Annotated in this window: 61 protein-coding genes (1 of these 61 only partly in view); 43 read left to right on the forward strand and 18 right to left on the reverse strand. The window is 70.7% G+C overall.

The features are described from left to right. Positions 1-141: 141 nt before the first annotated feature. Positions 142-1287 (reverse strand): Mrp/NBP35 family ATP-binding protein, encoded by a 1146-nt coding sequence (locus ACFWW9_RS11445; protein WP_390374695.1) that lies wholly within the window; start codon positions 1285-1287, stop codon positions 142-144. A gap of 167 nt (positions 1288-1454) precedes the next feature. Here ACFWW9_RS11445 and ACFWW9_RS11450 point away from each other — a divergent pair, with 167 nt between their 5' ends. Together ACFWW9_RS11450 and ACFWW9_RS11455 are read left to right on the forward strand one after the other, a co-directional pair. Then, the gene (locus tag ACFWW9_RS11450) at positions 1455-1916 is read left to right on the forward strand and encodes a MarR family winged helix-turn-helix transcriptional regulator (RefSeq protein ID WP_390374697.1); all 462 of its coding nucleotides are present in this window, start codon (positions 1455-1457) and stop codon (positions 1914-1916) included. Then, a complete protein-coding gene (locus ACFWW9_RS11455; RefSeq protein ID WP_390374699.1) occupies positions 1913-2320 on the forward strand; it encodes an NUDIX domain-containing protein in 408 nt (135 codons plus the stop codon). Before ACFWW9_RS11450 ends, ACFWW9_RS11455 begins: the two co-directional genes overlap by 4 nt. Here the strand turns inward: ACFWW9_RS11455 and ACFWW9_RS11460 are convergent. Continuing rightward, a complete protein-coding gene (locus tag ACFWW9_RS11460) occupies positions 2315-2848 on the reverse strand; it encodes a DUF1003 domain-containing protein (RefSeq protein ID WP_390374701.1) in 534 nt (177 codons plus the stop codon). The genes ACFWW9_RS11455 and ACFWW9_RS11460 overlap by 6 nt on opposite strands. After that, positions 2841-4094: a magnesium transporter MgtE N-terminal domain-containing protein gene (locus tag ACFWW9_RS11465; protein ID WP_390374703.1), complete on the reverse strand. Its 1254-nt coding sequence runs from the start codon at positions 4092-4094 to the stop codon at positions 2841-2843. The genes ACFWW9_RS11460 and ACFWW9_RS11465 overlap by 8 nt, the downstream gene beginning before the upstream one ends. Before the next feature lie 66 nt (positions 4095-4160). Between ACFWW9_RS11465 and ACFWW9_RS11470 the strand changes: the two genes are divergently transcribed. Next, positions 4161-5018 carry a PhzF family phenazine biosynthesis protein gene (locus tag ACFWW9_RS11470; RefSeq protein WP_390374705.1) on the forward strand — a complete coding sequence of 286 codons (858 nt, stop codon included), beginning with the start codon at positions 4161-4163 and terminating at the stop codon, positions 5016-5018. Here ACFWW9_RS11470 and ACFWW9_RS11475 read toward each other — a convergent pair. Both ACFWW9_RS11475 and ACFWW9_RS11480 read right to left on the reverse strand, forming a co-directional pair. Further along, positions 4996-5865: an aminoglycoside phosphotransferase family protein gene (locus tag ACFWW9_RS11475; protein WP_390374707.1), complete on the reverse strand. Its 870-nt coding sequence runs from the start codon at positions 5863-5865 to the stop codon at positions 4996-4998. The two genes, ACFWW9_RS11470 and ACFWW9_RS11475, sit on opposite strands and share 23 nt — an antisense overlap. Next, on the reverse strand, positions 5862-6194 hold the full coding sequence (locus tag ACFWW9_RS11480; RefSeq protein ID WP_390374709.1) for a hypothetical protein: 333 nt from the start codon (positions 6192-6194) through the stop codon (positions 5862-5864). The genes ACFWW9_RS11475 and ACFWW9_RS11480 overlap by 4 nt, the downstream gene beginning before the upstream one ends. A gap of 114 nt (positions 6195-6308) precedes the next feature. Here ACFWW9_RS11480 and ACFWW9_RS11485 point away from each other — a divergent pair, with 114 nt between their 5' ends. The 10 genes from ACFWW9_RS11485 (at position 6309) to ACFWW9_RS11530 (ending at position 16332) form a co-directional block, all read left to right on the forward strand. Beyond that, complete coding sequence (locus tag ACFWW9_RS11485) at positions 6309-7268, forward strand: HpcH/HpaI aldolase/citrate lyase family protein (protein WP_390374711.1); 960 nt, start codon at positions 6309-6311, stop codon at positions 7266-7268. 184 nt (positions 7269-7452) lie between these two features. Then, positions 7453-7626, forward strand: coding sequence for a hypothetical protein (locus ACFWW9_RS11490; protein ID WP_390374712.1), 174 nt, complete (start codon positions 7453-7455; stop codon positions 7624-7626). Between the two features lie 96 nt (positions 7627-7722). After that, entirely contained in the window at positions 7723-8919 is a 1197-nt protein-coding gene (locus tag ACFWW9_RS11495) for an acyl-CoA dehydrogenase family protein (RefSeq protein ID WP_390374714.1), read from the forward strand. A gap of 88 nt (positions 8920-9007) precedes the next feature. Further along, entirely contained in the window at positions 9008-9550 is a 543-nt protein-coding gene (locus ACFWW9_RS11500) for a general stress protein (RefSeq protein WP_390374716.1), read from the forward strand. A gap of 203 nt (positions 9551-9753) precedes the next feature. Next, positions 9754-11031: an ABC transporter substrate-binding protein gene (locus tag ACFWW9_RS11505; protein ID WP_390374718.1), complete on the forward strand. Its 1278-nt coding sequence runs from the start codon at positions 9754-9756 to the stop codon at positions 11029-11031. Next, positions 11028-11978, forward strand: coding sequence for a carbohydrate ABC transporter permease (locus ACFWW9_RS11510; protein WP_390374720.1), 951 nt, complete (start codon positions 11028-11030; stop codon positions 11976-11978). The genes ACFWW9_RS11505 and ACFWW9_RS11510 overlap by 4 nt, the downstream gene beginning before the upstream one ends. After that, entirely contained in the window at positions 11978-12823 is an 846-nt protein-coding gene (locus tag ACFWW9_RS11515) for a carbohydrate ABC transporter permease (protein ID WP_390374722.1), read from the forward strand. Before ACFWW9_RS11510 ends, ACFWW9_RS11515 begins: the two co-directional genes overlap by 1 nt. Before the next feature lie 7 nt (positions 12824-12830). Continuing rightward, positions 12831-14024, forward strand: coding sequence for an ABC transporter ATP-binding protein (locus ACFWW9_RS11520; RefSeq protein ID WP_390374724.1), 1194 nt, complete (start codon positions 12831-12833; stop codon positions 14022-14024). 253 nt (positions 14025-14277) lie between these two features. Beyond that, positions 14278-15168 carry an SDR family NAD(P)-dependent oxidoreductase gene (locus tag ACFWW9_RS11525; protein ID WP_390374726.1) on the forward strand — a complete coding sequence of 297 codons (891 nt, stop codon included), beginning with the start codon at positions 14278-14280 and terminating at the stop codon, positions 15166-15168. A gap of 192 nt (positions 15169-15360) precedes the next feature. Beyond that, positions 15361-16332: a hypothetical protein gene (locus ACFWW9_RS11530; protein ID WP_390374729.1), complete on the forward strand. Its 972-nt coding sequence runs from the start codon at positions 15361-15363 to the stop codon at positions 16330-16332. On the opposite strand, the gene ACFWW9_RS11535 is transcribed toward ACFWW9_RS11530, so the two are convergent. Together ACFWW9_RS11535 and ACFWW9_RS11540 are read right to left on the reverse strand one after the other, a co-directional pair. Next, positions 16313-17164, reverse strand: a complete 852-nt coding sequence (locus ACFWW9_RS11535; protein ID WP_390374732.1) for a chromosome partitioning protein ParB — start codon at positions 17162-17164, stop codon at positions 16313-16315. The two genes, ACFWW9_RS11530 and ACFWW9_RS11535, sit on opposite strands and share 20 nt — an antisense overlap. Next, positions 17154-17828 (reverse strand): metallophosphoesterase, encoded by a 675-nt coding sequence (locus ACFWW9_RS11540; RefSeq protein ID WP_390374735.1) that lies wholly within the window; start codon positions 17826-17828, stop codon positions 17154-17156. The genes ACFWW9_RS11535 and ACFWW9_RS11540 overlap by 11 nt, the downstream gene beginning before the upstream one ends. Positions 17829-17909: 81 nt before the next feature. Between ACFWW9_RS11540 and ACFWW9_RS11545 the strand changes: the two genes are divergently transcribed. The 4 genes from ACFWW9_RS11545 to ACFWW9_RS11560 are packed head-to-tail and all read left to right on the forward strand — an operon-like array spanning position 17910 to position 21465. Next, positions 17910-19169: a WXG100 family type VII secretion target gene (locus ACFWW9_RS11545; protein ID WP_390374738.1), complete on the forward strand. Its 1260-nt coding sequence runs from the start codon at positions 17910-17912 to the stop codon at positions 19167-19169. Between the two features lie 20 nt (positions 19170-19189). Next, the gene (locus ACFWW9_RS11550; protein ID WP_390374741.1) at positions 19190-19534 is read left to right on the forward strand and encodes a hypothetical protein; all 345 of its coding nucleotides are present in this window, start codon (positions 19190-19192) and stop codon (positions 19532-19534) included. After that, the gene (locus ACFWW9_RS11555) at positions 19531-20331 is read left to right on the forward strand and encodes an ESX secretion-associated protein EspG (protein ID WP_390374744.1); all 801 of its coding nucleotides are present in this window, start codon (positions 19531-19533) and stop codon (positions 20329-20331) included. Before ACFWW9_RS11550 ends, ACFWW9_RS11555 begins: the two co-directional genes overlap by 4 nt. Before the next feature lie 51 nt (positions 20332-20382). Continuing rightward, complete coding sequence (locus ACFWW9_RS11560; RefSeq protein WP_390374747.1) at positions 20383-21465, forward strand: DUF2332 domain-containing protein; 1083 nt, start codon at positions 20383-20385, stop codon at positions 21463-21465. A 130-nt stretch (positions 21466-21595) separates the two neighbouring features. On the opposite strand, the gene corA is transcribed toward ACFWW9_RS11560, so the two are convergent. Beyond that, positions 21596-22681 carry a magnesium/cobalt transporter CorA gene (gene corA / locus ACFWW9_RS11565; protein ID WP_390374750.1) on the reverse strand — a complete coding sequence of 362 codons (1086 nt, stop codon included), beginning with the start codon at positions 22679-22681 and terminating at the stop codon, positions 21596-21598. A gap of 319 nt (positions 22682-23000) precedes the next feature. Between corA and ACFWW9_RS11570 the strand changes: the two genes are divergently transcribed. Both ACFWW9_RS11570 and ACFWW9_RS11575 read left to right on the forward strand, forming a co-directional pair. Then, the gene (locus ACFWW9_RS11570; RefSeq protein ID WP_390374753.1) at positions 23001-23504 is read left to right on the forward strand and encodes a MaoC family dehydratase; all 504 of its coding nucleotides are present in this window, start codon (positions 23001-23003) and stop codon (positions 23502-23504) included. A gap of 1 nt (position 23505) precedes the next feature. Further along, positions 23506-24615, forward strand: a complete 1110-nt coding sequence (locus tag ACFWW9_RS11575) for a DUF2332 domain-containing protein (RefSeq protein ID WP_390374756.1) — start codon at positions 23506-23508, stop codon at positions 24613-24615. A 49-nt stretch (positions 24616-24664) separates the two neighbouring features. Here ACFWW9_RS11575 and ACFWW9_RS11580 read toward each other — a convergent pair whose 3' ends face one another. Beyond that, positions 24665-25192: an NUDIX hydrolase gene (locus ACFWW9_RS11580; RefSeq protein WP_390374759.1), complete on the reverse strand. Its 528-nt coding sequence runs from the start codon at positions 25190-25192 to the stop codon at positions 24665-24667. 26 nt (positions 25193-25218) lie between these two features. Between ACFWW9_RS11580 and ACFWW9_RS11585 the strand changes: the two genes are divergently transcribed. Genes ACFWW9_RS11585 through ACFWW9_RS11595 form a run of 3 tightly spaced genes read left to right on the forward strand, consistent with a single transcriptional unit; the run spans position 25219 to position 26884 of the window. Further along, positions 25219-25392 carry a hypothetical protein gene (locus ACFWW9_RS11585; protein WP_385881048.1) on the forward strand — a complete coding sequence of 58 codons (174 nt, stop codon included), beginning with the start codon at positions 25219-25221 and terminating at the stop codon, positions 25390-25392. 38 nt (positions 25393-25430) lie between these two features. Continuing rightward, positions 25431-25991 carry a PH domain-containing protein gene (locus ACFWW9_RS11590; protein ID WP_330880611.1) on the forward strand — a complete coding sequence of 187 codons (561 nt, stop codon included), beginning with the start codon at positions 25431-25433 and terminating at the stop codon, positions 25989-25991. A gap of 35 nt (positions 25992-26026) precedes the next feature. Further along, the gene (locus tag ACFWW9_RS11595; RefSeq protein ID WP_390374762.1) at positions 26027-26884 is read left to right on the forward strand and encodes a PHP domain-containing protein; all 858 of its coding nucleotides are present in this window, start codon (positions 26027-26029) and stop codon (positions 26882-26884) included. A gap of 452 nt (positions 26885-27336) precedes the next feature. Here the strand turns inward: ACFWW9_RS11595 and ACFWW9_RS11600 are convergent, their stop codons facing one another. Further along, on the reverse strand, positions 27337-27666 hold the full coding sequence (locus ACFWW9_RS11600; RefSeq protein WP_390374765.1) for an ArsC/Spx/MgsR family protein: 330 nt from the start codon (positions 27664-27666) through the stop codon (positions 27337-27339). 97 nt (positions 27667-27763) lie between these two features. Between ACFWW9_RS11600 and ACFWW9_RS11605 the strand changes: the two genes are divergently transcribed. Continuing rightward, a complete protein-coding gene (locus ACFWW9_RS11605) occupies positions 27764-28570 on the forward strand; it encodes a RecB family exonuclease (protein ID WP_390374768.1) in 807 nt (268 codons plus the stop codon). Positions 28571-28579: 9 nt separating this feature from the next. Beyond that, positions 28580-28912: a hypothetical protein gene (locus ACFWW9_RS11610; protein WP_390374771.1), complete on the forward strand. Its 333-nt coding sequence runs from the start codon at positions 28580-28582 to the stop codon at positions 28910-28912. Between the two features lie 3 nt (positions 28913-28915). On the opposite strand, the gene ACFWW9_RS11615 is transcribed toward ACFWW9_RS11610, so the two are convergent. Genes ACFWW9_RS11615 through ACFWW9_RS11625 form a run of 3 tightly spaced genes read right to left on the reverse strand, consistent with a single transcriptional unit; the run spans position 28916 to position 32899 of the window. Further along, the gene (locus ACFWW9_RS11615) at positions 28916-29791 is read right to left on the reverse strand and encodes an alpha/beta fold hydrolase (RefSeq protein ID WP_390374774.1); all 876 of its coding nucleotides are present in this window, start codon (positions 29789-29791) and stop codon (positions 28916-28918) included. Between the two features lie 50 nt (positions 29792-29841). Next, positions 29842-31185, reverse strand: coding sequence for a hypothetical protein (locus tag ACFWW9_RS11620; RefSeq protein ID WP_390374777.1), 1344 nt, complete (start codon positions 31183-31185; stop codon positions 29842-29844). A gap of 46 nt (positions 31186-31231) precedes the next feature. Beyond that, positions 31232-32899, reverse strand: coding sequence for a DEAD/DEAH box helicase (locus ACFWW9_RS11625; RefSeq protein WP_390374780.1), 1668 nt, complete (start codon positions 32897-32899; stop codon positions 31232-31234). A gap of 394 nt (positions 32900-33293) precedes the next feature. Between ACFWW9_RS11625 and ACFWW9_RS11630 the strand changes: the two genes are divergently transcribed. Next, a complete protein-coding gene (locus ACFWW9_RS11630) occupies positions 33294-33971 on the forward strand; it encodes a ferritin-like fold-containing protein (protein WP_390374783.1) in 678 nt (225 codons plus the stop codon). A gap of 66 nt (positions 33972-34037) precedes the next feature. Next, a complete protein-coding gene (locus ACFWW9_RS11635) occupies positions 34038-34268 on the forward strand; it encodes a DUF3107 domain-containing protein (protein WP_259625219.1) in 231 nt (76 codons plus the stop codon). A gap of 134 nt (positions 34269-34402) precedes the next feature. Here the strand turns inward: ACFWW9_RS11635 and ACFWW9_RS11640 are convergent, their stop codons facing one another. Continuing rightward, on the reverse strand, positions 34403-34693 hold the full coding sequence (locus ACFWW9_RS11640) for a DUF4873 domain-containing protein (protein ID WP_390374786.1): 291 nt from the start codon (positions 34691-34693) through the stop codon (positions 34403-34405). Beyond that, complete coding sequence (locus ACFWW9_RS11645; protein WP_390374789.1) at positions 34690-35412, reverse strand: TetR/AcrR family transcriptional regulator; 723 nt, start codon at positions 35410-35412, stop codon at positions 34690-34692. The genes ACFWW9_RS11640 and ACFWW9_RS11645 overlap by 4 nt, the downstream gene beginning before the upstream one ends. Positions 35413-35475: 63 nt before the next feature. Between ACFWW9_RS11645 and ACFWW9_RS11650 the strand changes: the two genes are divergently transcribed. Continuing rightward, on the forward strand, positions 35476-36375 hold the full coding sequence (locus ACFWW9_RS11650; protein ID WP_390374792.1) for a diiron oxygenase: 900 nt from the start codon (positions 35476-35478) through the stop codon (positions 36373-36375). Further along, on the forward strand, positions 36348-37157 hold the full coding sequence (locus ACFWW9_RS11655) for an alpha/beta fold hydrolase (protein ID WP_390374795.1): 810 nt from the start codon (positions 36348-36350) through the stop codon (positions 37155-37157). Before ACFWW9_RS11650 ends, ACFWW9_RS11655 begins: the two co-directional genes overlap by 28 nt. A 78-nt stretch (positions 37158-37235) precedes the next feature. On the opposite strand, the gene ACFWW9_RS11660 is transcribed toward ACFWW9_RS11655, so the two are convergent. After that, positions 37236-37886: a TetR/AcrR family transcriptional regulator gene (locus ACFWW9_RS11660; RefSeq protein WP_390374798.1), complete on the reverse strand. Its 651-nt coding sequence runs from the start codon at positions 37884-37886 to the stop codon at positions 37236-37238. Between the two features lie 144 nt (positions 37887-38030). Between ACFWW9_RS11660 and ACFWW9_RS11665 the strand changes: the two genes are divergently transcribed. From ACFWW9_RS11665 to ACFWW9_RS11680, 4 genes are all read left to right on the forward strand, one after another. Next, complete coding sequence (locus ACFWW9_RS11665) at positions 38031-39014, forward strand: alpha/beta fold hydrolase (RefSeq protein WP_390374801.1); 984 nt, start codon at positions 38031-38033, stop codon at positions 39012-39014. 43 nt (positions 39015-39057) lie between these two features. Beyond that, positions 39058-40155, forward strand: a complete 1098-nt coding sequence (locus tag ACFWW9_RS11670; protein WP_390374804.1) for a DUF3152 domain-containing protein — start codon at positions 39058-39060, stop codon at positions 40153-40155. A gap of 97 nt (positions 40156-40252) precedes the next feature. Further along, positions 40253-41425, forward strand: a complete 1173-nt coding sequence (moeZ, locus tag ACFWW9_RS11675) for an adenylyltransferase/sulfurtransferase MoeZ (RefSeq protein WP_390374807.1) — start codon at positions 40253-40255, stop codon at positions 41423-41425. Between the two features lie 90 nt (positions 41426-41515). Beyond that, positions 41516-42370: a MerR family transcriptional regulator gene (locus tag ACFWW9_RS11680; RefSeq protein WP_390374810.1), complete on the forward strand. Its 855-nt coding sequence runs from the start codon at positions 41516-41518 to the stop codon at positions 42368-42370. Positions 42371-42431: 61 nt separating this feature from the next. Here the strand turns inward: ACFWW9_RS11680 and ACFWW9_RS11685 are convergent, their stop codons facing one another. After that, positions 42432-43004 carry a snapalysin family zinc-dependent metalloprotease gene (locus ACFWW9_RS11685; protein WP_390374813.1) on the reverse strand — a complete coding sequence of 191 codons (573 nt, stop codon included), beginning with the start codon at positions 43002-43004 and terminating at the stop codon, positions 42432-42434. Positions 43005-43204: 200 nt separating this feature from the next. Between ACFWW9_RS11685 and ACFWW9_RS11690 the strand changes: the two genes are divergently transcribed. The 10 genes from ACFWW9_RS11690 to ACFWW9_RS11735 all read left to right on the forward strand — a co-directional run bounded on the left by ACFWW9_RS11690 (position 43205) and on the right by ACFWW9_RS11735 (position 54472). Further along, a complete protein-coding gene (locus ACFWW9_RS11690) occupies positions 43205-43420 on the forward strand; it encodes a hypothetical protein (protein WP_390374816.1) in 216 nt (71 codons plus the stop codon). 69 nt (positions 43421-43489) lie between these two features. Next, positions 43490-44287: a TIGR02569 family protein gene (locus tag ACFWW9_RS11695; protein ID WP_390374819.1), complete on the forward strand. Its 798-nt coding sequence runs from the start codon at positions 43490-43492 to the stop codon at positions 44285-44287. Positions 44288-44439: 152 nt separating this feature from the next. Then, the gene (locus ACFWW9_RS11700) at positions 44440-46422 is read left to right on the forward strand and encodes a molybdopterin oxidoreductase family protein (protein WP_390374950.1); all 1983 of its coding nucleotides are present in this window, start codon (positions 44440-44442) and stop codon (positions 46420-46422) included. After that, positions 46419-47840 carry an FAD-dependent oxidoreductase gene (locus ACFWW9_RS11705; protein ID WP_390374822.1) on the forward strand — a complete coding sequence of 474 codons (1422 nt, stop codon included), beginning with the start codon at positions 46419-46421 and terminating at the stop codon, positions 47838-47840. The genes ACFWW9_RS11700 and ACFWW9_RS11705 overlap by 4 nt, the downstream gene beginning before the upstream one ends. Before the next feature lie 104 nt (positions 47841-47944). Next, positions 47945-49300, forward strand: coding sequence for an MFS transporter (locus tag ACFWW9_RS11710; protein WP_390374825.1), 1356 nt, complete (start codon positions 47945-47947; stop codon positions 49298-49300). A gap of 118 nt (positions 49301-49418) precedes the next feature. After that, a complete protein-coding gene (gene nirB / locus ACFWW9_RS11715) occupies positions 49419-51911 on the forward strand; it encodes a nitrite reductase large subunit NirB (RefSeq protein ID WP_390374828.1) in 2493 nt (830 codons plus the stop codon). Then, the gene (gene nirD, locus ACFWW9_RS11720) at positions 51908-52252 is read left to right on the forward strand and encodes a nitrite reductase small subunit NirD (protein ID WP_390374831.1); all 345 of its coding nucleotides are present in this window, start codon (positions 51908-51910) and stop codon (positions 52250-52252) included. The genes nirB and nirD overlap by 4 nt, the downstream gene beginning before the upstream one ends. Next, entirely contained in the window at positions 52249-53373 is a 1125-nt protein-coding gene (locus ACFWW9_RS11725) for a uroporphyrinogen-III synthase (RefSeq protein ID WP_390374833.1), read from the forward strand. The genes nirD and ACFWW9_RS11725 overlap by 4 nt, the downstream gene beginning before the upstream one ends. A gap of 17 nt (positions 53374-53390) precedes the next feature. Then, a complete protein-coding gene (locus tag ACFWW9_RS11730; RefSeq protein ID WP_390374836.1) occupies positions 53391-54050 on the forward strand; it encodes a sirohydrochlorin chelatase in 660 nt (219 codons plus the stop codon). Between the two features lie 65 nt (positions 54051-54115). Continuing rightward, a complete protein-coding gene (locus ACFWW9_RS11735) occupies positions 54116-54472 on the forward strand; it encodes a tetratricopeptide repeat protein (RefSeq protein ID WP_390374838.1) in 357 nt (118 codons plus the stop codon). Positions 54473-54507: 35 nt separating this feature from the next. On the opposite strand, the gene ACFWW9_RS11740 is transcribed toward ACFWW9_RS11735, so the two are convergent. Next, complete coding sequence (locus ACFWW9_RS11740; protein WP_390374841.1) at positions 54508-54837, reverse strand: MGMT family protein; 330 nt, start codon at positions 54835-54837, stop codon at positions 54508-54510. A 242-nt stretch (positions 54838-55079) separates the two neighbouring features. On the opposite strand from ACFWW9_RS11740, the gene ACFWW9_RS11745 reads away from it, so the two are divergent. Further along, positions 55080-55221: the 5' end (the start) of a chitinase gene (locus tag ACFWW9_RS11745; RefSeq protein ID WP_390374844.1), read on the forward strand. Its footprint extends 821 nt past the window's final position; only the first 142 of its 963 coding nucleotides appear in the window; it begins with the start codon at positions 55080-55082; its stop codon lies off the right edge, out of view.

Raw genomic sequence — 55221 nt, forward strand, 5'->3', positions numbered from 1 at the left:
GTGTATAAGAGACAGGTCCAAAGAGAGTCCCGCCCGACCACAATTTTAAGGCCGAAATCCCCATGTCAAATCGGCCACGTTCCGTGGCCTGCGTCTGCCGGTTCCAGCGTGGTCGCCAGGTGGCAGCCGGAAGGTGATGGGCTAGCGGCCTGCGGGTGTGACGTTGAGGAGCCTGCCTGCGAGGCCTCGGGAGCGGACTGAGAGTTTCTTCGCCACGTCGGTCAGTACCTGTGCTGCTGCTGATTCCGGGTGGGCCAGGACGATGGGGGTGCCTTCGTCGCCCTGTTCGCGGAGGCGGGGGTCCAGGGGGACCTGGCCGAGTAGTGGTACCTCGGAGCCGATTGCCTTCGTGAGTGAGTCGGCTACTGCTTGGCCGCCGCCTGAGCCGAAGACGTCCATCCTCGTGCCGTCCGGCATTTCCAGCCAGGACATGTTCTCGACGACGCCCGCGATGCGTTGGCGGGTTTGCAGGGCGATCGAGCCCGCGCGTTCCGCTACCTCCGCCGCTGCTTGCTGGGGGGTGGTGACGACGAGGATTTCGCCGTTCGGGACCAGCTGGGCCACGGAGATGGCCACGTCGCCGGTGCCCGGTGGGAGGTCGAGGAGGAGGACGTCCAGGTCGCCCCAGAAGACGTCCGCGAGGAACTGCTGCAACGCGCGGTGGAGCATCGGGCCGCGCCAGACGACCGGGGCGTTGCCGGGGGTGAACATGCCGATGGAGATGAGCTTCACGCCGTGGGACTGGGGCGGCATGATCATCTTTTCCACCTGCGTGGGCCTGGCGTCGGTGCCCAGCATGCGGGGGATCGAGTGGCCGTAGATGTCGGCGTCGACCACGCCGACCGAGAGGCCGCGGGCGGCCATGGCCACGGCGAGGTTGACCGTGACGCTGGACTTGCCGACGCCGCCCTTGCCCGACGCCACGCAGTAGACCCGCGTCAGCGAGCCGGGCTGGGCGAAGGGGATGACCGGTTCCTCGGTGCCGCCGCGCAGGTTCTTGCGCAGGTCGGTGCGCTGCTGGTCGCTCATCACGTCCAGCTCGACCTTCACGGTCGTCACGCCGGGCAGCGCGGTGACGGCCGCGGTGACGTCCTTGGTGATCTTGTCGCGCATGGGGCAGCCCGCGACGGTCAGGTAGATCGCGACGGCCACGGAACCGTCCGCCGCGACGGCGACGTCCTTGACCATCCCGAGTTCGGTGATGGGGCGCCTGATCTCCGGGTCTTGGACGCCGGCCAGCGCCTGCTGGACTTCGTCGACCGACGGAACGGAGTGCGTGGTGGTCACGGGATCGAGCACCGACCTTCGTGGACTGGGAAATGGTGTCGCGGGAAACGCGTGCGTCTGGACAGCCATGCTAGGCGTCCGCCGACACCTCCAAGCTACCGGCCGGTCACCTCGCAGCGCGGGGGCAGCGGTGAGGTGGTCCAGTGCTTTCCGTAACATCCGGCTCCGTGCCGGAATCGGGTAGTTCCCGGTTGCCCAACCGCGATGAGCTCGTGGTGTGGCAATCGTTCCTCCGCGCTCACGCCCGCATCACTCGGACTCTCGAGGCCGAACTGATCGCTGAGCAGCGCCTTTCGCTCGCCGCCTACGACGTGCTCGTCCAATTGGCCGAAGCGCCGCACCACCGCCTGCGCATGACCGAGCTGGCCGACGCCGTGCTGCTGTCGCGGTCCGGCGTGACGCGGCTCGTCGACCGGTTGGAACGGGCTGGTCTGGTGGGGCGCGAGCGCGCCGACGGGGACGGGCGGGGGATCGTGGCCGTGCTGACACCGGCCGGGGTGGAGCGGTTGCGGGTGGCCGCCGGGACGCACCTGACCGGGGTGGCGCGGCACTTCGCGGAGGGGTTCGACGCCGACGAGCTGGACGCGTTCGGCGTGACGTGCCGTCGGCTCGCGGAGGAGAACGCGTGACCGCGCCGGTGATCTCGGTGGTGGGCCTGGTGCACGTGCGCGACGGGCGGCTGCTCGTGGTGCGGTCGCGGACGAAGGGCGCGTTCTACCTGCCCGGCGGGAAGCTCGAACCGGGGGAGACGCCCGTGCAGGCGCTGCACCGGGAAGTGCTGGAGGAACTCGGGGTCCGGGCGCTCGACGTGGCCGGGCACCGGCGGTACCTGGAGCCCGCGTACGGCGAGGGCCCGGACGCGCTGGTGGACATGGAGTGCTTCACCGGCGGGCTGGACGGCCCGCCGGTGCCGAGCGGGGAGATCGCGGAGGTGCGGTTCGTGACGTCCGCCGAGTACGCGGCCCACCCCGAGACCGCGCCCGCGATCACCCGGCTGCTCGCCGACCTCGTCGCCGACGACCTGGTGTCATGACGGGACGTCGTCCCACCGCGGGTCGTCCCTGATCAGTTCCGGCGTCGGGTTCTTGTGGCGCTTCTTGGTGTTCTCCTTGAACAGCCGCTCCAGCTCGCCGCGCAGGAAGTCGCGGGTGGCGACCTCGCCCAGCGCCAGCCGGACGGCGGCCAGCTCCCGCGCGAGGAACTCGGTGTCCGCCTTGGTCTGCGCGGACCGGGCCCGGTCTTCCTCCAGCGACACGCGGTCCCGGTCGTCCTGGCGGTTCTGCGCCAACAGGATCAGCGGCGCGGCGTAGGCGGCCTGCGTGGAGAACGCCAGGTTCAGCAGGATGAACGGGTACGGGTCCCAGCGCAGCGACACCGCGAACAGGTTCAGCGCGATCCACGCGATCACCAGCACCGACTGCCAGAACAGGAACTTGCCGGTGCCGAGGAACCGGGCGAGCCGCTCGGAGACGCGGCCGAACGCCTCGGGGTCGATGGCGAGGCGGAACCTGCCGGTGCGCTTGGGCTGGTCGAGTCGACGACCGGGTGGCAGTTCAGGCATGGGAGAGCCCCGTTTCGCGCCAGTTGTCGGGCAGCAGGTGGTCCAGCACGTCGTCGACGGTCACCGCGCCAAGCAGGTGGTCGGTGTCGTCCACGACCGGCGCGCAGACCAGGTTGTAGGCGGCGAAGTAGCGCGTCACCTCGGCCAGCGACGCGGTCGGCGACAGCCGGGCCAGGTCGGTGTCGAGCACCCCCGCCACGAGGTCGAACGGCGGTTCGCGCAGCAGCCGTTGGATGTGGACGCAGCCGAGGTAGCGGCCGGTCGGCGTCGCGGACGGCGCGCGGCACACGAACACCATGCTCGCCAACGCGGGCGTGAGGTCCGGGTTGCGGACGCGGGCCAGCGCCTCGGCGACCGTCGCGTCCGGCGACAGCACCACCGGTTCCGGCGTCATCAGACCGCCCGCGGTGTCGAAGTTGTACTCCAGCAGCCGTTTCACCGGCGCGGACTCCTCCGGCTCCATCAGCCCGAGCAGCCGGTCCTTGTCCACCTCGGACAGCTCGGCCAGCAGGTCCGCCGCGTCGTCGGGGTCCATCGCCTCCAGGATGTCCGCCGCGCGCTCGTCGTCCAGGTACGCCAGGAGGTCCTTCTGGTCCTCTTCGGGCAGTTCCTCGATGATGTCCGCGAGCCGCTCGTCGTCCATCGCGTCCGCGACCTCGTAGCGGCGCTTGGCGGGCAGGTCGTGCAACGTCGTCGCCACGTCCACCGCGCGCATGGTCTCGAACACCGTCAGCAGCTCCTGCGCGCCCTGCGGCTGCCCGGTCAGCTCGGAGACGCTGACGCCGCTGATCTCCTCCCACCGCAGCACCTGCACCGGTCCGCGCCGCGACAGCCGCCCGGTGCGCTCGCGCACGGCGACCTTGATCACCCGCCAGTCCTTGGTGCGCGTCGGTTCCATCGCGGCGTCCACCAGCACCGCCGGACTGCCGTTGTCGAGCCGGACCCGCGCGTCGAGGAGCTGCCCGACGACGAGGACCTCGTTGGTGCGCTGGTGGAACTGGCGCAGGTTCACCGACCCCGTGGCGAGCGTCACGGCGTTCGGCTCGATCGCGTTGACCCGCAGCATCGGCACGAAGATGCGCCGACGGGTCGCCAGTTCCAGCACCATGCCGAGCACCCGAGGGGGCTGCCGGTCGATGCGGAGTCCGATGACGATGTCACGTGCTTTGCCGATGGACTCGCCGTCCGGTCCGAAGACCGGGAGACCGGCGAGCTGAGCGGCGAAAACCCTGTTCACGGCGACCACGTGGCCAGGTTAACCGGCGGTCGGTGTGGACGCTGTGCCGGCGGCGGGAGGTCTACCGTGGTCGGTGTGCTGCTACCCGGAGCCACCCTGCGCTACGACGTCGTGGACGTGTTCACGAACCGCGCCTTCTCGGGCAACCCCCTGGCCGTGGTCCACGGTGCCGACGACCTGGACGACTGGCAACTCCAGGCCGTCGCGGCCGAGTTCGCCCTGTCCGAGACGGCGTTCCCCCTGCCGTCGACCGAGGCCGACTACCGCCTGCGGATCTTCACGCCCGCGGCCGAACTGCCGTTCGCCGGTCAGCCCAGCATCGGCGCGGCCTGGGTCCTGGGCGAAGCCGGTCTGCTGCCCCTGGGTCCGGTCGTCCAGGAGACCGCCGCGGGCCTGCACGGTGTCGTGATCGGCGCGGACGTGGTCGTCCTCGCGGGCGACCGCCCCACGGTCGGCGCGCGCCTCGACCCCGGTCCGCTGGCCACCGCCCTGGGCCTGGAGGAGTCCGATGTGGACACCTCGGTCGCCGCGGGCGTGGCCGGGGCGGGCGCGGACTACACGTTCCTGCCCGTCCACCCCGACGCCGTGGCCCGCGCGACCCCGGACCCGGCGTGGATCGCCGCCCACGCCATCGGCCGCGGCCTGGTGCCGGTGTCGTTCGACGGCCGGGTCGCGCACGTGCGGATGTTCCGCGCCAACGGGTACGAGGACGCCGCCACGGGCGCGGCGGCGCTGGCCCTGGGCTCGTGGCTGGTGGACCGCGGTTTCCTGCCCGAGGGCGGGGACTACGACGTGCACCAGGGCGCGGAGGTCGGTCGACCGTCCACTTTGGTCTGCGTCGTCACGGCGGTCGACGGCCGGGCGCAGGAGGTCGGCGTCGGCGGGCAGGTGGTCCCGGTGGCGACCGGGACTATCCGGGTGCCCCAGCGCTGAGCCGTTCCGCCACTTCCCTAGCGATCCCGCCGAACCGGTCCACGCCCGCTTTGAGAGCCCACAGCTCGCCCTCGACGGCCCGGACGACCGCCCACGCGCACGCCCGTTCCAGGTCCAGCCCGCCGATCTCGGCCACGGCCCGAGCCCGGTCCCACGTGCCGCGCCGACCGTCCATCTCGCCGAACCTGTTCCACAGCAACGGCAGCAGGCAGAACTCCGGGTCGCCCGCCCACGGCTTCGGGTCGATCATCAGCCACGGTTCGCGGTCGCCCGCGAGCACGTTGCCGTAGTGCAGGTCGCCGTTGACGAGCGTGCGCCCGGCGTCGGCCGTCAGGTCGCGGGCCAGCCCGACGGCCCGATCGAGCAGCGATTTCGGCACTGGGTTCCCCAACGCGGCGGCGTCGGCCGCGAGGTCGCCGAACGACACCGCGCCGACCTCCGGCGGGGCCGGGTGCCGCAGGTCCCGGATCAGGCCGCCCGCCACCTGCACGGCGACCTCGATCGGCACGTCCTCCAGCGTCCGGGTGTGGTCCAGGCGTTCGAGCAGCAGCGCGCCGTGCTCGCCGTCGTGCTCCAGCAGCCGCACGACCCCGCGGCCGTCCCACACCCGCAGCGCCAGCGCCTCGTGCTCGGTCTCGACGTCCTGCCAGGTCAGCTTGAGCGCCGCCGCCGTGCCGTCCGCTCGGCGCACGGGCAGGACGACCGCCACGAACCCGTTGAGCAGGTCGCCGTCCGGGGCGAGCCGCCAGCGCGCGCAGAACTCCGCGGCGAGCCTCGGCAGCGTCGCCACCCACTCCGGCGCGCCGTCGCCGAGCCCCTCGCCGAAGCCCTCCGGCACGGTGATCACGCCAGTTCCAGCCGGTAGACCTCGGTCCACGCCGCCGCGCCGTTCAACCGGGCCGCCGTCAACGCGGCGATCGTGTCCTCGTCCGGGTCGACCAGCCGGGCCACGGCCGGGGCCTCCAGCAGGTGCGAGTGCGTGGTCGGCGAGCGCACGGTGATCGTCACGGCGAGCCCGTCCGCCAGTCCGGGGACCTCCTGGTCGCCGCCGACGGCCACCCACACCGAGTCGTCGCGCCACAGCGACCACACCAGCCGACCCCGGCGTTCCGGCACGGCGACCCACACCGCGGCGGCCTTGCGCAGCGCGGCGTCCATGATCTGTGCGGTCTCCACCGATCAAGCGTCCCACGGACCTGTGAATCGGGACTCAGTGACAGGCGGCGGAACTTCGGTCGTGCCACGGTGAGCCGGACAAGTTGTTACCGGCTGGTACGAGGAGGTACCCCAGTGGTCGACCAGCAGCGCCCCCGTCGCTCGTGCCTCGCGGTTCCGGGGTCGAGCCAGAAGATGATCGACAAGGCGCGCACGCTGCCCGCGGACCAGGTCTTCCTCGACCTGGAGGACGCCTGCGCCCCGCTGGCCAAGCCGGACGCCCGCAAGACCATCGTGGCCTCGCTCAACGAGGGCGGCTGGGGCGACAAGGCCCGCGTCGTGCGGGTCAACGACTGGACCACCGAGTGGACCTACCGCGACGTGACCGAGGTCGTGGAGGGCGCGGGCGCGAACCTCGACTGCCTCATGCTGCCGAAGGTGCAGACGGCGGAACAGGTGCACGCGCTGGACCTGCTGCTGACGCAGATCGAGAAGACCATGGGGTACGAGGTCGGCAAGATCGGCATCGAGGCGCAGATCGAGAACGCCCAGGGGCTGGTGAACGTCAACGCCATCGCCACGGCGTCGCCGCGGGTGGAGACGATCATCTTCGGGCCCGCGGACTTCATGGCGAGCATCAACATGAAGTCGCTCGTGGTGGGGGAGCAGCCGCCCGGTTACGACGTGGGCGACGCGTACCACTACATCCTCATGCAGATCCTGATGGCCGCTCGCGCCAACGACCTCCAGGCCATCGACGGCCCGTACCTCCAGATCCGCGACGTGGACGGGTTCAAGCGCGTGGCCGGCCGGTCGGCCGCACTCGGCTTCGACGGCAAGTGGGTCCTGCACCCCGGCCAGATCGACGCGGCGAACGAGACGTACAGCCCGTTGCAGGAGGACTACGAGCACGCGGAGAACATCCTCGACGCCTACGAGCACTTCACCTCCGAGGCGGGCGGCCGCCGCGGCGCGGTGATGCTCGGCGACGAGATGATCGACGAGGCCAGCCGCAAGATGGCCCTCGTCATCTCCTCCAAGGGCCGCGCCGCGGGCCTGACCCGCCAGTCCCCGTGGAGCCCGCCGGAGGCGTGAGAGCTCCCCGTTCCGGACCCGCGAGCCGGGTCCGGAACGGGTGTTCGCCGTTGTGGCGCAGGTCATCCCCCTCACTACGCGCGAGCACGGGGTCGTCACGGGTTGCGTCCGGATTCGGTGAGGTGTCGCACAAACCCCGTCGCGGATTGGCGATCTTGGGGTGCCGCCTGCGCATGCTGCCGGTATGTCACGAGCACGTCACGCTGAGGCCCGGCAAGGTTTCCGACTGTTCCGCAGGCGCAAGGACGACCTGCTGGAGCGCAGCATCCGCTCCTGTCCCGGCTGCGACGCCGAGGTGCACGTCTTCGCCGACGTGTGCCGTCACTGCGGTGGGGAGTTGGAGGTCTTCGCCGCCTGATCGGTTCAGGGGGTGGGGTGGGCCACCTTCGGGACGCGAACGGTCGTTAACCGGGCCATACTCACCGGTAACCCAAGGCGACGAAGGGAAACTGCGATGGCGCGGCTGGCCCAGACCGGTGGACTCACCGAGATCCAGGACGAGATCCTGGCAACGGTCCGCACCTTCGTGGACAAGGAGATCATCCCGCACGCCCAGGCGTTGGAGCACGGGGACACGTACCCCGCCGACATCGTCGAGGGCATGAAGGAGATGGGGCTGTTCGGGCTCACGATCCCGGAGGAGTTCGGGGGGCTCGGGGAGTCGCTGCTGACCTACGCGCTGGTGGTCGAGCAGATCGCGCGCGGGTGGATGAGCGTCTCCGGGGTGATCAACACGCACTTCATCGTGGCGCACATGCTCAAGCAGCACGGCACCGACGAGCAGAAGGCTAAGTACCTGCCGCGGATGGCGACCGGCGAGGTGCGCGGGTCGTTCTCCATGTCCGAGCCGGAGCTGGGGTCCGACGTGGCCGCCATTCGGACGAAGGCCGTCAAGGACGGCGACGACTTCGTCGTCAACGGGCAGAAGATGTGGCTGACCAACGGCGGCAGTTCGAACCTGACGGCCGTCCTCGTCAAGACCGACGAGGGAGCCGACAAGCCGCACAAGAACCTGACGGCGTTCCTGGTGGAGAAGCCGGAGGGCTTCGGCGAGGTCGCGCCCGGCCTCACGATCCCCGGCAAGATCGACAAGATGGGCTACAAGGGCGTCGACACCACGGAGATGGTGTTCGACGGCTTCCGGATCAGCCCCGAGCAGGTGCTCGGCGGGCAGACCGGGCAGGGCTTCAGCCAGATGATGGACGGCGTCGAGGTCGGGCGGGTCAACGTGGCCGCGCGCGCGTGCGGCATCGCGATCCGGGCGTTCGAGCTGGCGATCGAGTACGCGCAGCAGCGCAAGACCTTCGGCAAGCCGATCGTCGAGCACCAGGCGATCGCTTTCAAGCTCGCCGAGATGGCGACCAAGGTCGAGGCCGCGCACCTGATGATGGTCAACGCCGCCCGACTCAAGGACTCCGGCGCGCGCAACGACGTCGAGGCCGGCATGGCCAAGCTGATCGCGTCGGAGTACTGCGCCGAGGTCACGCAGGAGGCGTTCCGCATCCACGGCGGCTACGGGTACTCGAAGGAGTACGAGATCGAGCGCCTGATGCGCGAGGCCCCGTTCCTCCTCATCGGCGAGGGCACGAGCGAGATCCAGAAGACGATCATCAGTCGCGGCCTCCTGAGGGACTACCGCACCAGGGGCTGACCGGTCACGATCGCGTCGAGTTCGGCGAACCCGCTTCGCACTGTTTGCCCCGTGTTGGCAGGATGGGGTAGATCAGCACCGCGAAGAGGTGGTCACCTTGACGAGTCAGTTCTCCGGTCAGAACCGACCAGGGGTTCCGCCCCGGTTGCCCACGCCGCCCACCGGCTGGCCGATCGGGTCCTACGCCACCTACGAGGAGGCCCAGCGCGCGGTCGACTTCCTGGCCGACGGCGCGTTCACCGTCCAGGACGTCACGATCGTGGGCGTCGACCTGATGCTCGTCGAACGCGTGACGGGTCGCCTCACGTGGGGGCGCGTCCTCGGGACGGGCGCCGCGTCGGGCGCGTGGTTCGGCCTGTTCGTCGGCGTCCTGCTCAGCCTGTTCAACAGCAGCGCGGGCGCGAGCGCCGGGCCGATCCTGGTCGGCCTCACGATCGGCGTGGTCTTCGGTCTCGTGTTCGCCGCGGTCGGGTACGCGTCCGCGCGCGGCAAGCGCGACTTCCAGTCGGCGAGCCAGCTCGTCGCGGGCCGGTACGACGTGCTGTGCCAGCCGCGGTCGGCGGAGCAGGCGCGTGACCTGCTGGCCAAGCTGGCGCTCCGTCCTGTAGGGCCGAAAGACTCGAAAGATTAGGGGTTTAGCGGCAGTCTTGATCGGGTAGCGGCTGCTCGCGACTGAATCGTTGCCTGCCCTGGTTGCGGCACCTGATCACCAGGCCTACGTTTCTTCCACCGGTCCACGGCCTGCGTCAGCAGTCCGGGGCCGGTGAGGCACGACGGGGTGCCGGACTCAGCACGTCTGGCTCCTCCGTGGTTTGTCGGAAGGAGGCAAGGCCGATGAGGGACGTCGACCGGTCAGGTCGTAGCCGAAAACCACGCCATCGGATCGCCGCGGCTCTGGGGGCCGCGATCGTCGCGGCTCCGGTGCTCGTGGCATGCGGGTCCAGCGATGGCGGCATCACGATCAACGTGTACAAGTACCCGCAGGAGAGTTTTCAAAAGATCGTCGACCAGTGCAACTCGAAGTCGGGCGGTCGCTACACCATCGTCTACAAGAAACTCCCCCGCGAGGCCGACGGCCAGCGCGAGCAGATGGTGCGACGACTGGCCGCCGAGGACACCAGCATGGACGTGCTGGCGCTCGACGTGACGTGGACGGCCGAGCTGGCGAAGGCCGGGTGGATCAAGGAGTTCACCGGGTCGGCGAAGTCCCAGGTGGAGGAAGGCACCCTCCAGACCCCGCTGGACACCGCGAGCTACGAGGGCAAGCTGTACGGCGCCCCGGACAACACGAACGTCCAGCTGCTCTGGTACCGCGGCGACCTCGTCCCGACCCCGCCGAAGACGTGGGACGAGATGATCCAGATGGCGGACGCCCTCAAGAAGGAGAGCAAGCCCGGCCTGATCGAGGGACAGGGCAAGCAGTACGAGGGCCTCGTCGTCCTCTACAACACCCTCGTCAACTCCGCGGGCGGCAAGATCCTCGACGAGAACGGCACCAAGGCGATCATCGACGACGGCGCCGTGAAGGCGTTGGAGACGTTGAAGAAGTTCGCGACGTCCGACGTCGTCGACCCGTCGTTCTCCAACGCGGCCGAGGACGACGCGCGCCTCGCGATGGAGGCGGGCAAGGCGGCCTTCATGCTCAACTGGCCGTACGTGTACGCGGCGGGCTCGAAGAACGCGGACTACATCAAGAACCTGAAGTGGGCCCCGTACCCGTCCGTCGGCAGCGGTGACTCCAAGGTCACCGTCGGTGGCATCAACTACGCCGTGAGCAACTACACGACTCATCCCGACGAGTCGTTCGACGCCGTGATGTGCTTGCGCAGCGCGGAAAGCCAGAAGTACGCGGCCATCAACGACGGCGTCCCGCCGACCATCGAGTCGGTGTACGACGACCCGGAGATGGCGAAGCCGTACCCGATGAAGGACGCGATCCTGGAGACGCTGAAGACCGCGAGCGTGCGCCCGCGGACCCCGGCCTACCAGAACGTCTCGACGGTCATCTCGACCATCCTCTCGCCTCCCGCGAGCATCGACCCGAAGGCCACGGCCGACCGCCTGCGCTCCGAACTCCAGGACGCGCTCGACTCCAAGGGGGTGCTGCCGTGAGCCAGACGACCACCGAACGAGCGGGCGGAGCGGTGAAAGCCGCCGAGCCCAAGAAGAAGGCGGTGCTGAGCGAGGGCAAGAAGGCCGAGCGCAAGCTGGGCCTGCTGCTCGTCGCGCCCGCCGCGATCATCATGGTCGCCGTGACGGCGTGGCCGATCATCTACTCGGTCTACCTGTCGTTGCAGCGCTACGACCTGAAGTTCCCCGACAAGCAGGAGTTCGTCGGGCTGGACAACTACGTCACCGTGCTCTCCAGCCCGTACTGGTGGAACGCGGTGTGGGTCACGGTCGTCATGACGGTCGTGTCGGTCGTCATCGAACTGGTGCTGGGCATGGCGCTGGCGCTGATCATGCACCGCACGCTGGTCGGTCGTGGGATCGTCCGCACCTCCACGCTGATCCCGTACGGCATCGTCACGGTCGTGGCCGCGTTCTCCTGGCGCTACGCCTGGACGCCCGGCACCGGCTACCTGTCCGAGCTGCTGGGCGGCGAGCCCGTGCTGACGGAGAAGATCCCGGCGCTGGCCGTGGTCATCCTGGCCGAGGTCTGGAAGACCACGCCGTTCATGGCGCTGCTGCTGATGGCGGGCCTGGCGCTCGTGCCGGACGACCTGCTCAAGGCCGCCGCGCTGGACGGCGCCACGGGCTGGCAGCGGTTCACCAAGGTGATCCTGCCGCTGATGAAGCCCGCGATCCTCGTCGCGCTGCTGTTCCGCACGCTCGACGCGTTCCGGATCTTCGACAACCTGTTCGTGCTCACCGGCGGGTCGCAAGGCACGTCGTCGGTGTCGATGCTGACGTACAACAACCTCATCAAGGGGTTGAACCTCGGCATCGGGTCGACGATGTCGGTGCTGATCTTCATCGCCGTCGCGATCATCGCGTTCGTCTTCATCAAGCTGTTCGGCACGGCTGCCCCTGGTAGCGACGACGGGGGGAAGCGCTGATGGCGGGCATCGGTGGAGCCGAGACGACGGCCAAGAAGACCCGCTGGGGCATCCTCAACGCGGTCGTGGTGATCTACGCGCTGTTCCCGGTGCTGTGGATCGTGTCGCTGTCGTTCAAGTCCAAGGCCACGCTCGCGGACGGCAACTTCTTCCCGCGCGAGTGGACCTTCGACAACTACTCGGAGATCTTCAAGACCACGGAGTTCGTGCGGGCGCTGGCGAACTCGATCGGCATCGCGCTGATCGCGACCGCCGTCGCCGTCGTGTTCGGCACGATGGCGGCGTACGCCATCGCCCGGCTCGACTTCCCCGGCAAGTCGCTCCTGGTCGGCGTCTCCCTGCTGATCGCGATGTTCCCGCAGGTGTCGCTGGTGTCCCCGCTGTTCGAGATCGAGCGCTCGCTCGGCCTCTTCGACACGTGGCCCGGCCTGATCCTGCCGTACATCACGTTCGCGCTGCCGCTGGCGATCTACACGCTGTCGGCGTTCTTCCGGGAGATCCCGTGGGAGCTGGAGAAGGCCGCCAAGATGGACGGCGCCACGCCCGGCCAGGCCTTCCGCAGGGTCATCGCCCCGCTGGCCGCGCCCGGCGTGTTCACCACCGCCATCCTGGTGTTCATCTTCTGCTGGAACGACTTCCTCTTCGCGATCTCGCTGACCTCGACGGAGAAGTCGAGGACGGTCCCGGTCGCGCTGTCGTTCTTCACGGGCAGCTCCCAGTTCGAGGACCCGACCGGGTCGATCGCGGCGGCCGCCGTGGTGATCACGATCCCGATCATCCTGTTCGTGTTGTTCTTCCAGCGCCGAATCGTCGCGGGGCTGACCTCCGGCGCCGTCAAGGGGTGAGTTGCACATGGCCGAAATCGTTCTGGACAAGGTGACCAAGAAGTACCCGGACGGCGCCCTGGCCGTCCAGGAGTGCGACATCGACATCGCCGACGGCGAGTTCATCATCCTCGTCGGCCCGTCGGGGTGCGGGAAGTCCACCACCCTCAACATGATCGCGGGCCTGGAGGACATCACCACCGGCGAGCTGCGCATCGGCGGCGAGCGCGTCAACGAGCGCGCGCCGAAGGACCGGGACATCGCGATGGTGTTCCAGTCCTACGCCCTGTACCCGCACATGACCGTGCGGGAGAACATGGCGTTCCCGCTGCGACTGGCCAAAGTGGACAACGCGACCGTCGAGAAGAAGGTGAACGACGCCGCGGACATCCTCGACCTCGGCCAGCACCTCGACCGCAAGCCGTCCAACCTCTCCGGTGGGCAGCGGCAGCGCGTCGCGATGGGCCGGGCGATCGTCCGCAGCCCCAAGGCGTTCCTCATGGACGAGCCGCTGTCCAACCTGGACGCCAAGCTGCGCGTCCAGATGCGGACGTCGGTGTCGCGGCTGCAGAAGCAGCTCGGCACGACCATGGTCTACGTGACGCACGACCAGACCGAGGCGATGACCCTCGGCGACCGCGTGGTCGTCATGCGCGGTGGGGCGATCCAGCAGATCGGCGCCCCGCAGTACCTGTACGACCACCCGGCCAACCTGTTCGTGGCGGGGTTCATCGGCTCGCCGTCGATGAACTTCGTGCCCGCGGCGTTGGAGAACGGGCTGCTCCGCTCGCCGCTGGGCGACGTGCAGCTCACCGACCGGATCCGCCGGATGGCCGAGGCGTCCGACGCGCCCCGCGAGGTGATCGTGGGCATCCGCCCCGAGCACTTCGAGGACCTCCGGCTCGTCGAGGAGCACCAGCGCGGCAGCGGGCACACGTTCACCAGCAACGTCGACGTGCTGGAGTCCATGGGCTCGGACAAGTTCGCCTACTTCACCCTCTCCGGCGAGCAGGCGACGTCGGCCGAGCTGGCCGAGCTGGCGGCCGACTCCGGCACGTCCGAGGCGGGCACCGGCGGCGGCGCGGGCGTCCCGATCGTCACGCGCATCTCCGCGGCGTCCGGCGCCACGGAGGGCCAGCAGGCCGAGATCTGGTTCAACGCCGACAAGGTGCAGCTGTTCGACCCGGCCAGCGGGAAGAACCTGACCTTCTCGGAGGACTAGTCCGACGCTTCACCGAAAGCGGGTCACCCACCGGGTGGCCCGCTTTCTCTTTTGGTGAACCCGGTGTCACGGTCGGTTACTGACTAGTCATGTTCACTAGTCCGAACGAACTTCCTACGGCCATTCAGCGCAGCCCAGCGACTTCTCGTCGAAACAACACCGGGGCGACTTCGGAACCGGCTCACGCTGGTCGAAGCGGGAAACATCCCGGCTGGGTTTTCGTCGGGGAACCGGGACGAGAGTTGGGCGCGCTATGGGGATTCTGGACGGGAAAGCAGTGGTCATCACGGGTGCCGGGCGCGGCCTCGGTGAGGCCTACGCCATGCACGCGGCGCTGGCGGGCGCGTCCGTGGTGGTCAACGACAACGACGGTGACCTGGCCGAACAGGTCGCGGCGCACATCAGGGCCTACGGCGGCACGGCCGTGGCCAGCACGCACACCGTCGCCGACCCGAGCGAGGCCGAGAAGATAATCGGCCTCGCCGTTTCCGAATTCGGCAGGCTGGACGGCCTGGTGAACAACGCGGGCCTGAATTACGAGACCCTCCCGTGGGACGACGACCCGGACACCATCAGGCAGGTCGTCGAGGTCAACCTGCTCGGCGTCATCTACACGGGCATGGCGGCCATGCGCGCGATGCGCGAACACGGCGGCGGCGGGTCGATCGTGAACATCTCGTCGGGCGCGTTCCTCGGCCAGCGCAAACTCGCCACCTATTCCGCGACCAAGGGCGCGGTCGCCTCCCTCAGCTCCTCGTGGGCACTGGACCTGGAGGGCGAGGGCATCCGCGTCAACGCCGTCTGCCCGGTCGCGCACACGCGCATGGTGTGGAAGTCGGAGCGCTCCCTCCGCGCCATCCCGGCCGACCGCCTGCCGGGCAAGGTCGCCCCGCTGGTGATGTTCCTGCTGGCCGACTCGTCGGTCGGCATCACGGGCCAGATCATCCGCTGCAACGGCAGGCAGCTGCACCTCGTCGGCCACCCGTACTTCAAGCAGCCGATCCTGGAGAGCGACACCTGGGACACGACGAGCGTCGAGCGGGCGTTCACCGGCGTCTTCCAGGCCCACCTGGAACCGTTCGGCCTGGAGAAGCGCATGCCCCCACGCCTGCGCGAGATCGTGGAGCCGTCGCAGACGGCGTGAGCGGTGGGGTGGGAGCGCCGAGCGGCGCTTCCACCAGGAGCGCAGGTCCGGCACGGCGTGGGTGATCAGCGGCGGTCTCGACCGCCGCGGTCGACGAGGACGTCGGCAGTGGGATGAATTCGGCGGGAATCTCTTCCGTCCACACGTTCGGGTGATCGCCTTTTTGTCGGTGCTCGATGCCACCATCAGTGCATGGCCGAGCGCACTCCGAAGGTGACCGACTGGCGGCTGGTGGTCCAGTCGCGGCTGGATCGTGTCCGGGCTGACCTGGCGGCGTTGGGGCCTCCTGATCCGGTGGATCCCGAGGGGACCGTGTGGCGGGAGACGGCTGAGCGGGAGGCGGCCGTCGTCGACGACATGCTGACGCGCAAGGAGTCGCGGTGGAAGGCCGTGGCGTCCTGGTGGTCCGGGTGGCACATCGAGCGGGCCTGGCGGTCGTTGCACGAGGCCGAGATCGCGACCGTGGCCGCGGAGAAGGGGTTTCTGGGGCGGATTCCGGGGTTGAAGGCTCGCGTGGCGGCGAACCTGCCCGAGGACGACCCGCGGCGGAAGGCCCTGGAGGAGTTGCGGCCGGGGGAGTTCACGCCCGCGATCGAGCGGGCGATCGTGGTGGACGCGCTGAGAGCCGCCTTCGACAACTCGGACTTCGCGCACGCCGGGTCCCGAGCGTTGCGGAACAAGCTGATCGCGGCGTCGGCGGTGCTGTTCGTGATCAACACCGTGCTGGGGGTGCTGGGGCTGATGAAGCCCGGTCTGCTGCCCATGTGCGTCAGCTCCGAACGCCTGCCGAGCGTGTGCCCCGGCGGTAAGAACTCGTCGGCCGCCGACGTGTGGCTGATCCAACTGCTGGGCGCGTTCGGGGCCGTGTTGGCCGCCGTCGTCTTACTGCTCCGGCGCAGACCGAGCCTCTCGCCGTACGTGATGATCGGCTACCAGGCCGCCATCAAGATCCTGCTCGGCTCCGCGCTCGCCGTGGTGGGCATCCTGGCGCTCGGCGCGGGCGTGACGACGGGGCTGATCGGCATCGCGTCGCAGGCCGCCCTCCTGCTGTGGGCGGTGATCCTGGGGTACTCGCAGCAGCTCGCCACGCGGCTGCTGGACAGCTACGCGGACAAGGTCATGGACCAGGCCAGACCGATGCCCCCTACCGAGGCACCTCGGTAGTCGCGCGGAGGGTGTCGATCACGTCGGTGTCCCACCGGTGGTTGCGGATCAGCCGGTAGCGCTCGCCCGCCACCCACATGTACGCCTCCGTCTCCGGGCGGGCGCCGACCATGTCCGCCTGCCGCAGCAGGTCGACGACCGGGCGGTACTCCTCGGCGTACCAGCGGCGGGCGATGGTGGCGCGGTCCAGGAACGCGCCCTCGTCCTGCATGAGCCGGAACCCCCAGGCCTCGACGTGCTCGCCGAGCTTGGCGTAGTCCCACGGGTCGGCCAGCGAGATCGACGCGCGCGACTCGCCGGTGAGGGGCACGCGCTCCAGGAACAGCCGCCGGTAGTCCTTGACGATCAGGTCGCCCCGGTGGCGGATGCCGTGCGCGTTGATGCGCGTCACGACTTCAGTCACGTAGGCGTCGATCAGCTCCAGGCCCATCGCGTGGGCGACGGACACCCGGTGGTGCCCGTCGACGATGAAGTGGAGGTCCCCGACGCGGTACACGTTGATCGGCGGCACGGACTCGCCCCGCCGCGCTGCCAGCGCCAGGCGCTGCCAGCGTTCCCGCACCCGCGCGGACGTGGGGCGGAAGCGGCGGTCGAAGTCGCGGGTGCGGTCGACGCTGCCGACGATCGAGTCCAAGCGGATCGTCTTGAGGCCGATGCGGCGTTCGCTGACCAGGCCCAACGCGTCCACGACCTCGTCGAACGGCAGCATGATGTTCACGTCGTCGGGCTCGCGGCGCAGCCACGTCGACAGGCGGGACAGCACCTGCTGCCGCCGCATCCTGGTGAAGTCGTTCTCGGCGTCGGCTACCGGGAAGCCGGTGTCACGGCGCATCGCGGACCTCCGAAGACGGGATATCCAGGACTTTGTAGCCGACGACGTTCACGACGCGCGTGTCACCGAGGTGGCGGTCCGGTTTCCGCTCGCCGTGGGGGTGGATGTGCCCGTGCAGCATGAGCGGCGGCCGCAGCCTGCGCACGGTGGAGTGCAGGCACGCGAAACCGCGGTGCGGGGCGTCCTCCTCGTCGCCGCAGTCGCGCGGCGGGGAGTGGGTGAGCAGCACGTCGACGCCGCGCCCGTCCCGCAGCTTCCGCCAGCTCGCCTGGCGGATCATCCGCCGGGACCGTCGGGACTGCTGGCGCTCGGTCCACTGGTTCGGGCCCTCGTTGTAGCGGATCGAGCCGCCGAGGCCCGCGATCCGCAGTCCCGCGACGTCCACGACGCGCTGGTCGGCGTTCATCCCGCCGGTCGGGCCCGGCCAGCGCGAGGGCATCCCGTCCCTGGTCCAGAGGCCGCGGACGTTGGCGTACCCGGTCAGGTCGGTGTCGTGGTTGCCGGGCACGAACACGCACGGCTTGTCCAACGCCGTCGACAGGTACTCCAGGTAGTCGAACGGCAGGTCGCCCGCGGCGACGATCAGGTCCACGTCGTGCTTGCGCACCTGATCGGTCCACAGCTGTTCGACCACTTCGTCCGCGACCGCGAGAACCTTCGGCATCCCACCGAGACTAGTGCGGGATCGGCGGAACTGACCTGTTGTCCGACGCGTCGGATCGGCTAGCTTGCAAGCTCGACATCTATGCCGGGGGAGACGGACGTGGTGGAAAGCGGTGGACTGTTCCAGGGTTTGTTCACCTTCGTGACGCAGGCGGCGAAGGAGTTCGCCGAGACGCGCGCACGGGGGCGTGAGGACGACCGGTACGTGACCGGTGGGACGCACTGGGACGGGTTCAGCCACAAGAACCTGTTCAAGATGGTGTGGGAGAACGCCGACCCGGTCAACGTGGAACGGCTCGCCGACACGTGGACCCGGCAGGGCGACAGCATCGCGAACCGGTCCGACGAGCTCCAGCGCTCCCTCGACAAGCTGATGCAGTTCTGGTCCGGCGCCGCGGCGTCCGAGGCCACCTCAACGGTGAAGCGCAACGTCTCGTGGCTCAACGAGCTGGGCGAGACGGCGGCGAAGATGGCTGGCCCCATCGACAGCGCGGCGGGCGCCCTGCGCTCGGCCCAGCAGCAGATGCCCGCCCCGCCGGAGGGGTTCAGCTGGTCGTCGCTCGGCGGCGGCGCGGCGGCCGGGTTCGCGGTGGGCGGGCCGATCGGCGCGGGCATCGGGGCCATGATCGGCGGCATCGGCTCGATGTTCGGCGGTGCCAGCAAGAAGAAGAAGCTGAAGAGGCGCGCGGTGCAGACCATGCAGCGCTTCGAGAACGCGGCGATGGACGTGGACGGCACGACCCCGTCGTTCACCGGCCCGACGACCGGTCCCGGCGGCGGTGACGGCTCGCCCGCGCCTGGTGGCGGCAGCGGCGGCGTCGGCACCCTCCCGCCCGACCAGCGGCCCCTGCCCGGCAGCCCTGGCGTGCCCGGTGGCGGCGGGACCACGGACCCGTCCGGCGGCCGGGGCGTCACGGTGCCCAGCTTCGTCGGCGGCGCGCACGACCCGCGCTGGTCGGCGTTGACCGGCGGTCCGAACGCCCTGGGCGCGGACGCGCTCGGGCGCGGCCTCGGAGCTGGCGGCGCTGGTGGCGCGGGCAAGTTCGGCGCGGGCCTCGGCGGCCCGTTCGGCGGTCCCGGCGGCCTGCTGGGCGCGCTGCCCGCCGGTGGACGCGGCGCGGGCGGTGTCGGCGCGGGCGCGCGGGACATGCTGCGCGGCGGCAACCGGTTCGGCGCGGGCGGTCGGTTCGGCGCGGGCGGCGCGGGCGCGGCGGGCGGCCCGATGGCCGGTCGCGGCCAGGGCGGCGGCGACGAGGACCGCGAGTACGACCGCCGGTTCCCCCTTGAGGAAGACCTGTTCAGCAGCGACCAGAAGGCCGCCCCGCCGGTCATCGGCCTGTAGACCCGAGAGGAGCAACGATCGTGCACACCCAGGACTCGGGTTCCGCGGGCGGCTGGCAGGTCGAACCGGAGCAGGTCAAGGAGTTCGCGCTCGCCGTGGCGGAGGTGCGCGGCCACTTCGAGGCCATGCGCCGCGACGCCGAGGAGCTGATGCACCCGGCCAACAGCCCGCACATGGGCACCAGCCCGGTCGGCAGCGCGCTGTCGGAGAAGTTCACCGACCGGCTCGCGGGCTCGGACGGCCTGCTGGACCAGCTCGGCGTCGCGCTCAAGCGGATGGACGAGTTCGTCGACAGCGCCGAGCAGACCGTCGCCCGCTACCGGGCCGTCGACGCGAACAACGCCGACTCGCTGCGCACGACGTGACCGAACTGCACCCCTACGAGGTCGACCTCCTCTGCACGTACGCCGAGGTCGAGCCGCCGTTCCCGCTGGAGGTCCCGTCCAGCGGTACGACGGAGCTGGAGCGCTCCGTCGTGTTCCAGGCCGCCCAGCAGACCCTCGAAGCACGGGATCTCGCGACCGAGGGCGGCCCCACGGGCCTCGCGGAGGAGTTCGTCCGGCTGCTGCGCGACCGCACGGGCGCGCTGGACGTGGTCGTGGTGGAGGAGAAGTCGACCACCCGCGCCGTCGTGCTGGTCGACGGCCACACCGCGCTGCTGGCCGTGCAGCGCTCCGACGAGGAGGACGAGGTCGTCCGGCTGCGGTCGCTGACCCTCGACCGGGCCGTCGACGCGCTCGTCCGGCTCGTCCCGGACGTCGAGCAGGCCGGGTCCAGCCCGATCAGCGTGCCCCTGCGGGCGCTGCGGGCCGCCGAGGCCGAGATCGCCCGGCGGATCGAGGACGGCGAGACGTTCCGCGAGGCCGAACTGCCCGACCTGCTGGAGCACAACGGCGTCGACGACCGCGTGCTGCGCCGGATGATCGCCCACCTGCAACCGGTGCTCGGCCAGGGCCAGCTCGGCGCGAGCAGGCCGAACGGGCTGCACGGCGAGGACCGCGAGGACGTCCGGTTCGGCGGCGAGCTGTCGTGGCTGGACACCCCGCGCGGGCGCTACAAGGTGTCGCAGGACGGCGAGTGGGTGAGCGCGAACCCGCTGCCGCGCGAGGACGTCCGCGACACCGTGCGACGACTGCTGGCCCCGCTGCGCCGGGAAGGGTGAAATAGCGTGTCCTGGCGTTCGGAGCAGGGTGAACGGGGTTAGCGTTCTTCCGTGCTCGCCCAGCTCTTCACCGACGCGGCCCAGAGCTGCAAGGGGTCCAGTCCCCTCACCGAGTCCCTGCTCCTGAACGCCGCGGCCGACCTGAGCGCGGGTGGCGTCACCACCCGCGTGATGGCGGGCTACGAACGCGACCGCAAGGGCACGATGCCCGCGCTGCGGTTCGCGGGCGCGCTGCACCGGCTCGTGCTGGAGGGCCGGGCACCCGGCCTGGCCAAGCACTACCCGTCGGTCGGCGGCAGCCCGCACCTCGCCACGCTGTGGGACGCCGTGCTGCCGGTCCTGCGCGAGCACACGGACGAGCTGCGCGCGCGGATCGGCGCGACGGTCGTGCAGACCAACGAGCCGGGCCGCAGCGCCCCGCTGTTCGGCGGCCTCCAGGTGGCCGCGCACGCCGCCGCGGTCGCCGCGGGCCGGGACGAGCCGTTCCCGGTGCGGCTGCTGGAGATCGGCGCCAGCGCCGGGCTCAACCTGCACCCGGACCGGATCGCCTACCGGCTCGGCGACGGCGCGGTCGTGGGCGACCCGGACAGCCCGTTCGTCCTCGACCCCGAGTGGACCGGGCGGCCGTCGGTCGACCTGACGCGGCCGTTGCGGATCGTCGAGCGCGAGGGCTGCGACCTGCACCCGATCGACGTGTCCACAGAGGACGGACGGCTGACGCTGTCGTCGTTCGTGTGGGCGGACCAGCTCCACCGCTGGGACCGTTTGCAGGCGGCGCTGGAGTTGGCCGCCGCCGATCCCGCGCCGGTGCGGCAGGCGACCGGGCCGGACTGGCTGGCGGACCGGCTCGCCGGTCAGGTGCCCGACGTGCTAACGGTCGTGTGGCACTCGGTGGTGTGGCAGTACGTCTCACCGGCGGACAGGGCCGAGGGCCGCGCGATCCTGGCTGACGCCGTGGCGCGCGCGACCCCGGAGGCCCCGCTCGCGTTGCTGGTGTACGAGCCCCGACGCACGCACACCGGCTACGAGTTCCACCTGTTGCTGAAGCTGTGGCCCGCGGGGGTGTCACTGCGCTTGGGCAGTGGCCGCGGCCACGGAGTTCCGTTCAACTGGGAAGAACAGGAATGGGTTTAGGGCTGCTGCGCGATGATCGCGGTGATCATCGTGAGCCAGGCCATGAGGAAGGCGAGCACCCAGAAGCGGGGGTTCGAGAGGATTCGGGTCATGGTGGGACATCCCGTCGGGTCGGGTGGGGACTGGGGGACTAGAGCCAGCGGTTCCGACGAAATATTCGGTAGAGGATGAGGCACGCCACGATGACCGCGGAGATCACCAGCGGGTAGCCGTACTTCCACTTGAGTTCGGGCATGTTCTCGAAGTTCATCCCGTAGACACCGACGACCATCGTCGGCACCGAGATGATCGCGACCCACGCGGAGATCTTCCGCATGTCCGAGTTCTGCTGGAGGGTGATCTTCGCCAGCGTCGCGTCGACGAGCGTGGTGAGCAGCTCGTCGAAGTTCGTGACCCGCTCCGACACCTCGATGAGGTGGTCGTCGACGTCGCGGAAGTACGACCGCACCTGCTCCGGGATGAGCGGCGTGTAGCCCTCGGCCAGGCGGCGCAGCGGGACCGCGAGCGGCATGACCGCGCGCCGCAGCTCCAGCACCTCGCGCTTCATCAGGTAGATCTGGTCCGCGCTGACCCGGCTGCGCGGCGCGAACACCATCGCCTCCATCTGGTCGATGTCGTCCTCGATCCGGGACGTCACGTCGAGGTAGTTGTCCACGACGTGGTCGGAGATCGAGTACAGCACCGCGGCCGGGCCGACCTTGAGCTTCTCGGCGTCGTTCTCCAGGTCCTGCCGGACGACGCTGAGCCCGGAGTGGTTGCCGTGCCGCACCGTCACGACGAAGTCGCGCCCGAGGAACACCATGATCTCGCCGCTCTCGACGATCTCGTTCGCGGTGTCCGGCGACGCGTTCTGCACGTACTTCACGGTCTTGAGGACCATGAACAGCGTGTTGTCGTACCGCTCCAGCTTCGGCCGCTGGTGCGCGTGCACGGCGTCCTCGACGGCCAGCTCGTGCAGCCCGAAGGTCTCGGCGACGCCCTGGATCTGCTCCTCGTCCGGCTCGTGCAGGCCGATCCACACGAAGCCGTCACCGCGCCTGCGGACCTCGTCCACGGCCGCGGTGTGCGTCCACCGGCCGGGCAAGCGCTTGCCGTCCACGTAGACCGCGCAGTCGACGACGTACGCCGACAGGGGCACGGGGATGGGGACGAGGGGAGTGGTGGCGCGCCGAGGCGCACGGCCTCTCAAGCCGCCGAGCGAGGGCAGGTTGCGCATTGGTCCTCCAGGCACACGTCGTGGACGAGCTGACGACGCGCCGGAGCCTCACTGGTTGCTGAGCAGGAGGGGCTCCGACACCGGAGCGTCCCGACCGGTACCGCAGGGGCCGACCGCTAGAGGTGGACCCAACCGATGAGGACGCGGGTGGTACTCGCAGGATGGGGGTCTTTGCTCATGAGTGCGTCCTCACCTCCAAGGGTCGACGGCCACGAGCGGTGGATTCGCTCACAGACCAGTTGCCGAGGGTACTCCCTTGGTGTTTCTACTGTCCCCCCGGCTATCGGGTTTTCGGATCACACACCAATGGAGGCGTGCGGTGCAGTTCGGTCGGTACTACGAGGAGTTCGAGGTCGGCGCGGTCTACAAGCACTGGCCTGGCAAGACCGTGACGGAGTACGACGACCACCTGTTCTGCCTGCTCACGATGAACCACCACCCGCTGCACCTGGACGCGCACTACGCGGCGGAATCGACCGATTTCGGCAAGAACGTCGTGGTCGGCAACTACGTCTACTCATTGCTGCTCGGCATGTCCGTTCCGGACGTTTCGGGCAAGGCCATCGCCAACCTGGAGGTCGAGTCGCTCCGGCACATCAAGCCGACCTTCCACGGTGACACCATCTACGGTGAGACCGAGGTGCTCGACAAGACGCCGTCGAAGTCCAAGGACGATCGCGGGGTCGTATACGTCGAGACCCGCGGGTACAAGCAGGACGGCACGGTCGTCTGCGTGTTCCGGCGCAAGGTCATGGTGCCGAAGGTGTCCTACGGCGAGAGCCGTGGTGGCGAACAACCCGGTAGGCCTGAACCGAAGGAGTGACGTGACCTCTCTGGACCTGGTGCGGAGCAGCCTGGTGCGGTTCGCGGAGGTGGAGGCCGCCGGTGTCTCCCCGCTCTACGAGCACCTCGCGCTCAAGGCCGCCGACGATCCGGAGGTCGCGGGACTGCTGACCGCCGCGAGCGAGGAGTCCGGCCACCCGACGCTCCTGCTCGCGGCGGCCCACCGGCTCCTGCAGGCCGAGCCGTTCCACGAGCTGTCGAACTACTACCCGTCGCTCGGCGGCACCTACGGCGCGGACGAGCGCACGTGGCCGCTGTTCCGCGACTTCGTGCTCCAGCGGGCGGACAAGATGCGCGCGCTGATCACGACCCGCACGAACCAGACGAACGAGGTGCGCCGGGCCGCGCTGCTGTTCCCTGCGGTCGCCGTCGTGGCCAAGCAGGCCGGGTCGCCGCTGGGGCTGCTCGAGGTCGGCACGAGCGCGGGCCTGCTGCTCGGGCTCGACCTGTACGGCTACCGGTACCAGACGCAGCAGGCGGGCCAGCTCGTGAGCGGGCCGCCCAAGGCGTTGCTCGGGCTGCACTGCGCGCTGGAGCTGGCCCCCGGCGTGGAGCTGCCGAAGCTGCCCAAGACGGTCAAGGTCGCCGCGAAGGTCGGTCTGGACCGCGCGCCCGTCGACCTGACCGACGAGGACGCCTACGCGTGGCTGGAGGCCTGCATCTGGGCCGACCAGCCGGAGCGGCTGCGGTACTTCGGCGTGGCCGCGACCGTGCAGCGCAAGGCGCCGCCGGTGTTCGTGGCGGGCGACGCCGTGGACGACCTCGCCAAGGCCGCCGAGCTGGTGCCCGCCGAGCTGCCGCTCGTGGTCGTCACCAGCACCCTGATGCCCTACCTGACGGCTGAGCGGCGGGCGGAGTTCGTGGCCGCGCTCGGCGACCTGGGGCGGCCGGTGTGGTGGATCAGCCACGAGGCCTACGCCGCGGGCCTGGAGCACGTCCTGCCGGGCCGCGACGACCTCCGGCCGGGTCCGGGTGAGCCCGCCTTCGGCGTGCTCGGCACGGCCCACTGGGACGACACGGGGGCCGCGCCGACCGCGCGGGCGTTGGCCAAGACGGGGCTGCACGGTCAGCGGCTCGTCTGGCTGGCGTGATGCGCTCCCACATGCTGGGAGCGAGCCGAACCCGATCGGGTGGGGCCGATCAGCGCCGCGGGAGCTGTCCCCAGTCGTCAAGGGCGGTGTAGAGGCCCTCGGCGAGCAGATCGGCCTCCCGAAGTGTGGTCAAGATCGCAGCGGAGCACCACCGTGCATCCGATGCGTCGTCCCCCGCTAGGAGCACGCCGGATTCCACCTGGCAGAGGTAGTCGTGGATCTCGTAGAAGCCCCTGGCAGCCGGACGGGTGACGGACCCGACCCACGGCCCGACGGTGACGGAGAGTCCCGTCTCCTCGGCCAGTTCCCGCCTCACGGCCTCGTCATCGGCCTCTCCCGGCTCGACTCGGCCACCAGGGATCGACCACAGTCCCTCACCTGGGGGATTCAGGCGTCGCACGAGTAGTAGTCGCCCGTTGGTGTCAAACACGATCCCACCAACGCACCGGATGCTTGGCCGAACGCTCCGCGTCACGACTACCCAACGTAGTCGTACCGGAACGGTGGTGCACCGCACTGACCCATGTGCGGTACAAATCAGCCAACGTGTCGCCGAGTGCGGTACAACGGTTTTCACTGGCGCCAACAGGGTGCGGGTAGCGGATGGGGTTGATCACCGTGAATCTGAAGAAGATTCTCACCTTCGCAGGGGTCGGCTTGGTGCTGTTCTTCCTCATCGCCGAGCCACAGCAAGCGGCTCAGCTGGTGCAGAACATCCTGGCCACGCTCCGGGGAGCAGCTGAGGCGCTCATCACCTTCGTGAAACAATTGTTCTGAGTCGCCCGGCTCCCTCCGACGGCGAGAGGCGGTAGGCCGTGTTCGCTCCGAGAGACCCCGACGAGTACCTGCTCGGTACCGAGCGTCGGGTCATCAGGGTGCGCAGGCACTGGAGCAGCCTCCTGTGGGACATCCTCGAGGCGGCAGCTCTGCTGGCCGGCGCGATGATGATCTCGTACCTGCTGCCCGACAACGCGGGGATCGTCCAGAACGTGCTCTGGTACGCCGCGCTGTTCGTGCTGCTCAGGCTCGCCTACTTCGTGATGGAGTGGTGGGTCGAGCGGATCGTGGTGACCGACAAGCGGTTCATGATCTCCTCCGGGGTCTTCGAGACCAAGGTGGCGATGATGCCGATCACGAAGGTCACCGACCTCACGTACGAGCGCACGGTGCTGGGCCGGATGTTCGGCTACGGCACGCTGGTCGTGGAGTCGGCGGGGCAGATCCAGGCGTTGAACAGGATCGAGTTCCTGCCGAACCCCGAGCAGGTGTACGACGCCATCTCGGAGCTGACCTTCGGCGACAAGAAGGCGCAGGCCGACCGCTTCTCGATGATCAAGGCTCAACGGGTCGCGCGGGGCAAGAAGATGGTGCCGTAGGAACGGAGGTCGAGGCCGTCGGCCACACTGCACGGGTGCGCATCGATCTGCACGCCCACTCGAGCCAGTCCGACGGCACCGACACGCCCGCGGAACTGGTGGCCGCCGCGGCGGCCACCGGCCTCCACGCGGTCGCCATCACCGACCACGACACGTCAGCGGGGTGGCAGGAAGCCGCCGCCGCGCTGCCGCCCGGCCTGCGACTGGTTCGCGGAGCCGAACTGTCGTGCGCATCGACGGACGGCCTCGGCAGGCTGGTCACGGTCCACATGCTCGCCTACCTCTACGACCCCACCTCGGTGGCGATCGTCGAGGAGCAGCTCAGACTCCGGTCCGAGCGCAGACACCGGGTGCGCGTGATGGCGGTCCGCATGGTCGAGGACGGCTTCCCCATCGACCCGGACGAGCTGATGGCGGCGTTGCCCGAAGACGCTCCCGCCGGTCGGCCGCACCTCGCGATGGCGTTGATGCGGGCCGGGGTGGTGGAGAGCGTGAACGAGGCGTTCGCGAAGTACCTGACCGGCGGCCGGTACTACGTGCCGAAGACCGACACACCGGTGGAGCGGGCGATCGAGATGATCGCCGACGCGGGCGGCGTGACGGTGCTGGCCCACCCGTTCGCGGTGTCGCGGGGGCCGATCGTGACGGACCAGGTGGTGGCCGACCTGGCGGCGAAGGGCCTCGGCGGCGTCGAGGTCGACCACCCCGACCACGACCCGGCTACGCGGGACCGGCTGCGGTCGTTGGCGGGAGACCTCGGGCTGCTGGTCACGGGGTCGAGCGACTACCACGGGACGAACAAGACCGTGAGGCTCGGCGCGGAGACCACCGCGCCGGAGATGCTGGACGCGTTGGCGGATCGGGCGACGGGGAGCAAGATCCTGGTCGGATGAGGTGCGAGGGCTTTGACCGGCCTGCCCATCCCACCCACACCCGGCCCGCCTCAGCCAGGGCGATCCCCACGGTGGGCCGCCCGGCTCCGATCTGCTTCTGGCGGTCCCTGTCCGCTGGTCTCCGGCCTGCCCTGATCCCAATGGGGTGCCCGGTTCAGGCCTGCCGGTCTGGCCCTGGCCTGCGCTGGACCCTGGTTCCGGTCTTGGTCCGGTTCCGGCGAGTCGGCGGCCCGCTGTGGGCGCGTGGCTGGAAGAGGTCCCCCGAAAGTCAAGGCCCCCCGAAACTGAACGCTACCGGTGGGGTACGACAGTTTTCGGTGGCTGGTGCTTCGGCTGTTCGAGGGGCGGTGAACGGTCCGTTCATCTTGGCGGCCAAGGGTCGCCGGGTGGTCGCACGCGGTGTCCTGGGGTTCCGGCGGCGAGGCCGAGGTCGGTGAACGGGCCGTTCGGCGCTACAGCGTGAACGGGCCGCGGGCCACGAAAGCTCTGGTGTCGGTGATGATGATCGGGCGTTCGATCAGCGCCGGGTTGGCCGCCAGGACCGTCAGCCACGTGTCGCGGTCGTGGGGGAGGGCCGCCAGGTTGAGCTCGGCGGCGCGGGGTTCTCCCATGCGGGTGATGTCCCACGGGTCCGCGCCCATCTTGTCCAGCACCGCCGCCAGTTCGGCCGTCGTGGGGGCGTCGTCGAGGTAGCGCCGTTCGCCGTACTCGACGCCCTGGTCGTCCAGCGCCTTCTTCGCCGTGCGGGACTTCGAGCAGCGCGGGTTGTGCCAGATCTCCATGTCGACATCCTGCCGGTGGGTGGTCGTGGCGGCACTGTCGGTGTCCTTGCGTAGCCTTGGACGGGTGCAGGAGCAGCTCGGGTTCGATTTTGGAAGCATGCCGCGCAAGCTCGTTCGGGTGACTCCGGCGAAACTGGCCAACTGGGCGGACTGCCCTCGCCGGTACCGCATGGCGTACCTCGAGCGGCCCACGCCGCCGCGTGGCGGTGCCTGGGCGCACAACACGCTGGGCGCGGTGGTGCACAACGCGTTGAAGGCGCTGTTCGACCTGCCCGCCGCCAAGCGGACACCGGACCAGGCCGTGGCGCTGGTGCACCGGCTGTGGAAGAACGACGGGTTCCGCGACTCCGAGCAGGCCGCCGTCTACCGGGAGCGCGCGGACGGGTGGGTGCGCGACTACGTGGGCCGGTTGGACACGGCGATCGAACCGGTCGGCATCGAGCGGTGGGTGTCGACGCCGACGTCCAAGATCGTGGCCGAGGGCCGGGTCGACCGCATCGACCTGCGCGACGGCGAACTGGTGATCGTCGACTACAAGACGGGCCGTCACGCGCTGACGGTGGACGACGCGCGCGGCTCGCTGGCGCTGGCGCTGTACGCGCTGGCGGCCCGGCGGACGCTGCGCAAGCCCTGCCACCAGGTGGAGCTGCACCACCTGCCGACGGGCACGGTGTCCGCCTGGGAGCACACCGAGGAGAGCCTGGGCAGGCACGTGACGCGGGCCGAGGAGGCCGCGGACGAGCTGGCGCTCGCGGGCGACACCTTGGCAGCGGGCGGCGATCCCGAGATCCTGTTCCCGCCCAGGACGGGGAGGCAGTGCACGTGGTGCGATTTCCGGCGGAGCTGCCCTGAGGGGCAGCAGGCCGCTCCCTCGCTCGACCCGTGGGCCATGCTCGCGCCTTAAGGAGCCCTGATGAGCGAACCGATCACGGTCGAACTGGCCACGCCGGAGACGAAACCCCGGCGGGAGAACGTCGTCGCGCGCGTGTGGCGCGGCATCAGCGGCTCGTTCACGGTCGGCCTCGTGCTGCTGGCCATCGCGACCGTGGTGGTCCAGCGGTACGCGTCCGGCCGCGACCTGCCGGGGCTCGGCTGGGACGTCGTCGCGGGCCACTGGGTCGCGGCCGTCGCGGCGGTGGTGTTCCAGGTGTTCGCCGACCGGCGGCGGGGCTGGGTCGCCGCCCTGTACTCGCTCGGCGTGCTGGTCGTCGGGTTCGGCGTGCTGTGGGTGTACTGGTGGGCGTGACGGTCAGGACGTCAGCCAGGCCCGCCACGTCGGCAGCAGGGTGGTGAGGAGGGCCTCGGGGGTCTCGGTGTTCGGCGAGTGCACCGCGCCCGCCAGCACGGCGAAGTCCGCGTCCAGCCGTTCCGCCATGTCCCGCTGACCCGCGGGCGACCAGGCGTCGTCCGCCTCGCCGCACACGACCAGGCACGGGACCTGCGCGGTGCGCAGGGTCCGCGCCAGCTTCGCCACCAGGTCCGGTTCGGCCCGGATCGCCGCGCCCATCCCGAGCAGGCTCTGCGGCGTCGAGTGCAGGAAGCGGTCCCGGTACAGGTCCCGCAGCCGCTCCGGCTGCGCCTGCCACGTCGGGTCCAGCATCGACCGCTGCTCCGCGATCTTCTGCGCCGCCTCGATGCCGTGCTCGCGCATGACCGTCTCGCCGTGGTCGAGCGCCGTCCGGCGTTCACCCAGCGGCAGTTCCCCCGGCCCGGACGACATCAGCGTCAACCCGGCGATGGGCGCGCCCGCGAACACCGCGCCCCGCGCCACCAGACCGCCGAACGAGTGCCCCAGCAGCAGGACCCGCCTGCCCTCGGCGGCCAGCTTCGCCACCAGTTCGGCCAACGCCTCACCGAGCACCGATGGCCGGTAGTCCGCCTCCGCCACGGGGCCCGCCGACTCGTACTGGCCGGGCAGGTCGATCGCGACGACCTCGAACCCGGAGTCGGCCAGCGGGTCGAGCAGCGGCGCGAAGTCCTCTTTGGACCCGGTGAAACCGGGGACCAGCAGGGCCGTCGCGCCCAGGTCCGCGCCCACCGGGGTCGCGCGCAGCGCGGCGACCGGACCGTAGCGGCCCGGCAGGTCGGTCCTGGTGGCGCGGTGGGGGCTGATCTGCGAGTACACGCCCCCAGTCTGCCGCAACGGGAGGGGTTCGGTCTGCCGGACTGTGACCCCTACCGCAGGGCCACGAGCGTCCGGCCGCGCTGCTCCAGGACCACCGGGCCGATCGTGCTGGACTGGATGGGCCCGTCGTAGTCGCCGCGGTTGACCGGGATGGTGCCGATCTCGGCGCCGGTCACCTGGTCGAGCACCTTGAGGCCGCCCTTGACCGGGATCACGGCCTTGCCCGCCAGGGTGCTGCCGGAGCCGACCGCGCCCTGGAGCGTCCACTTGGGACTGAGGTCCTCCAGCGACAGCGCGATGGTCCGGGAGCCGGTGAACCAGTAGACGGCGGCGGTGCTGACGGTGATCGGCACGATCCCGCCGGGCACGTCGCCGTCGAGGTCGGAGGCGGGGAGGTCCAGCGGGTACTCGGCGATCTGACCGCCGGTGTCGGCGTCGAACACGGTCAGCTTCGCCGGGCTGCCGGGGATGACCACGGCCACCCGGTTGTTCGTCACGGCGATCACGCGGGTGCCCTTGCCGCCCACCACGACGCTGCTGAACACCTCGGGCGTGTCCGACTTCTCCGGGTTGGGCTTGAGCACGGTCAGCCGGTCGGCCGGGTCGTCGGGGCAGCGCTCGACGAGCGCGATCTTGCCGGTGGTGACGGCGAACGAGCCGTACGTGCAGCCGACGCGGGGCTGCTTGCCGGGGTTCACGATGGCGCGCAGCTGCCCGTACTCCATCGAGCGCACCAGGTCGTCCTTGCGGTAGACCTCGACGTACTTCTTGCCGGTGGTGAGGACGTGCGAGCCCTCGGTGAGCAGGCGCGACCCGCGCTCGGCGTCGCCGTTGCGCTGCGGGCCGCGGTTGCCGGTCACGGGGTCGAGCGAGGTGACCTCGGAGCAGCCGGTGCCCTTGTCGAACGACGCGAGCGCCTTGTCCCACGCCGCCGTGATCGTGCACAGCGGCAGGTTCCGGCTGTAGCGCCACCGCTCCGCGCCGGTCAGCGGGTCGCGGCCGACGACGTCGCCGCCGTCGCCCGTCACGACCACCGTCCCGATCCACGTCGGGGCCTGCGTGCCGCCGCTGGGCGCCCGCCACACCTCGGCGAGCGTCGGCGGCAGGGTCGTCGCCTCGGGCAGTTCCGGGGCGGGCGCGGTCGTCGTCTGCGACGTCGTCGCGCGCGCGTCGCTGAACGCGTACACGAGCGACGCCGTCACCAGCACGACGACCGTGATCAGCGCGACGGCGATGAAGTCGCCGCGCGTGCGGAACGAGCGCTCGGGCAGGTCCGGCGGAGGCTCGGAGGCGTCCGCCGGGGGCGGGCCGAGCACGTCCTCGCCCACTGTCCCGTGCCCGTTCGACTCAGGAGCCAGGAGTGCGGATTCCTCGATCTGCTCCGACTGTCCCACTGTCCTGGCTCCCGATCGCTCGTTCGTGCACCGCTCGCGTCAGGTGTCAGTCTGCCGAGGAGACGCTGTCGTTCGCAGCCGCCTCCGCGTTTCCGCCCGACTCGCCGCCCGAACGCCGACGCCGACGACGCCGCGCGGGACGCTCGCCGTTCTCGCTCGGCGCGCCCTCAGCCGTGGCCTCGGTGGGCTGACCTGCGGTTTCCCCGGTCACGGGTGCTCCGCCGCGGCTGCGGCGCCTGCGCGGACGGCGGGTGCCGTCCTCCTCGCCCGGTTCGGGGGTCTTCGTCGCGGGCGTGCTCGACGTGCTCTGCTGCTGCTCGGCTCCCGCCGTCGCACCGCCGCGGCTCGTCGTGCGGCTGCGGCTGCGCTTGCGCGCGCCGCCCTTCTTGTCGCCCTTGAGGTCCTCCTCGGGCTCCGAGTCGAGCCCGGTGCGGGTCCGCTGGCCCAGCGGCAGCCTGCCCGTGGAACTCGGCGGGATGTCGAGGTCCGTGAACAGGTGGTCCGACGTCGAGTACGTCTCCACCGGCTCCGGCTTGCCGAGGTTCAGCGCGTCGCTGATCGACTTCCAGCGCGGCTCCTCGTCCCAGTCGACGAACGTGACCGCGACACCCGTGCGGCCCGCGCGGCCCGTGCGGCCGATGCGGTGCACGTAGGTCTTCTCGTCCTCGGGGCACTGGTAGTTCACGACGTGCGTCACGCCCGCCACGTCGATGCCGCGCGCGGCGACGTCCGTGGCCACGAGCACGTCCACCTTGCCCGCGCGGAACGCGCGCAGCGCCTGCTCGCGCGCGCCCTGGCCGAGGTCGCCGTGCACCGCGGCGGCGGCGAAACCGCGCTCGGCGAGGTCGTCGGAGATCTTCTGCGCGGTCCGCTTGGTGCGCGTGAAGATCATCGAGAGGCCGCGGTCCTTCGCCTGGAGCAGGCGGGCCAGCAGCTCCACCTTGTCCAGCGCGTGCGCCCGGTAGACGAACTGCTCCGTGCGCTCGTGGATCGCGCTGGCGTCGTTCTCCTCGGCCCGGATGTGCGTGGGCTGGTTCAGGAACGTGCGCGCGAGCGTGATGATCGGGCCCGGCATGGTCGCCGAGAACAGCATCGTCTGCCGCTCGTCCGGGACCATGCGCAGCACGCGCTCGATGTCCGGCAGGAAGCCGAGGTCGAGCATCTCGTCCGCCTCGTCCAGGACGAGGTTGCGGATCTTGCCCAGCACCAGGTGGCGCTGCTCGGCGAGGTCAAGCAGGCGGCCGGGCGTGCCGACGACCACGTCCACGCCCTTGCGCAGCGCCGCGATCTGGGGCTCGTACGGGCGGCCGCCGTAGATCGCCAGGACGTTGATGTCGAGGTACTTCGCGGCCTCGGTGAGGTCGCGCGTCACCTGGAGGCACAGCTCGCGCGTGGGCACCACGACGAGCGCCTGCGGCGTGCCGTCGCCGGGCGACAGGATCCGCTGGAGCAGCGGGATGCCGAAGCCCAGCGTCTTGCCGGTGCCCGTGCGGGCCTGGCCGATGACGTCGTCACCCGCCAGCGCGAGCGGGAGGGTCAGCTCCTGGATCGCGAACGTGCGTTCGATGCCGGCCTCGCCGAGCGCCCGCACGATCTCCTCGCGCACGCCGAGCTCGGCGAACGTCGGAGCGGTGTTCTCGACGGGTGCGTTGGCCATCAGCGGCAGGGAGGTGTCCTCGTCCGGGACACCCGCCTCGCTGTGCTCCAGTGCCACCGGGTCGAGATTGGTCAGGTCTTCATCGCTAGCGGTCAGGGTGATCGCCTCTCTCATACCAGCGCGCACGGGCCCTGGACGGGCCTCTCGACCGCACCACAGCCAGCGGGCCGGATCGGGAGTGGCCGGGCGTGGAGCGGGAGGGCCTGCGAGGTTTGTGCGCGCACCCTCACGTGGCGGCACCATGCCGCCGTGATCTGCAACCGCGGCTCCGTCACTGCCGCGAGCCCGTCGGCAGGCATGCCGACCTGGGCCGCGCAGCGTCGACCGCCGGGCGTCAAAGAGCGAGTCTACCCGCCAGGTACGCCATTCGGGGTTTCTCGCCGAGTTCGACCATGGACCGAGACCTGCCGGTCATCCTCGCGCAACACCGCGCCCGACTAGGCTCGGACCCATGAGCGAGGCGGAGACGACCCCCGAAGTCGAGGGCGGAAGCGTTGAGGAAGGTGTCGTCGACCTGCTCGGCGCGCTCGCGTACGGCGAGCTGTCGGCGTTCGACCGGCTGGCGGAAGACGCCCGCACAGCACCGACTCTGGCGGGCCGGGCGGACCTGTCCGCGATGGCCGCCGCCGAGATCGGCCACTACTCGCAGCTCGAGCGCTACCTCGCCGAGCGCGGCGTGGTGATCGAGGACGTGATGCGCCCGTTCGTCGCGGGCTTCGACAACTTCCACGCCTCGACCGCCCCCCGGTCGTGGCACGAGTCACTCGTCAAGGCCTACGTCGGCGACGGCCTGGCGGCCGACTTCTACCGCGAGGTGGCGGAGTGGCTGGACGCCGGGACGAAGGCGCTGGTGCTCGCCGTGCTGGACGACACGGGCCACTCGGCGTTCGCCGAGCGCGAAGTCCGAGCCGCCTGCGCGGCCGACCCGAAGCTTCGCGATCGGCTGACCCTGTGGGGCCGAAGGCTGCTCGGCGAGGCATTGACGCAGGCCCAGTACGTGGTGGCCGAACGCGACGGGCTCGCCGAGCTGATCATCCGCGGCTCCGGCGACCTCGCGGGCATCGCGGGCCTCTTCCGACGGCTCCAGCAGAGCCACACGCGGCGCATGGGGAACCTCGGGCTCGGCTAGGGTTGGTTTCAGTCATGGTCACCGGTTCGCCGGGTGAGCGTCGAATCTTTGTGCACGGAGGTCAGCGTGGAGGTCAGGGTCGGCATCGCGGACAGCCCGCGGGAGCTCGTCGTGTCCAGCGGTCTCACCCCTGACGAGGTTGAGTCGCTGGTCGCCGTCGCGTTCAAGGAGCAGAGCGGCCAGCTCGTGCTGGTGGACCAGAAGGGCGCCCGGTTCGTGGTGCCCACGACGCGCATCTCCTACGTCGAGATCGGGCCGAGCGACACGCGTCGCGTCGGGTTCACGTCGGGCGACTAGCTTTTCCCGAACCCAAGGGACCACCTGATCGGGTGGTCCCTTGTGGTGTTTTCGGGGGTTTTTTGTCGGTGGGGGTGGTTAGCGTGGGTGTCGGGGGGTGCTCACGGGCGGGGGACCCCTGGTCCTGTTCGGACTCAGGTGGTGCGGAACGGTGGGGTGCTGGTGCCGCTGACCCGGTAGCGGTGCCACGGGTCCGGGTCGGTCAGGGTGCCTGTGGCTTCGCCGGTGGGGGTGCGGAGCAGGGCTGTTCGGGTTCCCGCTTCGACCAAAGTGGACACCCGGGCGTTCGCCGCTACGCGGCCGTACCAGTGGTAGCGGCCGTCGATCGGTTGGAAGAAGCCCCGTAGTTCCACCTCGACCGGGACGGTTGTGGTGTCGAAGAGCAGTTCCGCTGTGCCGGTGTAGCCCTCTTCGTCGTCGCTCACGCTTCCTCCGAGGTGATCAGGCGCAGGGGTGGGTCCGCGTGGAACAGGCTGCCGGGTAGTGGCTGGTCCGGGTCGACGGTGATGTCGGCGGAGCGGAGCAGGCCGTCGATGGCGTGCCAGATGATGGTGGCCAGGTATTCGCTGAGGCTCTGCCTGCTCATGGACTGGCGGTCCAGCCACCAGTCGCCCGCGTTCTGCACCATGCCGACCAGGGCGTGCGCCCACGGTTCCGCGCCGCCGGAGTCCATGTCGAACGCGCGCAGGTAGTCGCCGAGGATGCGGGCCAGGGTGGCGGCGATGAGGGCCTTGTCCTCGTGGACGACGTCCTGCTCGACCGGGCGGTCGGTGAACGAGCCGCGGACGACGAAGCGGTACAGGTTCGGGTTCTCCTCGATGACGCACAGGTACGCGTCGACGATGCCGCGGATCCGGTCGCGGATCGGGCCGTCCTTCTCGATCGCGGGGCCCAGGCGGTCCATGAGCATGTCCGTGCCGCGCCTGCCGACCGCGAGGTACAGGTCGGACTTGTCGGCGAAGTGGCGGTAGAGGACGGGCTTGCTGACGCCCGCCTCGGTGGCGATCTCGTCCATGCCCACGTCGGGGCCGTGCTTGGCCACCGCCCTGATCGTCGCCTCGACGAACTCCGCGCGCCTGGCCTCGCGGTGACCCTTCCACCGTTCGCGGCGCGCGTCCGAACCACCCTTGACAGTACGAGCCATGTGACGCACGCTACCAGAAGTAACCGTTACCTCAAGTAACACTTACTCCCAGCGGAGGACCTGATGACGAGGCCCTTGAAGGTCGCCGATCGCGAGAAGACCGCGGAACGGCTGCTCAACTCCTCGGCAGACAAGTTCTACGACCCCGAGGTGGACATCGACTGGTCCGCGCCCTTGGTCGACGGCCTGCGGTACACGCCGGAACACCGCTGCTCCCTGTACGGGACGCCGCTGTGGGACCGGATGAGCGAGGACCAGCGGATCGAGCTGAGCAAGCACGAGGTCGCGAGCATCGCGAGCGTCGGGCTGTGGTTCGAGATCCTGCTGATGCAGATGCTGCTCAAGGAGGTCTACCGGTCGGACCCGACGACCATGCACGTCCAGTACGCGCTGACCGAGATCGCCGACGAGTGCCGCCACTCGACGATGTTCGCGCGCATGGTGGACCGCATCGGGTGCCCGCCGTACGGACCGCCGGTCCACGTGCACCGGCTGGGGCGGCTGCTGCCGACGATCGGGTACGGGCCCGCGCTGTACGGGTCGATCCTGGTGGCCGAGGAAGTGCTGGACCGGTTGCAGCGGGAGACGATGGCCGACGAGTCGGTGCAGCCGCTGGTGCGGATGGTGAACCGGATCCACGTGCTGGAAGAGGCTCGGCACGTGCGGTTCGCGCGGGAGGAGGTGGTGCGCGGGATGGAGTCGGTGTCACGGGCCGAGTTGCCGTACCAGCGGTGGCTGCTGGCGACCGTGGCCATGTTCATCACGCGCAGCATCATCAACCCGAAGGCGTACGCGGCGGTGGGGTTGGACGCCGCGGAGGCGCACCGGGCGGCGTTGGGGAACCCCGCGTGGCAGGAGACGATCCGGTGGTCGGGGGAGCGGATCATGAAGTTCCTGGACGAGGTCGGGCTGGTGGGGAAGCCGGGGATGAAGGCTTGGCGACGCTCGTTCCTGCTGCCGTGAAGGTCGCTGATGGGACGTCGTTGAACGTCGTCGTCAGCGGTCCGCCGTCCGCGGTGACGGTGGTGTTGCTGCACGCGTGGACGTTGGACCTGACGTCGTGGGACCGGGTGGCCGCGGCTCTGCCGGGGCGGGTTGTGCGGTACGACCACCGGGGGCACGGGTTGTCCGGCGGCGGGACGGTCCGGACGTTCGACCAGCTCGCCGACGACCTCGTCGAGGTGCTGGCGGCCGAGGTGCCGGACGGGGAGATCGTGCTCGTCGGCCACTCGATGGGCGGGATGACGATGATGGCGCTCGCCGAGCGGCACCCCGCGGTGTACGAACGGGTGCGCGGCGCGGTGTTCGTGGCGACGTCCGCGGGAGCGCTGCCCGCCGTGTGGCGGCTGGAGGAGGCGGCGGGCCGGTGGCTGGGCCGTCGGGCCGTCCTCGGGTTCGCCCGCGTGATGCCCCTGGGGTTGCGCGCGATGCTGTTCGGCCGTCGAGCCGCCTGGAGCGACGTCCTCGCGGCCTCCAGGATGATCTCCCGGTGCACCGGTGGGGCCTTTGTGGACTTCCGCCGCGAGGTCGCCGCGCACGACCGCGTGAAGGCGCTGGCGGAGTTGGCCGGGGTGCCCGCCGTGGTGTTGGCGGGTGGGGCGGACCTGCTGACGCCGGTCAGGCACGCTCGCGCCATCGCCGAGGAGTTGCCGGGAGCGGAACTCGTGGTCTACCCCGGAGCCGGGCACATGCTCCCCTTGGAGCGCTCCGCCGAGGTGGCCGACAGGATCTCCCGCCTCGTGTGACCCTCCACGCGAGGCCGTCGAGCGGGGGCGGCGACGAAGTCCCCGTCCCCGCTCGAAAACCGAGTGCCGAGCGGCGGTTCAGTGCTGGAGGGGGAAGCCGCCGCCGATGCCCCGCCAGGCGAGGTTGGAGATCAGGTTGACCGCTTCTTCCTTGGGGACCTTGCGGTCGTCCGCCAGCCACGCTCGGGCGGTGACCTGGCTCAGGCCCACCAGGCCCGTCGCCAGCAGGCGGGCGCGGTCTTCGTCCAGGCCCGCGTCGGCGGTGATGGTGTCGGTGATGGCGTCGACGCTGTCCGTGGTGGCCCGCTCGACCGCCTTCGCGACCGCCGGTTCGCCGCGGAGGTCCGACTCGAAGACCATGCGGAACGCCTGGCCCTCGCCGTCGACGAAGTCGTAGAAGGCTTCCACCGCCGCGTGGACGCGGAGCTTGTTGTCCGTGCTCGACTCGATCGCGCCGCGGACCCTGGCGACCAGCTCGTCCACATGGGACTCGAGGAGTGCCATGTAGAGCTCGAGCTTGCCGGGGAAGTGCTGGTACAGCACGGGCTTGCTGACGCCCGCGCGTTCGGCGATCTCGTCCATCGCGGCGGCGTGGTAGCCGTTCGTCACGAACACGTCCTGTGCCGCGGCGAGCAGTTGCGCCCGGCGGGCGGTGCGCGGAAGCCGCACTCCGCGTCCGGCCGGGGTGCTGCTCTGGTGCCCAACCGCAGTCTGGGCCGTCTCCGTCATGGTGCCTCCAGCCAGGTCATCGCGGAGCCAACAAGGGGTCTGCCCTGCTGCCCGACGGCAACCTTACTCGCTGGTAGCCCTCTTTCGTGAAGCGCGCTTCCCCCGTTCTGGTCCTCCGCGCGGCTGACCAGGCATCCTGGAGTGATGACCGACATGATGGAGGTGGACAGGACGGCTCTGACCCGCGTGCCGCTGTCCCCCGCGCGCCTGCCGCCGCTCGACACGTCCGTGCGCCCCTACCCCGGTGAGGTCGTGACCGTGGGGAGGCACCGGCTGCACGTCCGGCACACGCCCGGCGACACCGGGACCACCGCCGTGTACGTGCACGGGCTGGGCGGGTCGTCGACGAACTGGACGGACCTGTCCACGCAGCTCGCCGGGTACGCCGACGGGTTCTCGCCGGACCTGCCGGGGTTCGGGCGGTCGGAACCCGCCGAGGGGTACGACTTCAGCATCGTGTCGCACGCGCGCACGGTGATCGCCTACCTGGAGGGGCTCGGGCGGGGCCCGGTGCACCTGGCGGGCAACTCGATGGGCGGCGCGGTGTCGCTCGTCGTGGCGGCGGTGCGGCCGGAGCTGGTGCGCACGCTGACGCTGGTGTCGCCCGCGATGCCGGACCTGCGGCCGAGCTTCCGGCGGGTGTCGGACCCGCGGCTGCCGTTCACGCTGCTGCCGTTCGTGGGACCCGCCTTCCAACGGCAGCTGGACGCGCTGAGCCCGCGGCAGCGGACCGACCAGCTGATGCGGCTGTGCTTCGCCGAGCCGACGCTGGTGCCGGAGCACCGGATCGTGGAGAGCATGGAGGAAGGCGCCTACATGGGCCGCACGCCGTACGGGAACGCGGCGCTCAACGGGAGCACGCTGTCGCTGTTCCGGATGTGGGTGACGTCCGGGCCGATGTCGATGTGGAAGCTGCTGCCGCTCGTGCGGACCCCGTCGCTGGTCGTGTGGGGCGCGGAGGACCGGTTGATCAGCGTTCGGCGCGCGCCGAGGACGGCCCGGCTATTGCCGCGCGGCAGACTGCTCGTGCTGCCGAGGACCGGTCACGTAGCCCAAATGGAGCGACCGGTGTCCGTCGCACGGGCGATGCTCGGGATGTGGGACGCCGTGGAGAAGCAGACGTGGTGACGGCGTGCCGGCCACCGAACGGGGGATGTGGGACCCTGACCCGGTGAACCGGACGACACAGGGAGGCCGTGGCCCCTCGGGCAGGCGCCACCCGTCCCCTGACGTTCGCCCGTCGGCCCAGCAACCCTCCGAGGAGCGCTACCGCCGCGGCGCGCGCCGCACCAGCGCGGAGCCGCTGGCGGCGTCGTGGGAACCGGACCCGGCCGAGGCCGAGGAGTACCGGCCGCGCAGGCGCCGCACCGGTGTCGCGGGGCTCGTGTCGAACTACGGCTGGCGCGTCTACGCCGTCCCCGTGCTGCTCGTGCTGACGCTGCTGGTCGTGCTGGACAGCACGGTCCCCTCGTCGTTCCAGATCGGCGCGGCGGGCATCGGCACCGGTGACAGCAGCGGCAGCGGCGCCGAGCCGCAGGCGGACCGCACGTCGGTGAACGCGACCAAGCCCGCCGCGTCCGAGACACCACCGCCGCCGCTGGACCTGAACATCCCGACCGCCGTGCTGCCCGACGGGCCCAAGTACTCCGAGAACGGCGCGGGCACGTGGCAGGTCATCCCCGGCACGACCCAGCAGGTCGGCTCGGGGCGGCTGTACAAGTACGCCATCGCCATCGAGGACGGCGTCGAGGGCGGCGACTACGGCGGCGACAAGGACGCGTTCGCCCGCACGATCGACGCGTTCCTGTCGGACAACCGCAGTTGGGTCGGCACCGGCGAGGTCGCGGTGCAGCGGGTCGACGGCGGCGACGCGAGCAAGGCCGACTTCGTGATCAGCCTCACGAGCACGAACACCACGCACCAGATCTGCGGCTTCCAGATCCAGTACGAGTCGTCGTGCTGGGACCCGAGCATCAAGCGGGTCGTCATCAACACGGCCCGCTGGCTGCGCGGCGCGAAGGCGTTCAGCAACGACATCTCGTCCTACCGCCAGTACGCCATCAACCACGAGGTCGGCCACGCGCTCGGCCACGGCCACGAGGCGTGCCAGGAGGCCGGGGCGCCGGCCCCGGTGATGATGCAGCAGACGTTCGGCGTCTCGAACGACTACGTCGCGCAGCTCAACGAGGTCGACGCGAGCAACAAGGGCGTCGTGCCCGCCGACGGCAAGACGTGCACGACGAACGCGTTCCCGGTCGCCCCGAAGTAGCAGCGTCCACCGGTTGGGACGACTTCCCACGCGGGAAGACGAACGGGCAGTCTGGTGTTGTCCGATTTACGAGGACATGTTTCGTCGAGGAGGACAGATGGCGCTTCCGCCGCTCGTGGAGCCCGCAGCGGAGCTGACCAAGGAAGAAGTCGCGCGGTACAGCCGGCACCTGATCATCCCGGATGTCGGGGTGGACGGGCAGAAGCGCCTCAAGAACGCGAAGGTGCTGGTCGTCGGCGCGGGTGGCCTTGGCAGTCCCGCTCTGCTCTACCTGGCCGCGGCCGGTGTGGGCACGTTGGGCGTGGTCGACTTCGACACGGTCGACGAGTCCAACTTGCAGCGCCAGGTCATCCACGGTCAGTCCGACGTGGGCAAGCCGAAGGCCGAGTCCGCGCGGGACTCGATCGCCGAGATCAACCCGTTCGTGAAGGTCAACCTGCACCAGGTGCACCTGAACTCGGAGAACGCGCTCGACATCTTCCGCGACTACGACCTGATCCTGGACGGCACGGACAACTTCGCCACCAGGTACCTGGTCAACGACGCCGCGGTGCTGCTGGGCAAGCCCTACGTGTGGGGCTCGATCTTCCGGTTCGAGGGCCAGGTCAGCGTCTTCTGGGACGACGCCCCCGGAGGTCAGGGTCTGAACTACCGCGACCTCTACCCCGAGCCGCCGCCGCCCGGCATGGTGCCGTCGTGCGCCGAGGGCGGCGTGCTGGGCGTGCTGTGCGCGTCCATCGGCTCGATCATGGTGACCGAGGCGATCAAGCTGCTCACCGGTATCGGCGACCCGCTGCTGGGTCGGCTGATGGTGTACGACGCGCTCGACATGACCTACCGGACCATCAAGATCCGGAAGGACCCGGAGAGCCCGAAGATCACCGAGCTCATCGACTACGACGCGTTCTGCGGCGTCGTGTCGACGGACGCGCAGGAAGCGGCGGCGGGCAACACCATCACGCCGCTGGAGCTCAAGCACAAGCAGGACGCCGGTGACGACTTCCTGCTCGTGGACGTCCGCGAGCCGCACGAGTTCGAGATCGTCCGGATCCCCGGCTCGGTGCTGATCCCGAAGGACCGCATCCTCTCGGGCGAGGCGTTCGCCGAACTGCCGCAGGACAAGCAGATCGTCCTGCACTGCAAGTCCGGCGCGCGGTCCGCCGAGGCGCTCGCCGCGCTGCACAAGGCGGGTTTCAGCGACGCCGTGCACGTCGGCGGCGGTGTCCTCTCCTGGGCCCGCGAGGTCGACCCGAGCCTGCCGACCTACTAGGCACACCGGCTCTGACGAAGGCCGCTCCCGCGAGGGGGCGGCCTTCTTCGTGCTTGCGCCTCCCCCAGGGGGAGCGGTGAAGCTGGGGCCATGCACACGATCGGCGAGCTGGCCCGCAGGACCGGCCTGACGGTGAAGGCCGTCAGGTTCTACGCCGACACCGGACTCGTCCCGGCGACCGGCCGCAACGCCGCGGGCCACCGCGTGTACGACGCGGTGGCGGCCGCCCGCCTGGACCTGGTGCGGACCCTGCGGGACCTGGGCCTGGACCTGCCGTCGATCCGCCGTGTGCTGAACCGGGAAACCAGCATGGCCGACACGATCACCGCTCACGCCGACGCGCTGGAAGTCCACATCCGCACGCTGAAGGTGCGGCAGGCGGTGTTGAGGACCGCGGCGAAACGCGGTGCGGGACCGGAGGAAGTGGATCTGATGAACAAGCTCGCGACCCTCACCGAGGATCAACGACGGCGGTTGATCGTCGAATTCCTCGACAGCGCATTCGACGGTGTCAACGGTGAATTCGACGGCATCGCCCGCACCTTGACACCGGAACTGCCGGACGACCCGACACCCGATCAAGTCGAGGCTTGGGTGGAATTGGCGGAGATTTCGCGGGACGAGGAATTCCGCGGGATCATGAGACGCCTGCTGGAACAGCACGCCTCGGGGCGGGCGGACGTCGTGCGCCCCGACCTGGCCGCCGTGGTCCACCGCCACGTGGCACTGGACGTGGACCCGCGGTCACCGGAGGCGGCACGGGTCGTGGCGGCGATCGAGGAGGCGACCGGGTTGGACGCCGACCGGTTGGCGACGTGGCTGGCGGACGTGGGCGACCCGCGCCGGGAGCGGTACCTCCGGCTGCTCGCGGTGATCAACGGCTGGCAGCGGCCGGACAGCCTGGCCCCGACGTTCGACTGGCTGGCCCGCGCGCTGGCCGGGTGAGAACGCGCGAACCGCGTGGCGGCGACCGCAGGAAGGTCGCCGCCACGCGGTTTCACCGCACCTAGCTGGCCAGAGCCGCCAGCGTCGGGTCGAAGATCGTCGTCGTCCAGACCGTCGGGGCGGAGGTCTTGCCGTTCGCCCAGAGGCTGTTCACGCGGGAGACCTCAGCCGCGTTCGGCACCGCGACGGTGCACGACGTGCCGGGGCCGCCACCGGACATCAGCTCCGAGCAGGGCCCGGAGTAGTGGTCCGGCAGACCGAGCACGTGGCCGGTCTCGTGGGCCGCGATGCGGGTGGGGTTGTACTGCCTGGCCTGCGTGTAGTCGATGAAGATGTACCCGCTGCCGTGGCCGTTGGAGCTGGCGTAGGAGCCGCGGGAGTCGTTGCCCTCGTAGTAGGTCAGGGTCGCCGCGGAGGCGTTCTCGACCAGCTTCACGTTGGACACGCGGGCGTTCCAGTTGGCGGCACCCTGGCGGATGACGCTGCGGAACGTGGGGGCGTTGTTCGTGTTGTAGTACACGGTCACCGCCGCCGCCTGGATGGGGGCGGGCTGGGCCGACGCCTGGACGGCGCTGAACGGGGTCAGGACGGCGGCCGCTGTCAGCGCGACGGCCAAGAAAGCTTTCTTGAACACAGGGTGTCTCCTCGCAAACAGGGAAAACGCAGGGAAGCCGCGAGGCTCGATTTCCAAAATAGGCGGCTCACGAGATCTATCAACCCGTCAAAAGGAGGAATCCCGGCGGCAAATCACCAACCGCGTCCGCGCATTGACAGTTGCCAGTACCGGAGACCGGAGAATTCGGACAAGGGCCCTCTTCGGGATACGGTTCCGGCGTGGCACCCAACCTCGCGCGACTCCGGTCGGTGTACGAGCGGATGCTGGACCGGCTGGCGCACTGGACGGTCTACCCGCTGGAGCGGTTCAACGACCGCCTCGACGACCTCGCGCGCGCCCGTGAGGACGGCGGGTTGTCGCCGGTCGCGCTGGTGGCGTGGTGCACGGTGACCGGGTTCGGGCTGGTCGCGATGGCGGTGCTGTTCACCCGCTAGCGGTGGCACGCCGCTGACGGGCACCGGCCTCCACCACTCGGGCGGTGGGGACAGGTAGCGTGCCGGACCGTGACCCCCACTCCGGAGCCGCCTCCGTCGCACGTGCGCGCTGCCTTCGGCGCGCGGGACGCCGAGCCGGAGTTGATCGACGGCGGACCCGTGTGGCGCTGCGGGGACGCGGCGATCCGCCCCGCGGCCAACCCGGCCGAAGCCACCTGGGTGGCGAAGACCCTCGACGCGCTGTCGGTTCCGGACCTGCGGATCGGCCGCCCGCTGCGGTCGACCGACGGCCGGTACGTGGTCGGCGGCTGGGCCGCGACGAAGTACCTGTCCGGGCGGGCCGAGCCGCGGCACGACGAGGTCGTGGCCGTGGCGGAGCGCCTGCACCACGCGACGGCCGACCTGCCGAAGCCGCGGTTCCTCGGCTCGCGGACGGACCTGTTCGCGGTCGCGGACCGGTGCGCGTGGGGCGAGGAGAAGCCCGACCTCGATCCGGAGCTGGGCGGCCGGATGTTCGAGGTGCTGTCCGTGTCGCGCAAGCCCGTGTCGGCGAAGCCGCAGGTCGTGCACGGCGACCTGTTCGGCAACGTGCTGTTCTCCGGCTCGCAGCCGCCCGCGATCATCGACTTCACCGCGTACTGGCGGCCCGCCGAGTGGGCGGCGGGCGTGATCGTGGTGGACGCGCTGGCGTGGGGCGGGGCCGACAAGGGCATCGTCGAGCGCTGGGGCCACCTGCCGGACTGGCCGCAGGTGCTGCTGCGCGCGACCCTGTTCCGGCTCGCCGTGCACGCGCTGCACCCCCGGTCGAACCGCCAGTCGCTCGGTGGTCTGGACCGCGCGGTCCACCTGGTGTCCGAGCTGCTCTGACCTCACCGCGCCGCCACCGGCCGGGAGCAGGCATGTTCGCGTCGGCGAAACATCCCGCCTTCCAGCGTTAACGGGGCGTTCCTAGCGTCGGCCGGGTGACTGACTCGCCCAAGATCGGCACGCACTGCCCGTACTGCGCGCTCCAGTGCGCGATGACGTTGACGGACGGCGTGGTGTCGCCGCGGGAGTTCCCGACCAACCGCGGCGGCCTGTGCCAGAAGGGCTGGACGTCGGCCGCGCTGCTCACGTCGCCCGCCCGGCTGACGACGCCGCTGGTCCGCCGGTGCGGCGTCCTGGAGCCCGCGACCTGGGACGAGGCGCTCGACCACGTGGCGGCGGTGCTCGGCGAGCTGCGGGCCGAGCACGGGCCGGACGCGGTCGGCGTGTTCGGCGGCGGCGGGCTGACGAACGAGAAGGCGTACGCGCTGGGCAAGTTCGCGCGGGTCGCGCTGGCCACCTCGCAGGTCGACTACAACGGCCGGTTCTGCATGTCGAGCGCCGCCGCGGGCGGTATGCGGGCGTTCGGGCTGGACCGGGGGATGCCGTTCCCGGTCGAGGACCTGGCCGAGTCCGACGCGGTGCTGCTGGTCGGGTCGAACCCGGCCGAGACCATGCCGCCGTTCGTCCAGCACCTGCGCCGCGCGAACCTGATCGTCGTCGACCCCCGCCGCACGGCCACCGCCGAGCTGGCCACCCTGCACCTCCAGCCCGCGCCCGGCACGGACCTGGCGCTGGCGCTGGGACTCCTGCATGTCGTGGTCGCGGACGGCCACCTGGACAAGGACTACCTGGTCGAGCGGACGACGGGGTTCGAGGGGGCGTGGCGGATCGCGGCGGGCTGGTGGCCGGAACGGGTCGAGCGCGTCACGGGAGTGTCGGTCGCGGACCAGCGCGCGGCCGTGCACCTGCTCTCCGACGCCACCAACGCCCACGTCCTCACCGGGCGCGGCACCGAGCAGCACGCCAGCGGCTCGGACGCCGTGTCGGCGTGGATCAACCTCGCCCTCGCGCTGGGCCTGCCCGGCATCCGCGGCTCCGGCTACGGCTGCCTGACCGGCCAGGGCAACGGCCAGGGCGGGCGCGAGCACGGCCAGAAGGCCGACCAGCTGCCCGGCTACCGCAAGATCGACGACCCGGTCGCCCGCGCGCACGTCGGCGGCGTGTGGGGGATCGACCCCGACGACCTGCCGGGTCCCGGTCGGTCGGCCTACGAGCTGCTGGACGCGCTGGGCACGCCGACCGGGCCGAAGGCGCTGCTGGTGTTCGGCAGCAACGTCGTGGTGTCCGCGCCGCGCTCGGCCCACGTCGCCGACCGGCTGGCGGACCTGGACCTGCTGGTCGTGGCCGACCTCGTGCTGTCCGAGACCGCGGCGCTCGCCGACGTCGTGTTCCCGGTGACGCAGTGGGCCGAGGAGAGCGGCACGATGACGAACCTCGAAGGCCGGATCCTGCTGCGGCGGCGGGCCGTCGAGCCGCCGGAGGGCGTGCGGAGCGACCTGGACGTGCTGCGGGGCCTGGCGATCCGGCTCGGGCAGCCCCCGGAGAGGTTCCCGGTCGAGCCGGAGGACGTGTTCACCGAACTGCGCCGGGCCTCCGCGGGTGGCGCGGCCGACTACTCCGGCGTCACCTACGACCGGCTCGCGAGCGGCGAAGCCCTGTACTGGCCGGTGGTCGGTGACGGCAGCTCGCCCCGGATGTTCCTGGACCGCTTCGCCCACCCGGACGGGCTGGCCCGGTTCATCCCGGTCGACCACCGCGGCCCGGCCGAGCCGACCGACGCCGAGTACCCCGTGCAGCTCACGACCGGGCGGGTGCTCCAGCACTACCAGTCCGGCGCGCAGACCCGTGCCGTGCCGGAGCTGCTGGAGGCCGTCCCCGAGGTGTACGTCGAGGTGCACCCCGACACGGCCGCCCGCGCGGGCTTGGCCGAGGGCGCGCTGGCCGCCGTGGTCTCGCGGCGCGGCCGGATGGAGGCCCGCGTCCGGTGCGTGCCGTCGCTGCGGATCGACCTGGTGTTCCTGCCGTTCCACTTCGCCGGTCGGGGCCGCGCGAACCTGCTGACCAACCCGGCGCTGGACCCGACCAGCCGGATGCCCGAGTTCAAGGTGTGCGCCGTGCGATTGGAGCCAGCGTGAGACGAGTCGTGGTGGTCGGCTACGGCATGGCCGGGGCGAGGTTCGCCGACGAGGTGCTGCGCCGCGATCCGACCGTGGCGCTGACCGTGCTCGGCGAGGAACGGCACCCGGCCTACAACCGGGTGCTGCTGTCGAGCGTGGTCGCCGGGTCGATGACGGCGGACTCCGTGCGGCTGCACGGGCCGGACTGGGCGGCCGAGCACGGCGTGGACCTGCGGCTCGGTGTCGCGGTCACCGCGTTCGACCGCGCCCGGCGGGTGGTGCTGACCTCGTCCGGCGAGGTGCCGTACGACGCGCTGGTGCTCGCGACCGGCGCGCGGTCGTGGATCCCGCCCACCGAGGGTCTCCAGGAGCCGGACGGCTCGCTCGCGCCGGGCGTGGTGTCGTTCCGCTCGCTGGAGGACTGCGAGCGGATCGTCGACGCCGCCCGGCCCGGAACGCCCGTCGCCGTGCTGGGCGGCGGACTGCTCGGGCTGGAGGCCGCGCGCGGGCTGGCCGGCCGCGGCTGCCTGGTCACCGTCGTGCACCCGGTGGGGCACCTGATGGAACGGCAGCTCGACGCGGGCGCGGGCCGGGTGCTGGCGCGGGCGTTGGGGGAGCTGGGGATCGAGTTCCGCCTGGGCTCGTTGGCGGTGAAGTACCTGGCGGGCGACGGGCTCGCGCTGGACGACGGCAGCCAGGTGCCCGCCGAACTCGTGGTGGTGTCGGCCGGGGTGCGGGCGGCGACCGGGATCGCCGCGGACGCCGGTCTCCGGTGCGACCGGGGTGTCCTGGTCGACGACGCCTTGCGCACCAGCGATCCCCGCGTGCACGCCATCGGCGACTGCGCCCAGCACGTCGGCACGGTGTCCGGGCTGGTGCAGCCCGCGTGGGAGCAGGCCGCCGTGCTCGCCGACCGGCTGACCGGCGTCGCCCCCGCGGCCCGGTACCGCGGCACGACCGTCGTGACCCGGCTGAAGGCCCGCGACATCGACCTCGCCGCGCTCGGTGACGTGCACGTGGACCTGGACTGCCCGGACCACGAGGTCCTGTGCTTCCAGGACCCCGCGCGCGGCCGGTACGCGAAGCTGGTGCTGCGCAACGACTTCGTGACGGGCGCGATCCTCATCGGCGCACCGGACGCGGCGGCGACGATCACCCAGCTGTACGACCGGGGGCTGGCGGCACCGACGGACCGGCTGGCGTTGTTGCTGGGGCGGGCACTCACCCCCGAGGTCGCCAGCAGCCCGGCGGACCTTCCCGCCAGCGCGGTGATCTGCAAGTGCAACACCGTGAGCAAGGGCCAGTTGGTCACCGCCTATCGCGAAGGCGCTTCGACCGTCAGTGCTCTGGCCGACTCGACAAGGGCCACCACGGGCTGCGGTGGCTGCAAGGACGCGGTCTGCGGCTTGCTCGACTGGCTCGACCTCACAGCCTGAAATCCCACGAGTGCGGCGGAGTTGCCGCTGTCGACACCTGTCCGAACACCGGGGTAACGGGCCGTTCCTACGGTCTCCCCAACGCCGTTCCAGGAGGTCAGCGCATGAGCACAGTCGTGGACACCCAGGTCGCCGAACCCGCGTCGCCGCCCCGTGGCGGGCGGTGGATCGACCGGTGGGAGCCGGAGGACCCGGAGTTCTGGGAGCGGTCCGGGAAGCGGATCGCCCGCAAGAACCTGGGGTTCTCGATCCTGGCGGAGAACCTCGGGTTCAGCGTGTGGGTGCTGATGAGCATGGTCGTGGTGAGCCTCGGGTCGGTCGGCTACGCGTTCGGCGTCGGCCAGACGTTCTGGCTGCTCATCGTGCCCAACCTGGTCGGCGCGGCGCTGCGCGTCCCGTACACGTTCGCGGTGCCGAGGTTCGGCGGTCGGCTGTGGACGACGATCAGCGCGGGCCTGCTGCTGATCCCGTGCGCGATGCTGGCGTTCGCGGTCGTCACCGACGGCACGCCGTTCTGGTTCTTCCTGCTCACCGCCGCCGCGATGGGCCTGGGCGGCGGCAACTTCTCGTCGTCGATGGCGAACATCTCGTTCTTCTACCCGGAGGGCAAGAAGGGCCTGGCGCTCGGGTTGAACGCGGCGGGCGGCAACCTCGGCGTCGCCGTGACGCAGCTGATCGTCCCGGTCGTCATCACCATCGGCACCGGTATCAACCTCGTGTACTCGGCGCTGATCTGGATGCCGTTCGTCGTGCTGGCCACGGCGTGCGCGTGGTTCTTCATGGACAGCCTCACCCAGGCCAGGCCGGACGGCGTGTCCTACCAGCGGGCGCTGGCCAACAAGCACACGTGGGTCATGTCGTTCCTCTACATCGGCACGTTCGGCTCGTTCATCGGCTTCTCGTTCGCCTTCCCGTCGCTGATCAAGATCAGCTTCGTGGACTTCAAGTCGTTCGTGTCGCTGGCGTTCCTCGGCGCGCTGATCGGGTCGGTGGCGCGTCCGCTCGGCGGTTGGCTGTCCGACCGCTTCGGCGGGGCCCGCATCACGCTCATCACGTTCGTCGGCCTCGCGCTCGGCACGGTCGGCGTGATGCTCAGCGTGAACACCAAGAGCTTCCCGCTGTTCTTCTGCTCCTTCATGGCCCTGTTCGTGCTGGCGGGCGCGGGCAACGGCTCGACCTACCGGATGATCCCGGCGATCTTCGCCACGCAGGACGCCGACGCGCGCTCGGCCAAGCGGCAGGCCGCCGCGGTCGTCGGCATCGCCGGGGCGATCGGCGCGTTCGGCGGGGTGCTGGTGAACCTGGTCTTCAAGTTCTCCCTGGAGGGCAGCGGCACGCTGACCCCCGCCCTGATCGCGATCCTGGTGTTCTACGGCCTGTGCGTGGCCACCACGTGGTGGTTCTACCTGCGCACCAGGGCCTTCGCGCGGACGCCCAGCCTCGCGCACGCGGGCGTGTGACGCGCACAACGCCCTGACGTGCGGTGTGAGTTCGCGTTAACGCCCGCGCAACACCCGTGCACCTGGCACGACACGGTTCCCGGTGAGCATTGGCCGGGCGGAGGGAGGATTGGTTCACATGACGCGAACGCTCGTCGTGGTCGGCCACGGCATGGTCGGACACCGCCTGGTCCAGGCGCTGCGCGACCGGGACGCCACCGGCCAGTGGCGGATCGTCGTGTTCGCCGAGGAGAACCGCCCCGCCTACGACCGCGTCGCGCTGTCGTCCTATGTGGACAGCTGGAACGCCGACGGCCTGGCGCTCGCGCCGCACGACCCGGAGGTCGACCTGCGGTTGGGCGATCCTGTGCGGAGCCTCGACCGCGCGGGCCGGACCGTGACCACAGCGAGCGGCGTCGTGCAGCCCTACGACGTGCTGGTGCTGGCCACGGGCTCGTACCCGTTCGTGCCGCCGGTGCCCGGCCGCGACCTGCCGGGCTGCCACGTCTACCGCACCATCGAGGACCTGGACGACATCCGCGCCACCGTGGCCAAGGCGCACGGCGGCGGGCGGCGCGCTGGCATGGTGCTCGGCGGCGGACTGCTCGGCCTGGAGGCCGCGAACGCGTTGCGCGGCATGGGACTCTCCCCGCACGTCGTCGAACTCGGCCCGCGGCTGATGCCGTTGCAGGTCGACGAGGGCGGGGCCGGGCTGCTGAAGCGGCTGGTGGAGAAGCTGGACCTGACCGTGCACACCGGCACCTCGGCGTCGTCCATCGAACGCGACGGCGACCGGCTGTTCGCCAAGCTCTCCACCGGGCTCGAACTGGACCTGGACGTCGTCGTGTTCTCCGCGGGCATCCGGCCGCGCGACGACCTGGCCCGCGAGTTCGGCCTGGAGGTCGGCGCGCGCGGCGGGATCGTCGTGGACGACAACTGCCGCACGTCCGACGAGAACGTCTACGCCATCGGCGAGTGCGCGTGCGTGGGCGGGATGGTCTACGGGCTGATCGCGCCCGGCAACGCGATGGCCGACGTCGTCGCCGACCGGCTCCTCGGTGGCAGCGCGGTGTTCCCCGGCGCGGACACCTCCACCAAGCTCAAGCTCATGGGCGTCGACGTCGCCAGCTTCGGCGACGCCCACGCGGCCACCGAGGGCGCGCTGGAGGTCGTGGTCAACGACGCCGTGGCGGGCACGTACGCGAAGGTCGTCGTGTCGGACGACGCGAAGACGTTGCTGGGCGGTGTCCTCGTGGGCGACGCGGGCGCGTACCCGTTGCTGCGCCCGCTGGTCGGCCGCGCCATCCCCGGCGACCCGGTGACGCTGATCGCCCCGTCGTCCGGCGGCGTCGAACTCGCGCTGCCCGCGGACGCGCAGGTGTGCTCGTGCCACGCGGTCACCAAGCAGGACATCACCGACGTGATCCACTCCGGCGAGTGCTCGGACGTGCCCTCGCTCAAGGCGTGCACCAAGGCGGGCACCGGCTGCGGGTCGTGCGTGCCGATGCTGAAGAAGCTGCTGGAGGAGTGCGGGGTCGAGCAGTCCCGCGCGCTGTGCGAGCACTTCGACCACTCGCGCGCCGACCTGTTCGAGATCGTCCGCGCCGCGGGCATCACGACGTTCAGCGCCCTCATCGCGAAGCACGGCCGCGGCCGCGGGTGCGACCTCTGCAAGCCCGCCATCGCCTCCATCCTGGCTTCGCTCGACCGCGGCCACGTGCTCGACGGCGAGCAGGCGACGTTGCAGGACACCAACGACCGGTTCCTGGCGAACATCCAGCGCAACGGCACGTACTCCGTCGTCCCGCGCATCCCCGGCGGCGAGATCACCGCCGAGAAGCTGATCGTCATCGGCGAGGTCGCACGGGACTACGGCCTGTACACGAAGATCACCGGCGGCCAGCGGATCGACCTGTTCGGCGCGACCGTGGACCAGCTCCCGGCGATCTGGAAACGCCTGGTGGACGCCGGGTTCGAGTCCGGTCACGCGTACGGGAAGGCGTTGCGGACGATCAAGTCGTGCGTCGGCACGACGTGGTGCCGGTTCGGCGTGCAGGACTCGGTCGGCCTCGCCATCGAGCTGGAGCTGCGCTACCGCGGCCTGCGCGCCCCGCACAAGATCAAGTCCGCGGTGTCCGGCTGCGCCCGCGAGTGCGCCGAGGCCCGCAGCAAGGACTTCGGGATCATCGCCACCGAGAACGGCTGGAACCTCTACGTCGGCGGCAACGGTGGCTTCACGCCCCGGCACGCCGACCTGCTCGCGACCGACGTGGACACCGAGACCCTGGTCCGCTACGTCGACCGGTTCCTGATGTTCTACGTGCGCACCGCCGACCGCTTGCAGCGCACCGCTTCCTGGATCGAGGCCATGGACGGCGGCCTCGACCACCTGCGCTCCGTCGTCGTGGACGACAGCCTGGGCATCTGCGCGGACCTCGAAGCCGCCATGGCCGTGCACGTGGCGAACTACGCCGACGAGTGGCGCGGCGTGCTCGAGGACCCCGAGAAGCTCTCCCGCTTCAGCTCGTTCGTCAACGCCCCCGGCACCCCGGACCCCACGATCTCCTTCCGGGAGGAACGGGGGCAGCGGGTTCCGGTGGCGCTGGGCATACCGGAGGTGGTGGGCAGATGACCGCGGTGGTCGACCTGACGTGGACGGCGGTGTGCGCGTGGGACGCGCTCCAGCCGGAGGCCGGGGTGGCGGTCCTCCTGCCGGACGCCACGCAGGTGGCGGTGTTCCGCACGTTCGACGGCGGCCTGCACGCCGTCGCCAACGTCGACCCGTTCAGCGGCGCGGCGGTGCTGTCGCGCGGCATCGTGGGCGATCGCGGGGGAGTGCCGGTGGTGGCGTCGCCGATCTACAAGCAGTCGTTCGACCTGCGGACCGGCGCCTGCCTGGACGACCCGACCGTCTCGCTCGCGGTCCACCCCGTCCGGGTGCTCGACGGCGTCGTGCAGGTGGGGTCACCGTGATCTCCCTCGACGTCGCCCCGCTGGCCGGCTACACCGTCGGCGTCACCGCGGCGAGACGCGCCGACGAGCTGGCCGCCCTGCTGGAGCGCAAGGGCGCCACGGTGATCCAGGCCCCCGCCATCCGCATCGTGCCGCTCCCGGACGACGCCGAACTGCTCGCCGCGACCCGCCGCCTGGTCACCGAGCCGGTCGACGTCGTGGTCGCCACGACCGGCATCGGCTTCCGCGGCTGGATCGAGGCCGCCGAGGGCTGGGGCCTCGGCGCACGGCTGCTGGACTGCCTGAGCCGCACCAGGCTCCTGTCCCGCGGCCCGAAGGCCAAGGGCGCGGTCCGCGCCGCGGGCCTCACCGAGGCCTGGTCGCCGGACTCCGAGAGCAACGCCGAGCTCCTCGAACACCTCCTCCGGTCCGGTGTGGACGGACAGCGCATCGCGGTGCAGCTGCACGGGGAACCGTTGCCCTACTTCGTCCGCACGCTGCGCGAAGCCGGTGCCGAGGTCGTGGAGGTGCCCGTCTACCGGTGGACCGGCCCCGCCGATCCCGGCCCGCTGCACCGGTTGCTGGACGCCGTGCTGGCCAGGCAGGTGGACGCGCTGACGTTCACCAGCGCCCCGGCCGCCGCGAGCGTCCTCCAGGTCGCCCGCGACACGGACCGCTTCTCCGCGCTGGTGGACGTGCTGCGCCGGGACGTCCTCGTGCTCGGCGTCGGCTCCATCACCGCGGGCCCGATGGTCGACCTCGGCATCCCCGTCGTGCAGCCCGTGCGCGCCAGGATCGGGGCCATGGCACGGGAACTGACGCTGGCGCTGCCCGAACGCGCCGTCCGCCTGCGGATCGCGGCCCGCGAGATCGAGCTGCGCGGCCAGGCCGTCGTGGTCGACGGCGAACTCCGACCCGTCGCCCCCGCGCCCATGGCCGTGCTGCGCGCGCTGGTCGGCGCTCGCGGTCGGGTCGTGTCCCGCAAGGACCTGCTGGCCGCGTTGCCCGGCGGCGGGGAGGAGCACGCCGTGGAGACCGCGATCGGCAGGCTCCGCACCGCGCTGGGCGAACCCAGGATGGTGTGCACCGTGGTCAAGCGCGGCTACCGGATGGCCATGGAGCCGTCCGGTGTCGCGGTCTGAGGGAGAGGGGACCGGCGGTGACGCTGGTGGTGGTGGCGCACGGAACCCGTGACCCGCGCGGAGCCGCGGTGATCGAGGAGATCGCCGCGCTGGTGCGGGCCAGGCTCGGCGACGTGCCGGTCGAGGTCGCCTACGCCGACGTGCGGCAACCCGACGTCACAACGGTTCTGGGCCGGGTGGACGGTCCCGCGGTCGTGGTGCCCGCGTTCCTCGCGGCCGGCTACCACGTGCGCGTCGACGTGCCCCAGCAGATCACGGCCAGCGGCCGCCCGGACGTCGTGGTGACCGAGCCGATCGGCACGGCCCTGCTCCCCGTGCTCCGCGAACGCCTCCGCGAGGCGGGCTGGCAGCCCGGTGACGCCGTGGTGCTCGCGGCGGCGGGCTCGTCCGACCCGCGCGCGCTGGCGGACGTCACCGCCGTCGCCCGCGCGGTGAGCGCCGAGGTCGGCTACCTCGCCACCGCGTCCCCGACCGTCCCGGAAGCCGTGGCGGCGCTGAAGGCCGAGGGCCGCCGGGTCGCCATCGCCTCCTGGCTGCTGGCCCCCGGCCTGTTCCACCAACGCCTGGCGGACGCCGGGGCCGACGTCGTGGCGGACCCGCTCGGCGCGCACACCCGCGTCGTGGACGCCGTCCTGCTCCGCTACTACGAGGCGCGCTGCTTCCTCCAGGTCGCCTAGGAATAGGTTGACCAGTCAACTGGTTGATCCGACCGTAGCCACACACGGCAGAGGAGGAGTCCGACATGTCCGACGTGTTCGAGCTCGTTCGTCACGGCCGCGAATTCCGCGCGGCGGGCGACCCGAGCAGGGCGGCGCGCTTCCTGGCGGAAGCGGCCGAAGCCGTCCCCACCGACCGTTCCGTCCTGACCGAGCTGGCGCTGGCGCACTTCCAGTCCGCCTCGCTCGGCAACGCCGAGCGCGTCCTGCGCAGCCTGCTCGACCTCGACCCCAGCGACGGCTACGCCCGGCTGCTGCTGGGCCGCACGCTGAGCAGGCAGAGCAGGCACACCGAGGCCCTGCCCGAACTGCGCCTGGCCGCTGCCCTCACCGGCGACCCCGACGTCCACGCCGAGGTCGCCCGCGTCGAGGCCCGCGTCTGATCGAATGCCCCCTCCGCGGAGGGGGCATTCGCTTGTCAGAACAGGCTCGGCGGCTCTTCCTCTTCCTTCGCCTTCACCGCGTCCTCCCACCGGTAGGTCCGCAGGTTGACCTTCCCGTCGTCCGCCAGCACACCTTCCTCGGCCAGCCGTTGGAGCTGCTCGTCGGCGATGTGCGGCGCGCAGGTCCCGTTGGCCCGCAACACCCGGTGCCACGGCAGGTCGTGGCCGTCCATGTTCAGCACCTGCCCCACCAGCCGGGGCGACGGCGCGCGCGACAGGTCGGCCACGTCGCCGTAGGTCGCCACCCGACCGCTCGGGATCTTCCGGACAACCTCGCGGATCAACTCGTGCAGCTGCTCGTCCACACCGCAAGTGTGGCAGTTGGAACTCCGGTGACCGGGCCGGGTCGGGGTCACGTCCCGGCCACCGAAGGGGCTCTGGTGGTGGTGAACGGGCTCACACCGCCCGTCACGAACACCAAAATGGCCTAGACCACTCCCACTGTCAAGAAGGTTCCCAAATTCCCCTCCGGAATCCCTGGCGCCCGCACCGCTCTGTGGTCTATACCAATAGGAGCCGCCGCCCGTGGCCAACGGAGGTCCCTGACATGTCCCCCCGTTCTCGCAAACTGCTGTCCCTGCTCGCAGCCGCGGGCTCCCTGCTCGCCTTCGCCACCCCCGCCAACGCGGCGGCCACCGTCACCGTCGCGCCCTACGTCGACATGGGCGCCTGGCCCACCCCGTCCCTGT

This window comes from Umezawaea sp. NPDC059074, assembly GCF_042738955.1.
In the GTDB taxonomy this organism is placed as follows: Bacteria; Actinomycetota; Actinomycetes; order Mycobacteriales; family Pseudonocardiaceae; genus Umezawaea.

Bases quoted from the DNA above. Each gene is read 5' to 3' on its own strand.
- ACFWW9_RS11460 (WP_390374701.1), bottom strand. From the start codon at position 2,848: ATGCCTGAACTGCCACCCGGTCGTCGACTCGACCAGCCCAAGCGCACC.
- ACFWW9_RS11490 (WP_390374712.1), top strand. From the start codon at position 7,453: ATGTCACGAGCACGTCACGCTGAGGCCCGGCAAGGTTTCCGACTGTTC.
- ACFWW9_RS11495 (WP_390374714.1), top strand. From the start codon at position 7,723: ATGGCGCGGCTGGCCCAGACCGGTGGACTCACCGAGATCCAGGACGAG.
- ACFWW9_RS11505 (WP_390374718.1), top strand. From the start codon at position 9,754: ATGAGGGACGTCGACCGGTCAGGTCGTAGCCGAAAACCACGCCATCGG.
- ACFWW9_RS11515 (WP_390374722.1), top strand. From the start codon at position 11,978: ATGGCGGGCATCGGTGGAGCCGAGACGACGGCCAAGAAGACCCGCTGG.
- ACFWW9_RS11520 (WP_390374724.1), top strand. From the start codon at position 12,831: ATGGCCGAAATCGTTCTGGACAAGGTGACCAAGAAGTACCCGGACGGC.
- ACFWW9_RS11525 (WP_390374726.1), top strand. From the start codon at position 14,278: ATGGGGATTCTGGACGGGAAAGCAGTGGTCATCACGGGTGCCGGGCGC.
- ACFWW9_RS11530 (WP_390374729.1), top strand. From the start codon at position 15,361: ATGGCCGAGCGCACTCCGAAGGTGACCGACTGGCGGCTGGTGGTCCAG.
- ACFWW9_RS11535 (WP_390374732.1), bottom strand. From the start codon at position 17,164: ATGCGCCGTGACACCGGCTTCCCGGTAGCCGACGCCGAGAACGACTTC.
- ACFWW9_RS11540 (WP_390374735.1), bottom strand. From the start codon at position 17,828: ATGCCGAAGGTTCTCGCGGTCGCGGACGAAGTGGTCGAACAGCTGTGG.
- ACFWW9_RS11545 (WP_390374738.1), top strand. From the start codon at position 17,910: ATGCCGGGGGAGACGGACGTGGTGGAAAGCGGTGGACTGTTCCAGGGT.
- corA (WP_390374750.1), bottom strand. From the start codon at position 22,681: ATGCGCAACCTGCCCTCGCTCGGCGGCTTGAGAGGCCGTGCGCCTCGG.
- ACFWW9_RS11585 (WP_385881048.1), top strand. From the start codon at position 25,219: ATGGGGTTGATCACCGTGAATCTGAAGAAGATTCTCACCTTCGCAGGG.
- ACFWW9_RS11600 (WP_390374765.1), bottom strand. From the start codon at position 27,666: ATGGAGATCTGGCACAACCCGCGCTGCTCGAAGTCCCGCACGGCGAAG.
- ACFWW9_RS11605 (WP_390374768.1), top strand. From the start codon at position 27,764: ATGCCGCGCAAGCTCGTTCGGGTGACTCCGGCGAAACTGGCCAACTGG.
- ACFWW9_RS11610 (WP_390374771.1), top strand. From the start codon at position 28,580: ATGAGCGAACCGATCACGGTCGAACTGGCCACGCCGGAGACGAAACCC.
- ACFWW9_RS11630 (WP_390374783.1), top strand. From the start codon at position 33,294: ATGAGCGAGGCGGAGACGACCCCCGAAGTCGAGGGCGGAAGCGTTGAG.
- ACFWW9_RS11645 (WP_390374789.1), bottom strand. From the start codon at position 35,412: ATGGCTCGTACTGTCAAGGGTGGTTCGGACGCGCGCCGCGAACGGTGG.
- ACFWW9_RS11650 (WP_390374792.1), top strand. From the start codon at position 35,476: ATGACGAGGCCCTTGAAGGTCGCCGATCGCGAGAAGACCGCGGAACGG.
- ACFWW9_RS11660 (WP_390374798.1), bottom strand. From the start codon at position 37,886: ATGACGGAGACGGCCCAGACTGCGGTTGGGCACCAGAGCAGCACCCCG.
- ACFWW9_RS11665 (WP_390374801.1), top strand. From the start codon at position 38,031: ATGACCGACATGATGGAGGTGGACAGGACGGCTCTGACCCGCGTGCCG.
- moeZ (WP_390374807.1), top strand. From the start codon at position 40,253: ATGGCGCTTCCGCCGCTCGTGGAGCCCGCAGCGGAGCTGACCAAGGAA.
- ACFWW9_RS11680 (WP_390374810.1), top strand. From the start codon at position 41,516: ATGCACACGATCGGCGAGCTGGCCCGCAGGACCGGCCTGACGGTGAAG.
- ACFWW9_RS11700 (WP_390374950.1), top strand. From the start codon at position 44,440: ATGACGTTGACGGACGGCGTGGTGTCGCCGCGGGAGTTCCCGACCAAC.
- ACFWW9_RS11710 (WP_390374825.1), top strand. From the start codon at position 47,945: ATGAGCACAGTCGTGGACACCCAGGTCGCCGAACCCGCGTCGCCGCCC.
- nirB (WP_390374828.1), top strand. From the start codon at position 49,419: ATGACGCGAACGCTCGTCGTGGTCGGCCACGGCATGGTCGGACACCGC.
- nirD (WP_390374831.1), top strand. From the start codon at position 51,908: ATGACCGCGGTGGTCGACCTGACGTGGACGGCGGTGTGCGCGTGGGAC.
- ACFWW9_RS11735 (WP_390374838.1), top strand. From the start codon at position 54,116: ATGTCCGACGTGTTCGAGCTCGTTCGTCACGGCCGCGAATTCCGCGCG.